Source organism: Streptomyces sp. NPDC048002, from assembly GCF_040653275.1.
GTDB lineage: Bacteria > Actinomycetota > Actinomycetes > Streptomycetales > Streptomycetaceae > Streptomyces.
The window spans coordinates 1-56,585 of sequence record NZ_JBEZNL010000025.1; the positions used below are offsets into that span (position 1 = coordinate 1).

49 protein-coding genes and 1 pseudogene (1 of these 50 running past the window's edge) are annotated in these 56,585 nt (G+C 71.6%); 22 read left to right on the forward strand and 28 right to left on the reverse strand.

Going from position 1 to position 56,585, the window contains the following annotated elements:
- The 4 genes from AB0E07_RS26405 to glgB all read left to right on the forward strand — a co-directional run.
- Positions 1-723, forward strand: a 723-nt coding sequence (locus tag AB0E07_RS26405) for an alpha-glucosidase C-terminal domain-containing protein (RefSeq protein ID WP_362257031.1), incomplete at its 5' end; no start/stop codon positions are given.
- Entirely contained in the window at positions 720-2,420 is a 1,701-nt protein-coding gene (gene treS / locus AB0E07_RS26410) for a maltose alpha-D-glucosyltransferase (protein ID WP_362257034.1), read from the forward strand. The genes AB0E07_RS26405 and treS, both read left to right, overlap by 4 nt.
- A gap of 85 nt (positions 2,421-2,505) precedes the next feature.
- A complete protein-coding gene (locus AB0E07_RS26415) occupies positions 2,506-3,942 on the forward strand; it encodes a maltokinase (protein ID WP_362257037.1) in 1,437 nt (478 codons plus the stop codon).
- Entirely contained in the window at positions 3,939-6,374 is a 2,436-nt protein-coding gene (gene glgB, locus AB0E07_RS26420) for a 1,4-alpha-glucan branching enzyme (RefSeq protein ID WP_362257040.1), read from the forward strand. The genes AB0E07_RS26415 and glgB overlap by 4 nt, the downstream gene beginning before the upstream one ends.
- A 69-nt stretch (positions 6,375-6,443) precedes the next feature.
- On the opposite strand, the gene AB0E07_RS26425 is transcribed toward glgB, so the two are convergent.
- The 4 genes from AB0E07_RS26425 to AB0E07_RS26440 all read right to left on the reverse strand — a co-directional run bounded on the left by AB0E07_RS26425 (position 6,444) and on the right by AB0E07_RS26440 (position 10,148).
- Positions 6,444-8,708, reverse strand: coding sequence for a UvrD-helicase domain-containing protein (locus tag AB0E07_RS26425; protein ID WP_362257043.1), 2,265 nt, complete (start codon positions 8,706-8,708; stop codon positions 6,444-6,446).
- 179 nt (positions 8,709-8,887) lie between these two features.
- Positions 8,888-9,220, reverse strand: coding sequence for a thioredoxin family protein (locus AB0E07_RS26430; RefSeq protein WP_362257045.1), 333 nt, complete (start codon positions 9,218-9,220; stop codon positions 8,888-8,890).
- Positions 9,217-9,609 carry a MerR family transcriptional regulator gene (locus AB0E07_RS26435; RefSeq protein ID WP_362257048.1) on the reverse strand — a complete coding sequence of 131 codons (393 nt, stop codon included), beginning with the start codon at positions 9,607-9,609 and terminating at the stop codon, positions 9,217-9,219. Before AB0E07_RS26435 ends, AB0E07_RS26430 begins: the two co-directional genes overlap by 4 nt.
- 29 nt (positions 9,610-9,638) lie before the next feature.
- Entirely contained in the window at positions 9,639-10,148 is a 510-nt protein-coding gene (locus AB0E07_RS26440) for an Lrp/AsnC family transcriptional regulator (protein WP_362257050.1), read from the reverse strand.
- A gap of 45 nt (positions 10,149-10,193) precedes the next feature.
- On the opposite strand from AB0E07_RS26440, the gene AB0E07_RS26445 reads away from it, so the two are divergent.
- Both AB0E07_RS26445 and AB0E07_RS26450 read left to right on the forward strand, forming a co-directional pair.
- Positions 10,194-11,108, forward strand: a complete 915-nt coding sequence (locus AB0E07_RS26445; RefSeq protein WP_362257053.1) for an NAD-dependent epimerase/dehydratase family protein — start codon at positions 10,194-10,196, stop codon at positions 11,106-11,108.
- 1 nt (position 11,109) lies between these two features.
- Positions 11,110-12,003: pseudogene (locus AB0E07_RS26450) on the forward strand (aldo/keto reductase); the annotation flags it as partial.
- 145 nt (positions 12,004-12,148) lie between these two features.
- On the opposite strand, the gene AB0E07_RS26455 reads toward AB0E07_RS26450, so the two are convergent.
- A complete protein-coding gene (locus AB0E07_RS26455; protein WP_362257056.1) occupies positions 12,149-12,790 on the reverse strand; it encodes a TetR/AcrR family transcriptional regulator in 642 nt (213 codons plus the stop codon).
- 214 nt (positions 12,791-13,004) lie between these two features.
- Positions 13,005-14,408 carry a cation:dicarboxylase symporter family transporter gene (locus AB0E07_RS26460; protein ID WP_362257348.1) on the reverse strand — a complete coding sequence of 468 codons (1,404 nt, stop codon included), beginning with the start codon at positions 14,406-14,408 and terminating at the stop codon, positions 13,005-13,007.
- A gap of 121 nt (positions 14,409-14,529) precedes the next feature.
- On the opposite strand from AB0E07_RS26460, the gene AB0E07_RS26465 reads away from it, so the two are divergent.
- Complete coding sequence (locus tag AB0E07_RS26465; protein ID WP_362257059.1) at positions 14,530-16,179, forward strand: sensor histidine kinase; 1,650 nt, start codon at positions 14,530-14,532, stop codon at positions 16,177-16,179.
- Entirely contained in the window at positions 16,176-16,862 is a 687-nt protein-coding gene (locus tag AB0E07_RS26470; RefSeq protein ID WP_362257062.1) for a response regulator, read from the forward strand. The genes AB0E07_RS26465 and AB0E07_RS26470 overlap by 4 nt, the downstream gene beginning before the upstream one ends.
- Before the next feature lie 28 nt (positions 16,863-16,890).
- Here AB0E07_RS26470 and AB0E07_RS26475 read toward each other — a convergent pair whose 3' ends face one another.
- A complete protein-coding gene (locus AB0E07_RS26475) occupies positions 16,891-17,433 on the reverse strand; it encodes a hypothetical protein (RefSeq protein ID WP_362257065.1) in 543 nt (180 codons plus the stop codon).
- Positions 17,434-17,853: 420 nt separating this feature from the next.
- Between AB0E07_RS26475 and AB0E07_RS26480 the strand changes: the two genes are divergently transcribed.
- The gene (locus tag AB0E07_RS26480; RefSeq protein ID WP_362257068.1) at positions 17,854-18,573 is read left to right on the forward strand and encodes a helix-turn-helix transcriptional regulator; all 720 of its coding nucleotides are present in this window, start codon (positions 17,854-17,856) and stop codon (positions 18,571-18,573) included.
- Positions 18,574-18,583: 10 nt separating this feature from the next.
- On the opposite strand, the gene AB0E07_RS26485 is transcribed toward AB0E07_RS26480, so the two are convergent.
- Complete coding sequence (locus tag AB0E07_RS26485; protein WP_362257071.1) at positions 18,584-19,969, reverse strand: DUF3500 domain-containing protein; 1,386 nt, start codon at positions 19,967-19,969, stop codon at positions 18,584-18,586.
- Between the two features lie 122 nt (positions 19,970-20,091).
- Positions 20,092-21,117 (reverse strand): ATP-dependent 6-phosphofructokinase, encoded by a 1,026-nt coding sequence (locus AB0E07_RS26490; protein ID WP_362257074.1) that lies wholly within the window; start codon positions 21,115-21,117, stop codon positions 20,092-20,094.
- Between the two features lie 240 nt (positions 21,118-21,357).
- Between AB0E07_RS26490 and pta the strand changes: the two genes are divergently transcribed.
- From pta to pyk, 3 genes are all read left to right on the forward strand, one after another.
- Complete coding sequence (gene pta / locus AB0E07_RS26495; protein ID WP_362257077.1) at positions 21,358-23,448, forward strand: phosphate acetyltransferase; 2,091 nt, start codon at positions 21,358-21,360, stop codon at positions 23,446-23,448.
- Positions 23,445-24,659 (forward strand): acetate kinase, encoded by a 1,215-nt coding sequence (locus AB0E07_RS26500; RefSeq protein WP_362257080.1) that lies wholly within the window; start codon positions 23,445-23,447, stop codon positions 24,657-24,659. Before pta ends, AB0E07_RS26500 begins: the two co-directional genes overlap by 4 nt.
- Before the next feature lie 73 nt (positions 24,660-24,732).
- Entirely contained in the window at positions 24,733-26,163 is a 1,431-nt protein-coding gene (gene pyk / locus AB0E07_RS26505; RefSeq protein WP_362257084.1) for a pyruvate kinase, read from the forward strand.
- A 99-nt stretch (positions 26,164-26,262) separates the two neighbouring features.
- On the opposite strand, the gene AB0E07_RS26510 is transcribed toward pyk, so the two are convergent.
- The 4 genes from AB0E07_RS26510 to AB0E07_RS26525 all read right to left on the reverse strand — a co-directional run bounded on the left by AB0E07_RS26510 (position 26,263) and on the right by AB0E07_RS26525 (position 30,528).
- On the reverse strand, positions 26,263-27,552 hold the full coding sequence (locus AB0E07_RS26510; protein WP_362257087.1) for a hypothetical protein: 1,290 nt from the start codon (positions 27,550-27,552) through the stop codon (positions 26,263-26,265).
- On the reverse strand, positions 27,542-28,126 hold the full coding sequence (locus AB0E07_RS26515; RefSeq protein WP_362257091.1) for a DUF6114 domain-containing protein: 585 nt from the start codon (positions 28,124-28,126) through the stop codon (positions 27,542-27,544). The genes AB0E07_RS26510 and AB0E07_RS26515 overlap by 11 nt, the downstream gene beginning before the upstream one ends.
- A gap of 129 nt (positions 28,127-28,255) precedes the next feature.
- Complete coding sequence (locus AB0E07_RS26520; RefSeq protein ID WP_362257094.1) at positions 28,256-28,894, reverse strand: DUF6230 family protein; 639 nt, start codon at positions 28,892-28,894, stop codon at positions 28,256-28,258.
- Positions 28,895-29,547: 653 nt separating this feature from the next.
- Positions 29,548-30,528 (reverse strand): tetratricopeptide repeat protein, encoded by a 981-nt coding sequence (locus AB0E07_RS26525; protein WP_362257097.1) that lies wholly within the window; start codon positions 30,526-30,528, stop codon positions 29,548-29,550.
- 217 nt (positions 30,529-30,745) lie between these two features.
- On the opposite strand from AB0E07_RS26525, the gene AB0E07_RS26530 reads away from it, so the two are divergent.
- The gene (locus AB0E07_RS26530; protein WP_362257100.1) at positions 30,746-31,369 is read left to right on the forward strand and encodes a TetR/AcrR family transcriptional regulator; all 624 of its coding nucleotides are present in this window, start codon (positions 30,746-30,748) and stop codon (positions 31,367-31,369) included.
- Positions 31,370-31,403: 34 nt separating this feature from the next.
- Here AB0E07_RS26530 and AB0E07_RS26535 read toward each other — a convergent pair whose 3' ends face one another.
- The 4 genes from AB0E07_RS26535 to AB0E07_RS26550 form a co-directional block, all read right to left on the reverse strand.
- Positions 31,404-33,104: a methylmalonyl-CoA mutase family protein gene (locus AB0E07_RS26535; RefSeq protein ID WP_362257103.1), complete on the reverse strand. Its 1,701-nt coding sequence runs from the start codon at positions 33,102-33,104 to the stop codon at positions 31,404-31,406.
- 122 nt (positions 33,105-33,226) lie between these two features.
- A complete protein-coding gene (locus AB0E07_RS26540; protein WP_362257106.1) occupies positions 33,227-33,565 on the reverse strand; it encodes a DUF3817 domain-containing protein in 339 nt (112 codons plus the stop codon).
- Positions 33,566-33,608: 43 nt separating this feature from the next.
- Positions 33,609-34,118, reverse strand: a complete 510-nt coding sequence (locus AB0E07_RS26545; protein ID WP_362257109.1) for a MarR family transcriptional regulator — start codon at positions 34,116-34,118, stop codon at positions 33,609-33,611.
- Positions 34,119-34,140: 22 nt separating this feature from the next.
- Positions 34,141-35,403, reverse strand: a complete 1,263-nt coding sequence (locus AB0E07_RS26550) for an MFS transporter (protein WP_362257112.1) — start codon at positions 35,401-35,403, stop codon at positions 34,141-34,143.
- A 79-nt stretch (positions 35,404-35,482) separates the two neighbouring features.
- On the opposite strand from AB0E07_RS26550, the gene AB0E07_RS26555 reads away from it, so the two are divergent.
- Together AB0E07_RS26555 and AB0E07_RS26560 are read left to right on the forward strand one after the other, a co-directional pair.
- Positions 35,483-36,463 (forward strand): DUF5937 family protein, encoded by a 981-nt coding sequence (locus tag AB0E07_RS26555; RefSeq protein ID WP_362257115.1) that lies wholly within the window; start codon positions 35,483-35,485, stop codon positions 36,461-36,463.
- Between the two features lie 78 nt (positions 36,464-36,541).
- Positions 36,542-37,540: a glycoside hydrolase family 6 protein gene (locus AB0E07_RS26560; RefSeq protein ID WP_362257117.1), complete on the forward strand. Its 999-nt coding sequence runs from the start codon at positions 36,542-36,544 to the stop codon at positions 37,538-37,540.
- A 4-nt stretch (positions 37,541-37,544) separates the two neighbouring features.
- Here the strand turns inward: AB0E07_RS26560 and AB0E07_RS26565 are convergent, their stop codons facing one another.
- The 7 genes from AB0E07_RS26565 to AB0E07_RS26595 all read right to left on the reverse strand — a co-directional run bounded on the left by AB0E07_RS26565 (position 37,545) and on the right by AB0E07_RS26595 (position 44,310).
- Positions 37,545-39,500, reverse strand: a complete 1,956-nt coding sequence (locus AB0E07_RS26565; RefSeq protein WP_362257120.1) for a kelch motif-containing protein — start codon at positions 39,498-39,500, stop codon at positions 37,545-37,547.
- 3 nt (positions 39,501-39,503) lie between these two features.
- A complete protein-coding gene (locus AB0E07_RS26570; protein ID WP_362257123.1) occupies positions 39,504-41,282 on the reverse strand; it encodes a cellulose synthase catalytic subunit in 1,779 nt (592 codons plus the stop codon).
- Between the two features lie 157 nt (positions 41,283-41,439).
- Positions 41,440-42,087: a TetR/AcrR family transcriptional regulator gene (locus AB0E07_RS26575; protein ID WP_362257126.1), complete on the reverse strand. Its 648-nt coding sequence runs from the start codon at positions 42,085-42,087 to the stop codon at positions 41,440-41,442.
- Positions 42,084-42,764 carry a DUF4166 domain-containing protein gene (locus tag AB0E07_RS26580; RefSeq protein WP_362257129.1) on the reverse strand — a complete coding sequence of 227 codons (681 nt, stop codon included), beginning with the start codon at positions 42,762-42,764 and terminating at the stop codon, positions 42,084-42,086. The genes AB0E07_RS26575 and AB0E07_RS26580 overlap by 4 nt, the downstream gene beginning before the upstream one ends.
- On the reverse strand, positions 42,761-43,522 hold the full coding sequence (locus AB0E07_RS26585) for a hypothetical protein (protein WP_362257131.1): 762 nt from the start codon (positions 43,520-43,522) through the stop codon (positions 42,761-42,763). Before AB0E07_RS26585 ends, AB0E07_RS26580 begins: the two co-directional genes overlap by 4 nt.
- A 147-nt stretch (positions 43,523-43,669) precedes the next feature.
- Entirely contained in the window at positions 43,670-43,969 is a 300-nt protein-coding gene (locus tag AB0E07_RS26590; RefSeq protein ID WP_362257134.1) for an MTH1187 family thiamine-binding protein, read from the reverse strand.
- The gene (locus tag AB0E07_RS26595) at positions 43,966-44,310 is read right to left on the reverse strand and encodes a DUF3817 domain-containing protein (protein ID WP_362257137.1); all 345 of its coding nucleotides are present in this window, start codon (positions 44,308-44,310) and stop codon (positions 43,966-43,968) included. The genes AB0E07_RS26590 and AB0E07_RS26595 overlap by 4 nt, the downstream gene beginning before the upstream one ends.
- Positions 44,311-44,500: 190 nt before the next feature.
- On the opposite strand from AB0E07_RS26595, the gene AB0E07_RS26600 reads away from it, so the two are divergent.
- From AB0E07_RS26600 to AB0E07_RS26615, 4 genes are all read left to right on the forward strand, one after another.
- Positions 44,501-45,133: an AIM24 family protein gene (locus AB0E07_RS26600; protein ID WP_186284987.1), complete on the forward strand. Its 633-nt coding sequence runs from the start codon at positions 44,501-44,503 to the stop codon at positions 45,131-45,133.
- Position 45,134: 1 nt separating this feature from the next.
- Positions 45,135-45,785, forward strand: coding sequence for an AIM24 family protein (locus AB0E07_RS26605; protein ID WP_362257140.1), 651 nt, complete (start codon positions 45,135-45,137; stop codon positions 45,783-45,785).
- The gene (locus tag AB0E07_RS26610) at positions 45,782-46,576 is read left to right on the forward strand and encodes an AIM24 family protein (protein WP_362257143.1); all 795 of its coding nucleotides are present in this window, start codon (positions 45,782-45,784) and stop codon (positions 46,574-46,576) included. Before AB0E07_RS26605 ends, AB0E07_RS26610 begins: the two co-directional genes overlap by 4 nt.
- A 94-nt stretch (positions 46,577-46,670) precedes the next feature.
- Positions 46,671-47,147 (forward strand): MarR family transcriptional regulator, encoded by a 477-nt coding sequence (locus AB0E07_RS26615; protein ID WP_362257146.1) that lies wholly within the window; start codon positions 46,671-46,673, stop codon positions 47,145-47,147.
- An 8-nt stretch (positions 47,148-47,155) separates the two neighbouring features.
- Here AB0E07_RS26615 and AB0E07_RS26620 read toward each other — a convergent pair whose 3' ends face one another.
- On the reverse strand, positions 47,156-48,559 hold the full coding sequence (locus AB0E07_RS26620; protein WP_362257149.1) for a HAMP domain-containing sensor histidine kinase: 1,404 nt from the start codon (positions 48,557-48,559) through the stop codon (positions 47,156-47,158).
- Positions 48,556-49,218, reverse strand: a complete 663-nt coding sequence (locus tag AB0E07_RS26625) for a response regulator transcription factor (protein WP_362257152.1) — start codon at positions 49,216-49,218, stop codon at positions 48,556-48,558. Before AB0E07_RS26625 ends, AB0E07_RS26620 begins: the two co-directional genes overlap by 4 nt.
- Before the next feature lie 114 nt (positions 49,219-49,332).
- Here AB0E07_RS26625 and AB0E07_RS26630 point away from each other — a divergent pair, with 114 nt between their 5' ends.
- Positions 49,333-49,980, forward strand: coding sequence for a PepSY domain-containing protein (locus AB0E07_RS26630; protein WP_362257155.1), 648 nt, complete (start codon positions 49,333-49,335; stop codon positions 49,978-49,980).
- 64 nt (positions 49,981-50,044) lie between these two features.
- On the opposite strand, the gene meaB is transcribed toward AB0E07_RS26630, so the two are convergent.
- Positions 50,045-51,001 carry a methylmalonyl Co-A mutase-associated GTPase MeaB gene (meaB, locus tag AB0E07_RS26635; RefSeq protein ID WP_362257158.1) on the reverse strand — a complete coding sequence of 319 codons (957 nt, stop codon included), beginning with the start codon at positions 50,999-51,001 and terminating at the stop codon, positions 50,045-50,047.
- A gap of 31 nt (positions 51,002-51,032) precedes the next feature.
- Positions 51,033-52,235 (reverse strand): acetyl-CoA C-acetyltransferase, encoded by a 1,203-nt coding sequence (locus tag AB0E07_RS26640; protein ID WP_362257161.1) that lies wholly within the window; start codon positions 52,233-52,235, stop codon positions 51,033-51,035.
- A gap of 148 nt (positions 52,236-52,383) precedes the next feature.
- Here AB0E07_RS26640 and mce point away from each other — a divergent pair, with 148 nt between their 5' ends.
- On the forward strand, positions 52,384-52,824 hold the full coding sequence (gene mce, locus AB0E07_RS26645; RefSeq protein WP_362257164.1) for a methylmalonyl-CoA epimerase: 441 nt from the start codon (positions 52,384-52,386) through the stop codon (positions 52,822-52,824).
- A 210-nt stretch (positions 52,825-53,034) separates the two neighbouring features.
- Positions 53,035-56,585, forward strand: the 5' portion of a protein-coding gene (gene scy, locus AB0E07_RS26650) for a polarized growth protein Scy (protein WP_362257167.1). Its footprint extends 298 nt past the window's final position; 3,551 of the gene's 3,849 nt are visible here — the first part of the coding sequence; the start codon lies at positions 53,035-53,037; its stop codon lies beyond the right edge, outside the window.

Genomic DNA, 56,585 nt, shown 5'->3' on the forward strand with positions numbered 1-56,585 from the left:
CACACCCTCGCGCAGATCGGCTTCCAGCAGTCGTACACGTACTTCACCTGGCGCAACGACAAGCGGGAACTGACGGAGTACCTGACCGAGCTGTCCGGGGACGCGGCCGCCTACATGCGGCCGAACTTCTTCGCCAACACCCCCGACATCCTGCACGCGTTCCTCCAGCACGGCGGGCGGCCCGCGTTCGAACTGCGCGCGGTCCTCGCGGCCACGCTCTCACCGACCTGGGGCATCTACAGCGGCTACGAACTGTGCGAGAACACCGCGCTCAAGCCGGGCAGCGAGGAATACCTCGACTCGGAGAAGTACCAGCTGCGGGCCCGCGACTGGGACACCGCCGACACCATCGCTCCACTCATCACCAAGCTGAACGCCGTACGACGCGCGAGTCCGGCCCTACGGCAGCTGCGTAGCCTGCGCTTCCACCACGCCGACAACGAGCAGGTGATCGTCTACTCGAAACGGTCGGGGTCGAACACGGTTCTGGTGGTCGTCAACCTCGACCCCCACCACACCCAGGAGACCACGGTCTCGTTGGACATGCCGCAACTCGGCCTGGAATGGCACGAGTCGGTGCCGGTGCGCGACGAGCTCTCCGGCGAGACCTATCACTGGGGCAGGACCAACTATGTGCGCCTGGAGCCGGGTCGTCGACCCGCGCACGTGCTCACGGTTCTGCGACCGTCCACCCCGCAGACCGGAGGGTCACCCACCATATGATCGTCAACGAGCCCGTCCCGGACACCTTCGAGGACACCCCGGCCAAGGACCGGGACCCCGACTGGTTCAAGCGCGCGGTCTTCTACGAGGTCCTGGTCCGTTCCTTCCAGGACAGCAACGGCGACGGCGTCGGCGACCTCAAGGGCCTGACCGCCAAGTTGGACTACCTCCAATGGCTCGGCGTGGACTGCCTGTGGCTGCCGCCGTTCTTCAAGTCACCCCTGCGGGACGGCGGTTACGACGTCTCCGACTACACGGCCGTGCTCCCGGAGTTCGGCGACCTCGCCGACTTCGTGGAGTTCGTCGACTCCGCCCACCAGCGCGGCATGCGGGTCATCATCGACTTCGTCATGAACCACACCAGCGACCAGCACCCGTGGTTCCAGGAGTCCCGCGCCAACCCCGAGGGCCCCTACGGCGACTACTACGTCTGGGCCGAGGACGACAAGCAGTTCCCGGACGCGCGGATCATCTTCGTCGACACCGAGGCCTCCAACTGGACCTTCGACCCGGTCCGCAAGCAGTACTACTGGCACCGCTTCTTCTCCCACCAGCCGGACCTCAACTACGAGAACCCGGCCGTGCAGGAGGAGATCATCTCCGCGCTGCGGTTCTGGCTCGACCTGGGCATCGACGGCTTCCGGCTCGACGCCGTGCCGTACCTGTACCAGGAGGAGGGAACGAACTGCGAAAACCTTCCGGCAACGCACGAGTTCCTGAAGCGGGTGCGCAAGGAGATCGACGCGCACTACCCGGACACCGTGCTGCTGGCGGAGGCCAACCAGTGGCCCGAGGACGTCGTCGACTACTTCGGCGACTACCGCGGCGGCGGCGACGAATGCCACATGGCCTTCCACTTCCCGGTCATGCCCCGCATCTTCATGGCCGTCCGCCGCGAGTCCCGCTACCCCGTCTCCGAGATCCTCGCCAAGACCCCCGCCATCCCCTCCGGCTGCCAATGGGGCATCTTCCTGCGCAACCACGACGAGCTGACCCTGGAGATGGTCACCGACGAGGAACGCGACTACATGTGGGCCGAGTACGCCAAGGACCCCCGCATGCGCGCCAACATCGGCATCCGGCGCCGCCTCGCCCCCCTCCTCGACAACGACCGCAACCAGATCGAACTCTTCACCGCGCTCCTGCTCTCCCTGCCCGGCTCGCCGATCCTCTACTACGGCGACGAGATCGGCATGGGCGACAACATCTGGCTCGGCGACCGCGACGCCGTCCGCACCCCCATGCAGTGGACCCCCGACCGCAACGCCGGATTCTCTTCCTGCGATCCGGGCCGGCTCTACCTGCCCACGATCATGGACCCGGTCCACGGCTACCAGGTGACCAACGTCGAGGCCTCGATGTCCTCGCCGTCGTCGCTGCTGCACTGGACGCGCCGGATGATCGAGATCCGCAAGCAGAACCCCGCCTTCGGACTGGGCTCCTACACCGAACTCCAGTCGTCCAACCCGGCGGTGATCGCGTTCCTGCGGGAGTACGAGGACGATCTCGTCCTGTGCGTGCACAACTTCTCCCGGTTCGCCCAGCCGACCGAGCTGGACCTCAGCAGGTTCGGCGGGCGGCACCCGGTGGAGCTGTTCGGCGGGGTGCGCTTCCCCGCCATCGGCGAACTGCCGTACCTGCTCACCCTCGCGGGGCACGGCTTCTACTGGTTCCGGCTGCGCAAGGAGAACGCCTAGAAGCCCGGCGGGGCGGTTTCCACCGCCCCGCCCGGGGCACGCATCACTAACACCCCGACACCCCCCGGGGAAAGGACGCGACGTCATGTCGGAATCCGTCACCCGTACCCTCGCCTCGACTCCGGGCCTCCTGGCGTCGCTGGACCCCCTCCTGCGGGAGTGGCTCCCACGGCAGCGGTGGTTCGCCGGGAAGGGGCGTCCGGTCACCGGGTTCTCACTGGTCGCCGCCACCGAACTGCTCCCGGCCGACGGCAAGCTGGGCCTGCACCACCTGCTGCTCCGGGCCCACCAGCCCCCCGCCCTCGGCTCCCAACCGCACCCGGGGGACTGCTATCAGCTCCTCATAGGCGTGCGCGAGGCGCTGCCCCCGCGGCTGGCGCCCGCGCTCATCGGACATGTGGAGCAGGGTCCGCTCGCCGGACGGACGGTGTACGAGGCCCTGTACGATCCCCGGCCCGCCGAGGTGCTCCTGGAGGCGTTGCGCACCAGGGCCCACATCGGCGGGCTGTTCTTCGAACGGGAGCCGGATCAGGAGATCCGCCCGGGACTGGTGCCCCGCGTGGTCACCGCGGAACAGTCCAACTCCTCCCTCGTCTACGGCGACACGTTCATCCTGAAGCTGCTGCGCCGGGTCCTGCCGGGCGTCAACCCCGATCTGGAGCTGCCGTTGGCGCTGGCCCGCGAGGGCTGCCCGCGGGTACCGGCGCCGACGGCGTGGATCCGCGCCGAGCAGGGCGGGGAACCGTACGTCCTCGGCGTGCTCCAGCCCTTCCTCCAGGGTGCCTCGGACGGCTGGGAGCTGGCGCTGCGCGAGCTGGCCAAGGGCGAGGACTTCGCCGCGGAGGCGAGGGCGCTGGGCCGGGCCACGGCCGAGGTGCACACCGCGCTGGCCCGCGCGCTGCCGACGGTCACCCTCGGCCAGGCCCAGCTGACGCTGATGACCGACGCCATGCTGGAGCGTCTCGACGCGGCAGCGCAGGCGGTGCCGGCGCTGCGGCCGTACGTACCCGGGCTGCGCTCGGCCTACGAGGCGCTGGCCGAGCTGGCCGCGGAGGGCCGGACCTGGACCGCCCAGCGGGTCCACGGCGATCTGCATCTGGGCCAGTGCCTGCGCTCCCCCGGCGGCCCGTGGCGGCTGATCGACTTCGAGGGCGAACCGGCGCGGCCGCTGGCCGAACGGCGGATGCCGCAGCCCCCGTTGCGGGACGTCGCCGGGATGCTGCGCTCCTTCGACTACGCGGCCCACTCGGCCGACCCGCCGGTGCCGGGCTGGGCCGAGACCTGCCGGGCCGCCTACTGCTCCGGGTACGCCGAGGTCTCCGGGGCCGATCCCCGGACCGACCCGGTGCTGCTGCGGGCCTGCGAGACGGACAAGGCGGTCTACGAGGTTGTGTACGAGGCCCGTCACCGCCCCGACTGGCTCCCGGTCCCGCTGTCCGCCGTGCGCCGGCTCGCCGCCGACGACGGCCCCGCTCCCTCGTTCCCGCTCGTCTCACCCTCGTCCAGGAGGCCCCACCCGTGACCCCCCGCCCCCCGTCCACCGGTCCGGACCCCGAGCAGACGGCCGAGGAGAAGAGCGTCGCGCGGAAACCGGCCGGGAAGAAGGCCGCGAAGAAGGCGGCAGCGAAGAAGGCCGTGAAACAGGCCGCCGCGAAGAAGACCGCGACGAAGAAGAGCGTGGCCAAGGAGGCGGCGGCGAAGAAGGCCGGGGCCAAGAAGGCGGTGTCCAAGAAGGCGGTCTCCGGCACGGCGGTCTCCGAAACGGCGGTGTCCGCGCAGGCCGCCGTCTCCCCCGCCGCCGATGCCGGTGACCGGGCCCGGCTGCTGGCCGGCACCCACCACGATCCGCACTCCGTGCTCGGCGCGCACCCCGTGCCCGGCGGTATCGCCGTCCGCGCCTTCCGGCCGTACGCCCGTGCCGTGACCGTGCTGGCCGGGGAGCTGCGGGCCGCGCTGCACGACGACGGCGAGGGCTTCTTCTCCGGGCTGCTGCCGCTGCCGGACCTGCCCGAGTACCGGTTCCTCGTGACGTACGACGAGGCGGAGCTGGAGACCGAGGACGCGTACCGCTTCCTGCCCGCGCTGGGCGAGCTGGACCTGCACCTGATCGGCGAGGGGCGGCACGAGGAGTTGTGGCGGGCGCTCGGCGCGCAGCCGATGACCCACCAGGGGGTGGCGGGAACCCGGTTCGCGGTGTGGGCGCCGAACGCGCGCGGGGTCCGGCTGGCCGGATCCTTCAACTACTGGGACGGCACCGCCTTCCCGCTGCGTTCGCTGGGCTCGACCGGGGTGTGGGAACTGTTCGTGCCGGGCCTGGGCGAGGGCGAACTGTACAAGTTCGAGATCACCCGGCCCGACGGCTCGCGCACCCAGCGCGCCGATCCGCTGGCCCGCCGCACCGAGGCCCCGCCCGCCACCTCCTCCGTGGTACATGTCTCGCACCACGAGTGGCGGGACCAGGAGTGGCTGGAGCGGCGGGGGCGAACGCCCGTCCACGAGGACGCGTTCTCCGTCTACGAGGTCCATCTGCCGTCCTGGCGCCCAGGACTGACCTACCGTCAACTGGCCGAGCAGCTGCCCGCGTACGTGAGGGACCTGGGGTTCACGCACGTGGAGCTGATGCCGGTCGCCGAGCATCCCTTCGGCGGCTCCTGGGGCTACCAGGTGACCGGCTTCTACGCGCCGACGGCCCGGCTGGGCACACCGGACGACTTCAAGTTCCTCGTCGACGCCCTGCACCGGGCCGGCATCGGGGTGCTGATGGACTGGGTCCCGGCGCACTTCCCGCGCGACGACTGGGCGTTGGCGGAGTTCGACGGGCGGCCCCTGTACGAGCACGAGGATCCGCTGCGCTCGGCGCATCCGGACTGGGGCACGCTGGAGTTCGACTTCGGCCGCCGCGAGGTGCGCAACTTCCTGGTCGCCAACGCGGTGTACTGGTGCGAGGAGTTCCACATCGACGGGCTGCGGGTGGACGCGGTCGCCTCGATGCTCTACCTCGACTACTCGCGCGAGCCCGGTCAGTGGGTGCCGAACGCGCACGGCGGCCGGGAGAACCTGGACGCGGTGGAGTTCCTCCAGGAGATGAACGCCACCCTGTACCGGCGGGTGCCCGGCGTGGTCACGATCGCGGAGGAGTCGACCGCGTGGGAGGGCGTCACCCGGGCCACCGACGGCGGCGGGCTCGGCTTCGGCCTGAAGTGGAACATGGGCTGGATGCACGACTCCCTGGACTACATGAGCCACGAACCCGTGCACCGCAAGTACCACCACGACGAGATGACTTTCTCGATGGTGTACGCCTACAGCGAGAACTACGTCCTGCCGATCTCGCACGACGAGGTCGTCCACGGCAAGCGGTCGCTGGTGTCGAAGATGCCCGGCGACTGGTGGCAGCAGCGCGCGGACCACCGCGCCTACCTCGGCTTCATGTGGGCGCATCCGGGCAAGCAACTGCTCTTCATGGGACAGGAGTTCGCCCAGGGCGCCGAGTGGTCGGAGGCGCACGGCCCGGACTGGTGGCTGCTGGATCCGGCGTACGGGGCCGAACCGGACCATCGGGGGGTCCGCGATCTGGTGCGGGAGTTGAACGGCGTGTACCGGGACACTCCGGCGCTGTGGCAGCGGGACACCGACCCGGCCGGTTTCCGGTGGGTGGTCGGGGACGCGGCCGAGGACAACGTCCTCGCCTTCCTGCGCTTCGACGCGGAGGGTGTGCCCCTGCTGTCGGTGTCGAACTTCGCCCCGGTCGTCCGGCACGAGTACCGGCTCGGGGTGCCCGAGGACGTTCCGGCCTGGGGCGAGGTCCTCAACACGGACGAGGCGCGGTTCGGGGGTGGTGGTGTCACCAACCCCGAACCGCTGAAGCCGGAGGCTCAGGGGTGGCACGGGCGGACGGCGTCCGTGCGGCTGACGCTGCCGCCGCTGGCCACGGTGTGGTTGCGGCCGGTCTAGGGTTTCGCCCCCGCCGCCCCTTCCCGTCCCGAGCCCGGGGGCTGTGCCCCCGGACCCCCCTTTCGGCCCTTAAGGGGCCTCGTCCTCAAGCGCCGGACGGGCTGGAGGGGCTGAACGCGTCAGGGCCCGCGGGAGGGGGGCCTCGTGCAGGATGCCCAGCCTTTGCGTGGCCCGGGTCAGGGCGACGTAGAGGTCGCTGGTGCCGTAGCGGCCCGGCTCGACGACCAGGACCGAGTCGAACTCCAGGCCCTTGGCCTGGCGCGGGTCCAGCAGGACCACCGACCGGGTCAGGTCCGGTTCCGCGCCCGCCGTCACGCCGTCCAGGCGGGCGGCGAGGCGGCGGTGCAGGTCGCGCGGGGCGATGACGGCCAGGCGGCCCTCGGCCGGGGTGAGTTCGGCGACCGCCTCGGCCACGGCGCCGGGCAGGTCGTCGGTGGCGCGCACCCAGGGCCGCACGCCGGTCGAGCGCACCGAACTCGGCGGCTCGAACTCCGGGTTCTCCGCCCGTACGACCGCCGCCGCCAACTCCATGATCTCGGCCGGGGTGCGGTAGTTGACGCCCAGGCGGGTGTGGACCCAGCGGTCCTCCACGTACGGCTCCAGGATCTCCACCCAGGAGCCCACGCCCGCCGCCTCCGCGGTCTGCGCGGGGTCGCCGACCAGGGTCATCGAGCGGGTCGGGCTGCGCCGCATCAGCAGCCGCCAGGCCATCGGCGACAGCTCCTGCGCCTCGTCGACGATGATGTGCCCGAAGGCCCAGGTCCGGTCGGTGGCGGCCCGCTCGGCGGCGCTGCGGTGGTCGTCCTCCTCGTGCCGCTCGGCGAACCGTTCGGCGTCGATGATGTCGTGCGCGGAGAGCACCTCGGAGCTGTCGGGGTCGCCGTCCTCCTTGTCCTCGAACTCGAAGGTGCGCGAGGCGAAGGAGACGTCCAGCACGCCCTGGGCGTAGGCGATCTGCGTCTCCCGCTCGCGTTCGGCGCGCAGCCGTGCCACCCGGTCGTCGTCGCCGAGGAGTTCGGCCGCCTCGTCCAGCAGCGGTACGTCGGCGACCGTCCAGGCGCGGGTCACCGGGCGGCGCACGGCGGCCGCGTCCTCCTCGCTGAGATGCGTTCGGGGGTCGGCGAGGAAGTCGGCGACCAACTGCTTCGGCGTCAGCACCGGCCACAACTCGTCGATCGCGGACCAGACTTCGGGGTTCTCGGCGAGTTCGTCGCGGATCTGGGTGATGTCGCTGGGGTCGAGCAGGTTCGTGCCGTCGTAGGGGTCGGTGCCGATGCGCTCGGCGACGATGTCGGTGAGGGTGTTGAGGATGTGGCCCTCGAAGTGCTCGCGGGCCGGGTTGTGCGGGAGCCCGGCGGCGCGGGTGCGTTCCCGGGCGACGCTCACCAGACCGTCGTCGAGCATCAGGATCTCGCGGTCGTGCTCGATCGTGATCACGGGGTCGGGCAGGGCCTGCCGTTCGCGTACGACGGCGGCGAGCACGTCCGCCATGGCGGCGCGGCCCTTCACCGCGGCCGCCTCCGGGGTGTCCGTCGCCCTCGCCCGCACCCCGGGGAACAGTTCGCCGACGGTCGCCAGCAGCACCCCGGTCTCGCCGAGGGCGGGCAGCACCTCGCCGATGTAGCCGAGGAAGGCGGGGTTGGGTCCGACGATCAGCACCGCGCGCTTGGCGAGCAGTTCGCGGTGCTCGTAGAGCAGATAGGCGGCCCGGTGCAGGGCGACGGCGGTCTTGCCGGTGCCGGGACCGCCCTCCACGACCAGGACGCCGCGGTGCGGGGCGCGGATGATCTCGTCCTGTTCGGCCTGGATGGTCTGCACGATGTCGCCCATCCGGCCGGTGCGGGCGGAGTTGAGGGCGGCGAGCAGCACGGCGTCGCCGCTGGGGTCCTCGTGGCCGGTGCGCTCCTGGTCGCCGAGGTCGAGGATCTCGTCGTGCAGCGCGGTGACCGTGCGGTCGTGGGTGCTGATGTGCCGGCGGCGGCGCAGGCCCATCGGGGTGTGTCCGGTGGCCAGGTAGAAGGGGCGGGCGACGTCGGCCCGCCAGTCGATGAGGACGGGGGTGCGGTCGGCGTCCTCGGTGCGCAGTCCGATCCGGCCGATGTGGTGGCTGGTGCCGGAGGTGAGATCGATCCGGCCGAAGCAGAGGGAGCCGTCGACCGCGTTGAGCGCGGCGAGCAGCCCGGAGCGTTCGGCGACCAGGATGTCCCGTTCGAGGCGGGCCTGCATGGGCGTGTTGCCCTGGGCGAGGGCGTCGGCGACGGAGTCCTCGGTGTGACCGCGCAGGGCGTCCACGCGTGCGTACAGGCCGTCGATGAATTCCTGCTCGCCGCGCATTTCATCGTCCGGAAATTCGCTGTTTGACAATTCCACTCCCGCCCGGATATACTGCGCTTACTTAACTTCTTCGCGACCCGGTGCATTCGAGTCCGCATTTGAGTCGCGAATCATTGAATATACGCAGAGAAATCCCCCGGACGCAATTCGTCCGGGGGATTTCCTGTGTTCCGCGCGGTTCACAGCACCTCGGCCAGCTCCTCCAGCAGTCTGCGCCGGGGCCGCGCCCCGACCATCGACCGCACCGGCTCACCGCCCCGGAAGACCATGAAGGTCGGCATCGACAGGACCCGGTACGCGTGGGTCGTCTCCGGGTTGGTGTCCACGTCCAGCTGGACCACCTTCAGTCTGCCGCTCGCCTCCTCGGCGAGCGCCGCGAGCACCGGCCCCATCTGCCGGCACGGCGGACACCAGTCGGCGGTGAACTCCACCAGCACGGGAAGCTCCGCGCCGATGACCTCGGCCGCGAAGTCCTCGTCGGTCACCTCGGCCACACCCGCTGCTCCGATCACGTTTCCTGCCCTCCCAGTTCGCACAACGGCGGTTCCTCCGACTCGTCCAGCGCCGCGAGCCGCACCCCGATCCGCGCCCGGACGGCCTGGAGATCGCCGATGAGCGCGTCGAGTTCGTTCAGCTTGCGCCGGTAGACGGCGAGCGAGGCCGGGCAGGTGTCGCCCTCGGGGTGCCCGGCCCGCAGGCACTCCACGAACGGCCGGGTCTCCTCCAGGTCGAACCCGAAGTCCTGGAGCGTCCTGATCTGCCGGAGCAGCGTCAGATCGCTCTCGTCGTAGGTCCGGTAGCCGTTCCCGGTGCGCCGCGCGGGCAGCAGTCCGCGCGCCTCGTAGTACCGCAGCGTCCGGGTCGTCGTCCCCGCCCGCTCGGCCAGCTCGCCGATTCGCATGTCCACGAACGTAAGCCTTGACCCCGACGTCAGGGCAAGAGCGGTTTGTGCTCCACCGGGGAGGTGAGCACGATCGACGTCGTGGTGCGGCCGAGCGCGGAGACCGCTTCGAGGATCTCCTCCAGGTGGACCGTGTCGCGCACGGCCGTCCGCAGGATCCAGCAGTCCTCGCCGACCACGTGGTGCACCTCGGTGATCTCGGGGCGCTCCATCAGCTCCAGCGTCCTCGGGTGCTTCAGGGTGTAGCCGCCGTGCGGGTCGACCCGGATGAACGCCTGGATGCCGAAGCCGAGCCGGGCCGGGACGACCCGGGCTCCGTAACCGCTGATCACGCCCGCCGACTCCAGCCGGCGCACCCGCTCGGTGACCGCCGCCGGGCTCAGGCGCACCCGCCGGCCCAGCTCGCTGAGCTTGATCCGGCCGTCCGACTGGAGCAGGTGGAGGATCTGCCGGTCCACCGCGTCGAAGCCCGCCGAGGTTTCCTCAGCCGTACCGCGCGAACGCCGTGGTTCTTTTGGCAGCGCCGCCTGAACTCCCATGGTTCCCCCTTCATGACCGCCGGACGGACAAAGAGAATTATGGCCATGGAAAAGCCACGCGAGGTACTGGTCATCGGCGGCAACCGCTATTTCGGGAAGCGGCTGATCCGCCGTCTGCTGGAGGCCGGCACCCGGGTCACGGTGCTCAACCGGGGCTCCTCCGCGCCCCCGCCCGGCGTCCCGCATCTGGTGGCCGACCGCGACGACGAGGACTCCCTGCGCCGGGCACTCGGCCCGCGCACCTTCGACGTCGTCGTCGACCAGGTCTGCTACACCCCGCGCCAGGCCGCCACCGCCCGCCGCGTGTTCACCGGCCGCACGCGCCGCTACATCATGACCTCGACGGTCGAGGTGTACGAGTACGAGGACTCCCCCGACCCGGTCGCCGAGTCGGCCGTGGACCCGCGCACCGTCGCTGTGGACCTCGAACTCCCTTGGGAGGATCCGGAGTTCCGGGACTCCCACTACGGCGAGGGCAAGCGTCAGGCGGAGGCCGTCCTGGCGGCGGCCGGCCCGGACCTGCCGTGGGTCTCGGTGCGCGTCGCCCATGTGCTCGGCGGGGGCGACGACTTCACCGGACGGCTCGCCCACTACGCCGAGCGGATCCGCCGCGGCACGCCCATCGCGGTCCCGGTGCCGAACCGGCCCGCCACCTACATCCACGTCGAGGAGATCGCCGACTTCCTCGCCTGGACGGTGGGCGCGGACTTCACCGGGCCGGTCAACGCGGCCTCCCACGGCCCGCTCACCACCGACGACCTCTGCGCGGCCGTCGCCGCCCACCTGCCCGAGGGCCGGACCGTCCTGCGCGCGGTGGAGGTGGGCGAGACCTCCCCGCTCTCCTTCACCCGCGCCTACGCCATGGACAACACCCGTGCCACCCGGCTCGGTTACTCCTTCGACCACGCGCGGCACTGGCTGCCGAAGGCGGTCGCCGAGACCCTGGGAGAGGGCGCCTGAGATGCGGTACACCACACTGGGCGGAGTGCCGGTGAGCGCGGTCGGGCTGGGCGCGATGCCGCTGTCCGTCGAGGGGCGGCCGGACGAGGCGCGGGCCATGGCCACCGTGCACGCGGCCCTGGAGGCCGGGGTGACCCTGCTGGACACGGCCGACTCCTACCACCTCCCCGGCGAGCCGCCCGGCCACAACGAACTCCTCGTCGCCCGCGCACTCGCCGCGTACGGCTCCCGCCGGGACGAGGTGCTCGTCGCCACGAAGGGCGGCCGGGGACGGCCGGCCGGCGGCGACTGGACGGTGAACGGCGACCCGGCGTGGCTGAGGGCCGCTGCGGACGCCTCCCTGAAGCGGCTCGGGGTGCCGGCCATCGGCCTCTACCAACTGCACAAGCCCGATCCCGCGATCCCCTTCGAGGACTCGGTGGGCGCGCTGCGGGAGCTGCTCGACGCGGGGAAGATCCGGCTGGCCGGGGTCTCCAACGTGGACACGGGGCAGATACGGGTGGCCCGGGAGATCCTCGGCGACCGGCTGGTCTCGGTGCAGAACCGGTACTCCCCCGCGGTGCCGGACGGCCTGGCCGAGCTGGAGCTGTCCGCGGAACTGGGGCTGGCGTTCCTGCCGTGGAGCCCGCTGGGCGGGATTTCGCGCAGCTCGCTGGACGGGCCGTCCCGGATCGAGGGCGGCGCCCCCGGCCCGCTGGAGGTGTTCCACACGGTGGCGCGGGAGCACGGGGTGAGCGCGCAACAGGTCTGTCTGGCCTGGCTGTCGGGCCTGTCCCCGACGGTGATCCCGATCCCGGGCGCCTCCCGCCCGGAGACGGCCCGGGACTCGGCGGGCGCGGCGGACCTCGCCCTGAGCCCGCGGGAGCGGGCGCGACTGACGGCGGCGGTGGGGTCCCGGGGTCCGGTCGGGGAGGAGGGCTCGGGCAGGGAGGTGGGCTCGGGGGGCTCGGTCGTGCAGGTGGGCCCGAGCGGGGCGGAGAGCCCGGTCAGGGCGGAGAGCCCGGTCAGGGCGGAGAGCCCGGTCAGGGCGGAGAGCCCGGTCAGGGGCCGGTGAGGGATCTGGTTTCGGCCGCGTACAGCTCGGCCGGGTCGAAGCCCATGCCGGTGAAGTGGCCGGCCAGCTCCAGGGAGAGCACCCCGTGCAGCCGGGCCCAGAAGCGCAGCGCGCGGTGGAGGGCGGCGGCCGGCGCGGGGTGGTCGCCGGCCCAGAGGCGGTGCTCGGCGAGGTGGGTGTCGAAGGGGTCCTCGGGCGCCTCGTCGGCCGCGCAGGCGTCGAGGAGCACGGCCATGATCTCGGAGGCGATCAGCGTGGTGTCGGACGGTGCCCGGTAGCCGGGGACGGGGGTGCCGTAGACGAGGAAGTACCGGTGCGGGTCCGCCAGGGCCCACTCGCGCAGGGTCCGGGCGAGTCCGGCCAGGTCGGCGCCGCCCTCGGCGGCCTCCTGGCAGCGGTCGGCCAGGCTGCGGTAGGCGTCCCTCACCAGCTCGGTGATCAGCTCGTCGCGGTTGGCGAAGTACCGGTAGAGGGCGGGGCCGCTCATCCCCATCTGCTTGGCGATGGCGTTCAGGGAGAGCGCGGAGGCCCCGGCCCCGGCGATCTGCTCCCAGGCCCGCGCCTTGACCTCCTCGCGCACCTGAGCGCGGTACCGCTCCCGGGGGGTCTTCGCGTCCGACGCGGGCATCTCCGGCTCCCGACCGTTTGGCTACACCGTAAAGGGTTCGCTAGACGCTATCACCGGCGACATGGAAGGGCCCGCGGGCCTCCGAGTGGGGCGGAGACCCGCGGGCTGCCGGGCCGGACGGGACAGGCGTCCGGGCTGCGGCGTTCCGTGGGGGCCCGGGCGGTCGGCCGACAGGGGGGAGCGCCTGACCGCCCGGGTTCCGAGGGGGTCGGGGCTAGGCCTTGGCCAGCTCCTTCTCGCTGCCCTGCTCGGGGACCTCGGCCGGCTCGTCGTCCGCGTCGTCGAGCAGCGTCTTCTCGTCGAAGGGGAGGTGACCGGCGAGCACCTGGTCGACCCGGGCCCGGTCGATCTCCTTGGTCCAGGTGCCGATCAGCACCGTGGCCACCGCGTTGCCCGCGAAGTTGGTCAGGGCGCGCGCCTCGCTCATGAAGCGGTCGATGCCGACGATCAGGCCGATGCCGTCCACCAGGGCGGGCTTGTGCGACTGGAGACCGCCGGCCAGCGTCGCGAGACCGGCGCCGGTGACCCCGGCCGCACCCTTCGAGGCGACCAGCAGGAACAGCAGCAGCGGGATCTGCTCACCGATCGACATCGGCGTACCCATCGCGTCGGCGATGAACAGGGACGCCATGGTCATGTAGATCATGGTGCCGTCGAGGTTGAAGGAGTAGCCGGTCGGGACCGTGATGCCGACGACCGGCTTGCTGACCCCGAGGTGTTCCATCTTCGCGATGAGCCGCGGCAGCGCGGACTCGGAGGAGGAGGTCGACAGGATCAGCAGGAACTCACGGCCCAGGTACTTGAAGAAGGTGAGGATGTTCAGGCCCGCGACGATCCGCAGCAGCGCGCCCAGCACCAGGAAGACGAAGAGCACGCAGGTGACGTAGAAGCCGAGCATCAGCACGGCCAGGCTCTTCAGCGCGTCCAGGCCCGCCGAGCCGGTGACGGCGGCGATGGCACCGAAGGCGCCGATCGGGGCGGCCCACATCACCATGGCGAGGATGCGGAAGACGAGGCGCTGGATGTGCTCGATCCCGCGCAGGATCGGCTGCCCGGCCGAACCCATGGCCTGGAGCGCGAAGCCCGCGAACAGCGCGACGAGCAGGGTCTGGAGGACCTCTCCGGAGGTGAAGGCGGAGACGATCGTGGTCGGGATGACACCGAGCAGGAACTCGGTGGTGTCCTTGGCCTCGGCGTCGACCTGGGCGTGGCCGACCTCCTTGACCGCGTCGGTCACCGCGAGGCCGGTGCCCGGCTCCAGGACGTTGCCGACGACCAGGCCGATCCCGAGCGCCACCAGCGACATGACCAGGAAGTAGACCAGGGCGATACCGCCCACGGCGCCGACCTTGGCGGCCTTGCGCACCGAGCCGATGCCCAGCACGATCGTGCAGAAGATGATCGGCGAGATCATCATCTTGATCAGGTTCACGAAGCCGGTGCCGATGGGCTTCAGCTCCACCGCGAAGCCCGGTGCGGCCAGGCCGACGGCGATGCCGAGGGCGACCGCGACGATCACCGCGATGTAGAGGTAGTGCGTGCGGTCCTTTTTGGCTGCGGGTGCCGTTTCGGGGGTACTGGCGGCCACGGCTGCCCTCCTTGACGTCTTCGTCGGCATCACCGGCGTGCGGCTCACGTCCGGGGGTTTTGAGGAATGCCGTGACTATCTCCCGCCCTGTGAGGGCGGTCACCCTTCCGTTCATTTAGTTCACGCTTAACCGGGGAGGCACACTGACGACATGCGCTTCCCCCTCCCCCGCCCCCGCAGTCTGGCCGGGCAGCTCTTCGCGATGCAGGCCGTGCTGATCGCGGTGCTGGTCCTCGGGTACGCGCTGTTCACGTACGTCAGCGACCGCAGCCAGGCCGAGGACGCGGCGGGCCGCCAGGCGCTGGCCGTGGCCCGCTCGATCGCCGACTCCCCCTCGGTGCGGGAGGCGATCCGCACCGGCCACCCCTCGCCCTCGCTCCAGCCGTACGCGCTCCACGTCCAGCGGGACACCGGGGTCGACTTCGTCACGATCATGGATCCGCGGGGCATCCGCTGGACCCACCCGGACCCCGAGGAGATAGGGCAGCGGTTCATCGGGCACATCGAGGGAGCGCTGCGCGGCGAGTCCTTCACGGAGACCTACACCGGCACCCTCGGCCCGTCCGTCCGCGCGGTCACGCCGGTCTGGGACGACGGGCGGATCGTCGGCCTGGTCAGCGCGGGCATCAAGGTCGAGGCGATCAGCAAGCGGGTCCAGGGGCAGCTGACGGCGCTGATCGGGGCGGCGGGCGGGGCGCTGGCCGTCGGCGCGGTCGGCACGTACGTCATCAACGCCCGGCTGCGCCGGCACACCCACGGCATGAACGCGGCCGAGCTGAGCCGGATGCACGACTACCACCAGGCGGCGCTGCACGCGGTGCGCGAGGGACTGCTGATGCTCGACGGGCAGTTCCGGGTGGCGTTGATCAACGACGGCGGGCGGGAGCTGCTGGGCGTCTCGGACCAGGTGGTCGGTGCCTCCGTCGCCGACCTCGGGCTGCCGCCCTCGCTCACCGGTGCGCTGCTGGCCTCGGAGCCGCGGGTGGACGAGGTGCATCTGACCGCGGACCGGGTGCTGGTGGTGAACACCTCGCCGGTCTCGGGCGGGGAGCGCCGCGGCACGGTCGTCACACTGCGCGACGTCACCGAACTCCAGTCCGTGATGGGCGAGCTGGACTCCGAGCGGGGCTTCACCCAGGCGCTGCGCTCGCAGGCGCACGAGGCGGCCAACCGATTGCATACGGTCGTGTCGCTGATCGAGCTGGGCCGCGCCGAGGAGGCCGTGGACTTCGCCACCGCCGAGCTGGAACTGGCGCAGGCGCTGACCGACCAGGTGGTGGCGGCGGTCGGCGAGCCGGTGCTGGCGGCCCTGCTGCTGGGCAAGACGGCGCAGGCGAACGAGCGGGGCGTGGAGCTGGTGGTGTCGGAGGACAGCCGGCTCGACGACGGACTGCTGCCGCCGTCGCTGCCCGCCCGTGACCTGGTGACCATCCTGGGGAACCTCATCGACAACGCGGTGGACGCGGCGCAGGGCAGCGTGCGGGCGCGGGTGACGGTGACGGCCTACACCGAGCAGTCCGACCTGGTGCTGCGGGTGTCGGACACCGGTGCCGGGGTGGATCCGGCGCATGCCGAGGCGGTGTTCGAGCGGGGCTTCTCCACCAAGCCCGCGGCCGGACCGGGCGGCCGGGGACTGGGGCTGGCCCTGGTGCGGCAGGCGACGGCCCGGCACGAGGGCGCGCTCACGGTCTCGGCCGCGGACGGGGGCGGCGCGGAGTTCGAGGTCCGGCTGCCCCTGGGGGCCGTACGGGCCGGTGAGGGCGTAGTTTCTGGGGGCGCAGTCCCTGGAGGCGAGGCATGAGCACCGAACAGCAGATCCGCGTCCTGGTCGTGGAGGACGATCCCGTCGCCGCCGACGCACACGTCATGTACGTCAACCGGGTGCCCGGCTTCACCGCCGTCGGCAAGGCGCACACCGGCGCCGAGGCACGCCGCGCACTGGACCGGACCCCGGTGGACCTGCTGCTGCTCGACCTCCACCTCCCCGATGTGCACGGGCTCCAACTGGCGCGCTCCCTCAGGGCGTTGGGTCACCACGCGGATGTGATCGCGGTGACCTCGGCCCGCGATCTCGCGGTGGTGCGGGAGGGGGTGTCGCTGGGTGTGGTGCAGTACGTGCTGAAGCCGTTCACCTTCGCGACCCTGCGCGACCGGCTCGTGCGGTACGCCGAGTTCCGCGCGGCGGCCGGTGAAGCGAGCGGCCAGGCCGAGGTGGACCGGGCCCTGGCCACCCTGCGCGCCCCGGGTCCGGCGGCCCTGCCGAAGGGGCTGAGCGCGCCGACCCTGGAACGGGTGACGGTCGCGCTGCGGGACTGCGCGGAGGGGCTCACGGCGTCGGGCGTCGCGGAGGCGGTGGGCATCTCCCGGATCACGGCCCGCCGCTATCTGGAGCACCTGGTGGACGCGGGCCGGGCGGGCCGGAGCCCGCAGTACGGGACGGTGGGCCGGCCGGAACTCCAGTACCGGTGGGTGTCCGGGTCCTGAGGGCGGCCACGGGCGACGTTCGCCGGCCCTAGGCCAACGGGCGGGCGTAGACGGTGATCTGGGCGGCGAGTCCGCCCACCGCCAGCGCCTCCAGGACCGACAGTCCGATGAGCAGCCCACCGGCGCCTCCGTCCGCCCAGAACACCACCAGCGCCGCCAGCGGTACGGCGCAGAACGCGGTCAGGTCCACCGCCAGTTGGACGGCCTTGCGGGAGCGCCGGCGGGCGTCGCCGCGGTGGCCGGTCTCCCAGGCGAACGCCTGGAAGTCCCCGCCCGGCCGGGCGAGCGCGGCCAGCCTCGGCCCCAGGTCCTCCCGGACGTAGCGGCCGATCGCCGAGATCTTGTCGTCGTTGACCAGGTAGGTCCAGCCGAGCACGACGGTGACCGGGGGCAACGCCAGCAGCATCGACGGCTGTTCGGCCTGCGCCGCGGCGGCGACGACGGCCGCGACGACGGCGAGGGTCACGTAGAGCAGGTTGTCCCGGAACCCGATGCGGGCCTTCTGCTCGTCCTTGATCGTCTGGTATTCGGTGAGCAGCAACTGCCCTACGGTGACGTCCTGTTCGGCCATGGCGACGGCCCCTTCCCCCGGTGGACTTGGCAGTACCTTAAGCGGGTTCCGGGCGGGGCTCCGCCCGCCGGGACGGAGCGAATGGTTTGCGCCGCCGGTTTCGCGCGGCGGGCCGCTCCAGCACCTCGCATTCGCGTTCGACACCCGCCCACCTGGGCGAATCATCCGGCGCACCCGCGCCGAGCGGTGCCGCGGGTTCGAGGCCCCGAGAACTTTGCGAATATGCCCGCTGAGCTTGCCGTTCCCGGGGCGGGCGGGGTGCCGGGGCGGCCGCGCGGGCCGTTGACGCACCCCCGGCCCCACGGGATCGGCGGCCTCGGGCGACCCGGCCGGGGACCGCCCGCCGTACGTTCCTACAATCCGTGATCCTGGCCGAACAGACCGTAGTCACCACCCTCGCGCGCCCCTAGCTTGAGGCCCGTGCGCCGACCCCCAGCTCAGCCGAACCAGCCCAGTCCGTCCCATCCCCCGTTCAACGCCCCCGCCGCCCGCCGGCTCCGCGCCGCCCTGAACATGGGCCCCGAGCATGTCGCCCACGGGCTGCGCGTCTCGTACGGACTGCCGTACGTCACGCAGGACCTCGTGACCGCCTGGGAACGTGGAGTGGCCTCTCCCTCCAACCCCGAACTCACCGCCCTGGCAGGCGTGTTGTGGTGTTCACCCGGTGAACTGCTCGGCCGTCCGCGGTCCCTGCGCGAGCACCGCATGGCCCGCGGCCTCGCGCCCGAGGACGTCGCCCGTGCCGTGGGGCACGAACTCCACGCCTATCTGCGGATGGAGCAGGGCGACGACTGGCGGGGCACCGACCGCCAGTCCTCCGCCCTCGCCGAACTGCTCGGGCTCTCCCTGCCCGACTTCGCCACCGTCACCGGACGCGACACCGAACTCGCCGACCTGCTGCGCGGTGCGGTGACCACGCGCTGGCAGGCGTACGTCCGCCCGATCGGCAGGCTGCTGCCCCTGGACCGGCGGCTCCTGGAGGACGCCCTCCAGGAGCTGCACCGCGACTACCAGGGGCAGATGGTCGCCACGCTGAGCTGGGGCAGCGCCGACAGCGGCGGTTCCAGCGCGTCCGGCCGGGAGTTCCTCGACCGGATCGTGGACCGGTTCTGGGCGACGGTGGACGCGGGTCCCTACTGACGCGGGCGGATCAGTGGTCGCTGGCCAGGTGGAGCTTGAGCAGGTCCACTCCGTAGTCGCCGCCGTTGGGCGTGCGGATCATGGTGTGGATGTGCTGCTGGGACGGCTCTCCGCCGCCCATGCCCATCCCGCCGCCCGGACCTCCGTCCGCACCGGAACTCGCGCTCGCGCTCGCCCCGGACGAGGAGTCCTCGCTGTAGAACAGCGGGGCCTGCGCGTCGTACTCGATCAGGACGACCGGGCTGTGCACCCGGTAGTAGAAGGCGGAGTCGTCCTCGGTCTCGCCCATCCAGAAGAAGTACGTCTCGTCCAGGTGCTTCTCGACCTCGGTCATCTTCACCTCGGCGTGCCCCTCGCTGATGTACCCGACGTACACGCCGACGAGGTCGAGGAGCTTCTGCCGCTGGGCGGTGGTGAGTTCGGAGCCGGCCAGGCCCTCGTAGGCGAGTTCCAGGTTGTCCTGGCCCGCTCCGGACTTCATGTCCTCGTTGCCGTTGGCCTGGGAGGAGACGGCCTTCCCTCGCTGGGTCTCGTCCAGCGAACGGACCATGGCCAGACCGGACTTGGTCTCGGGGCGGAAGAGCGTGATCTTCTCGCCCTGGTAGGTCGCCGTGGTCGGCTCCGAGCCCATGAAGGTGGGGGTCATGACGACCTGGTCTCCGAGGACGAAGTAGTTGATGGCGACGTGGTGGCCCTCGAACTGGAAGCCCCAGGGCTTCGTGGTCGAGGGGGTGCCCATGAAGGTGAAGTAGTAGTGGCCCTCGGTGAGGGTCTCCTGGCCGCCGCCCCGGGAGTCGCCCAGGAACGCGTTGAGCTTCATGATCCCGCGGGTCTGCTTCAGACCGTCGGCGGACAGGGCCTCGCCGAGCAGCGCGTACCCGAGCGCGCGCTGCTCGTCCGTCAGGTCGCCCATCCGGGCGCCCTCGCGCTCGTAGCCGTCGACGTTGCTCCAGGCCGTCCATTCGTCGGCGTCGATGTCGAAGACGCAGGACCGGCGTTCCTTGGTGGAGAGACCGTCGAGGAACGCCTGGGCCGCCTTGACCAGGGCGTCGGTGGAGACGCCGGTGGAGTGGATCGAGAAGAGGTCCTCGACGACCTCTCCGTCGGTGGTGACGCCCTTGAGGTCGGCGTACTTGACCTGGGTGGCGCCGGGGCCCATGCCCCCGCCGCCGCCTCCGCCGGGTCCACCCGAGGGCATCCCGCCGGGCGCCGCCGAGGAGCCGGCCTCCGAGGAACCCGTGTCCGAGGAGGAGCCGCTCGAACAGCCCGTCATCGTCGCCACCGCGGCGGCGCCGCCGACGAGCAGCGACTTGTTCATGAACCAGCGCCGGGTGCGCTCGGTCTCGGGAGTGCGGGGCCGGTGCCCGTGTCCGTGTACGTGTCCGTGTGGGTGCATGGGGACCACGGTCCCGGCCGCACCTGAAGCGTTCCTGGGCCGAACCTGTGCGACCGGGCGACCGTCCGGAGCCGGTCCGGAGCCGGTCCGGAGCCGGTCCGGAGCCGGTGGCCGACGCGGGTCTAGAAGACCGACTCCGCCTCGTCCATCCGGTCCTTGGGGACCGTCTTCAGCTCGGTCACGGCCTCGGCCAGCGGCACCATCACGACCTCGGTGCCGCGCAGCGCGGTCATCCGGCCGAACTCGCCGCGGTGGGCGGCCTCCACGGCGTGCCAGCCGAAGCGGGTGGCCAGGACCCGGTCGTACGCCGTCGGGACACCGCCGCGCTGGACATGGCCGAGGATGACCGGCTTGGACTCCTTGCCGAGCCGCCGCTCCAGTTCGAACGCCAGCGCCGTGCCGATGCCCTGGAAGCGCTCGTGGCCGAACTGGTCGATCTCGCCCTTGCCGTAGTCCATGGTGCCCTCGGCCGGGTGGGCGCCCTCGGCGACGCAGACGACGGCGAACTTCTTGCCGCGGCTGAAGCGCTCCTCCACCATCTTGACCAGGTCGGCCGGGTCGAAGGGGCGCTCGGGCAGGCAGATGCCGTGGGCGCCGGCGGCCATGCCGGACTCCAGGGCGATCCAGCCGGCGTGGCGGCCCATGACCTCGACGACCATCACGCGCTGGTGCGACTCGGCGGTGGTCTTCAGCCGGTCCATGGCCTCCGTGGCCACGCCGACGGCGGTGTCGAAGCCGAAGGTGCGGTCGGTGGAGGAGATGTCGTTGTCGATCGTCTTCGGGACGCCGACCACCGGCAGACCGGCCTCCGACAGCATGCGGGCGGCGGTCAGGGTGCCCTCGCCGCCGATCGGGATCAGCGCGTCGATGCCGAAGTCGCGGGCGATGTCGAGCGCGTTCTCGCAGGCCTCGCGCAGCCGGTCGCGCTCCAGGCGGGAGGAGCCGAGGATGGTGCCGCCGCGGGCCAGGATGCCGCTCACGGCGTCGAGGTCGAGGCTGCGGTAGTGGCCGTCGAGCAGGCCCGCGTAACCGTCCTCGAAGCCGATCACCTCGTCGTCGTACTGGGTGACGGCGCGGTGCACGACCGACCGGATCACTGCGTTCAGGCCGGGGCAGTCGCCGCCTGCGGTGAGAACTCCGATACGCATCGTGCTGTGTCTCCTGCTCGCTGTTGACACCGGTGAGCCGATCCCGATTCTTTCATGCCGCCGAGGGCGATGTCGCTTCCGTCCGTTACGTCCTCGGGCGCCCTTTCCGGCGTTCGATTCTGACGGGCGCCTTATCCAGCGGCGGAGGTATTGTCAAGAGGGTTCCGCCCACGCCGGTGGGCGATTTTTATGACGTTGACGGAGACGTTGACGGAGACGTCGACGGAGGGGAGAGCACGCGTGACCCGCAGCGTGTACGTGACGGGTATCGACCGGGGTGACGGCCGCCAGGTCGTGGAGCTGGGGGTCATGGAACTCCTGACCCGCCAGGTCGACCGGGTGGGTGTCTTCCGTCCCCTCGTCCACGACGGCCCCGACCGCCTCTTCGACCTGCTGCGGGCCCGCTACCGGCTGACGCAGGACCCGGCGACCGTGTACGGCCTGGACTACCACGAGGCGTCCGCGCTCCAGGCCGAGCGGGGCACCGACGAGCTGGTCTCGACCCTGCTGGACCGCTTCCACCTGGTCGCCCGGGACTACGACGTGGTCCTCGTCCTCGGCACCGACTACGCCGACACCCAGTTCCCCGAGGAGCTGTCCCTCAACGCCCGGCTCGCCAACGAGTTCGGCGCCTCGGTCCTTCCCGTGGTCGGCGGCCGCAAGCAGACCGCCGAGTCGGTGCTGGCCGAGACCCGCAACGCCTTCCGGGCCTTCGACGGCCTCGGCTGCGACGTCCTCGCCATGGTCACCAACCGGGTCGCCCCGGACGATCGCGACGAGATCGCCGAGCGGCTCGTCGACCGGCTGCCCGTCCCCTGTTACGTCCTGCCCGACGAGCCGGCGCTGTCCGCGCCGACGGTCTCGCAGATCGCGCACGCGCTGGGCGCGAAGGTGATCCTCGGAGACGACTCGGGGCTCGCCCGGGACGCGCTGGACTTCGTCTTCGGCGGCGCGATGCTGCCGAACTTCCTGCACGCGCTGACCCCGGGATCGCTCGTCGTGACCCCCGGCGACCGCGCCGACCTGGTGATCGGCTCGCTCGCGGCGCACAGCGCGGGCACCCCGCCGATCGCCGGTGTGCTGCTCACCCTGGGCGAGGTGCCGAGCCAGGAGGTCCTCACCCTCGCCGGGCGGCTGGCACCCGGCACCCCGGTGCTCTCGGTGGACGGCAACAGCTTCCCGACCGCCGAGCAGCTCTTCTCCCTGGAGGGGAAGCTGAACGCGGCGACCCCGCGCAAGGCGGAGACCGCGCTCGGCCTGTTCGAGCGGTACACCGACACCGGCGATCTGCTGAAGCGGGTGAGCGCGCCGAGCAGCGACCGCGTCACGCCGATGATGTTCGAGCACAAGCTGCTGGAGCAGGCCCGTTCCGATCTGCGCCGCGTGGTGCTGCCCGAGGGCACCGAGGCGAGGGTGCTGCACGCGGCGGAGGTGCTGCTGCGGCGCGGGGTGTGCGAGCTGACGCTGCTGGGCCCGGTGGACCAGATCCGCAAGAAGGCCGCCGACCTCGGCATCGACCTCGGCGGCTCGCAGCTGATCGACCCGGCGACCAGCGAGCTGCGGGACGACTTCGCCGCCAAGTACGCCGCCCTGCGCGCCCACAAGGGCGTGACCGTGGAGCTGGCCTACGACGTGGTCTCGGACGTGAACTACTTCGGCACGCTGATGGTCCAGGAGGGCCTCGCCGACGGCATGGTCTCCGGTTCGGTGCACTCCACCGCCGCCACCATCCGCCCCGCCTTCGAGATCATCAAGACCAAGCCGGACGCCGACATCGTCTCGTCGGTCTTCTTCATGTGCCTGGCCGACCGGGTCCTCGTCTACGGCGACTGCGCGGTCAACCCCGATCCGAACGCGGAGCAGCTCGCGGACATCGCGATCCAGTCCGCCGCCACCGCCGGGCGGTTCGGGGTGGAGCCGCGGATCGCGATGCTGTCGTACTCCACCGGTACGTCCGGTTCGGGCGCCGACGTCGACAAGGTGCGCGAGGCGACCGGGCTGGTGCGGCGGCGCAGGCCCGATCTGAGGATCGAGGGGCCGATCCAGTACGACGCGGCGGTCGAGCCGTCGGTGGCCGCGACCAAGCTGCCGGAGTCCGAGGTCGCGGGACAGGCCACGGTGCTGATCTTCCCGGACCTCAACACCGGCAACAACACGTACAAGGCCGTGCAGCGTTCGGCCGGCGCGATCGCCGTCGGACCGGTGCTCCAGGGTCTGCGCAAGCCCGTCAACGACCTGTCCCGCGGCGCGCTGGTGCAGGACATCGTCAACACGGTCGCCATCACGGCGATCCAGGCCCAGTCCCCGATCGAGAAGGCGTCCCAGCAGTGAGCCCGTCCCGTGTCCTCGTCCTGAACTCCGGCTCCTCGTCGGTGAAGTACCAGCTGCTCGACATGAGCGACGGCAGCCGGCTCGCGATGGGCCTCGTCGAGCGCATCGGCGAGGAGACCTCCCGCCTCAAGCACACTCCGGCGGGCGGTGGTTCGCGGGAGCGGACCGGCCCGATCGCCGACCACGAGGCCGCGCTGAAGGCCGTGTCCGAGGAGCTGTCCGAGGACGGTCTCGGGCTGGACTCCCCGGAGCTGGCCGCGATCGGGCACCGCGTGGTGCACGGCGGCAAGCACTTCACCGAGCCGACCGTGATCGACGACGCCGTGCTCGCCGAGATCGAGCGGCTGATCCCGGTGGCCCCGCTGCACAACCCGGCGAACCTCACGGGCATCCGTACGGCGCGGGCGCTGCGCCCGGACCTGCCGCAGATCGCGGTCTTCGACACGGCGTTCCACACCACGATGCCGGAGGCGGCGGCGCGGTACGCGATCGACGTCCGCACGGCCGACGAGCACCGCATCCGCCGCTACGGCTTCCACGGCACCTCGCACGCCTACGTGTCGCGGGCGACGGCCGCGCTGCTGGGCCGGTCGCCGGAGGAGGTGAACGTGATCGTGCTGCACCTGGGCAACGGCGCGTCCGCCTCCGCGGTGCGGGGCGGGCGGTGTGTGGAGACGTCCATGGGACTGACCCCCTTGGAGGGGCTGGTGATGGGTACCCGGTCCGGAGACATGGACCCGGCCGTCATCTTCCATTTGATGCGCGTTGGGGGAATGTCCGCCGACGAGATCGACACTCTTCTCAACAAGAGGAGCGGACTGATCGGTCTGTGCGGCGACAACGACATGCGGGAGATCCGCCGCCGGATCGACGAGGGCGACAAAGAGGCGCAACTCGCCTTCGACATCTACATTCACCGCCTGAAGAAGTACATCGGCGCCTATTACGCGGTGCTCGGAAGGGTGGACGCGGTCGCCTTCACAGCCGGAGTCGGGGAGAACGCGAGTCCGGTGCGAGAGGCTGCCGTGGCCGGTCTGGAGGAGCTGGGACTGGTGGTGGACGGCGAGCTGAACGCCGTACGGAGCGACGAGCCGCGGCTGATCTCGCCTCAGTACGCACGGGTGGCCGTGGCCGTGGTGCCGACCGACGAGGAACTGGAGATCGCCACGCAGACGTATGCGCTTGTAAAGGATTCACGGAACCTCACCTGAGCGGCATCCCGCCCTTTTGTATTTTCCGCCAGACGGAATATTCCGCAGCGAAACAAACCGATAGGATCGCCCCATGCGCCGTTCGAAAATCGTCTGTACTCTCGGCCCCGCGGTCGACTCCCAAGAACAGCTCGTGTCGCTGATCGAGGCCGGCATGAACGTGGCCCGCTTCAACTTCAGCCACGGCTCCCACGCCGAGCACCAGGGGCGGTACGACCGCGTCCGGGCCGCCTCCGAGGAGACCGGCCGGGCCATCGGTGTGCTCGCCGACCTCCAGGGGCCGAAGATCCGCCTGGAGACCTTCGCCGAGGGCCCGGTGGAGCTGGAGCGCGGTGACGAGTTCGTCATCACCACCGAGGACGTCCCGGGTGACAAGCACATCTGCGGAACGACCTACAAGGGCCTGCCGGGTGACGTCTCGCGCGGCGACCAGATCCTGATCAACGACGGCAACGTCGAGCTGAAGGTCCTGGACGTCGAGGGCCCGCGGGTGAAGACGATCGTCATCGAGGGCGGTGTCGTCTCCGACCACAAGGGCATCAACCTGCCCGGCGCGGCCGTCAACGTGCCGGCGCTGTCCGAGAAGGACGTCGAGGACCTGCGGTTCGCGCTGCGCATGGGCTGCGACATGGTCGCGCTGTCCTTCGTGCGGGACGCCGACGACGTGCAGGACGTGCACAAGGTCATGGACGAGGTCGGCCGCCGCGTCCCGGTCATCGCCAAGGTGGAGAAGCCGCAGGCGGTGCAGAACATGGAGGCCGTCGTCGCGGCGTTCGACGCCGTGATGGTGGCCCGTGGCGACCTGGCCGTCGAGTACCCCCTCGAAAAGGTCCCCATGGTGCAGAAGCGGCTCATCGAGCTGTGCCGCCGCAACGCCAAGCCGGTGATCGTGGCGACCCAGATGATGGAGTCGATGATCACCAACTCCCGCCCGACCCGCGCCGAGGCCTCCGACGTCGCCAACGCCATCCTGGACGGCGCCGACGCGGTCATGCTGTCGGCCGAGTCCAGCGTGGGCGCGTACCCGATCGAGACCGTCAAGACGATGTCGAAGATCGTGCAGGCGGCCGAGCAGGAGCTGCTCTCCAAGGGCCTCCAGCCGCTCGTCCCGGGCAAGAAGCCGCGTACGCAGGGCGGTTCGGTCGCCCGCGCGGCCTGCGAGATCGCCGACTTCCTCGGCGGCAAGGGCCTGATCGCCTTCACCAAGTCCGGTGACACCGCCCGCCGGCTGTGCCGCTACCGCGTCGCCCAGCCGATCCTGGCCTTCACCACCGACGAGGCCACCCGCAACCAGCTCACCCTCAGCTGGGGCGTGGAGTCGCACGTCGTCCCGTTCGTGAACAGCACCGACGAGATGGTCGACCTGGTCGACGGCGAAGTGGTCAAGCTGAACCGCTTCAACGAGGGCGACATCGTCATCATCACCGCCGGTTCGCCCCCCGGCGTCCCCGGCACCACCAACATGGTGCGCGTCCACCACATCGGTGGCGGCGGCATCAACTGACGCTCCCGAGAAGAGTGTTGAACGGCGCTGAGGGCGCCCCCTGGTCCAGGGGGCGCCCTCAGGCCTTGTGCGGCTCCCGAACGGGACTCGGCCGGCGCCTCAGTCGCTGACGAACTGGTGCAGCCCGGGGACGTGCAGCGTGCCGCCGAACTGGCCGGCCTGCACGACCTTCACCTTGGTGAAGTAGATCAGCGGGATGTTCAGCGGCGGAGGGTTCTCCGGGCTGAAGGTCACCGGTATCAGCCCCAGCAGGTTGCCGGAGATGGACTCGGTGTACATCACGGTGTCGCCGTCGCGGATGGTCGAGGTCGAGCCCTCGGCCGCCTGCACGTGGTACGTCTTGCCCGTCAGCGGGTCCTTCACCGTCTGGTGCAGGTCGCCGATGTCGGTGCCGTCGGAGATGACGTACTTCAGGACCTCCTTGGTGGTCCCGTTCGCCGTCCTGACCTTGACGATGCCCTGGTAGTCGGCGCCCTTGAGGAGCAGGGAGCTGGCGTTCAGGTACCACGGGTCGTCCGGCAGCGGGACGGTGTTGTCGAGCCCGCCCTTGTCGTCCGTGGCGACCGGGCAGTCCTCGGGGTCGGTCGTCTCGCTCGCCGACGGGCTGGGGGTGGCGGTGGCCTCCTCGGCCGCCTCCTCCACCTCCTCGGCGGTGTCCTCGGCCGCGTCCGCCGCCGCGTCGGTGGTGTCCTTGGCGGCGTCCTCGACGGTGTCGGTGACCTCGTCGACGGCGTCCTCGGCCGGCTCGGCGGCCTCCTCCTCCGCCGCGCTCGGCGACTCGGAGGCGGACGGGGTGGCCGAGGGCGAGGGTTCGGCGCTCGCCGTGTCGTCCTGGCCGCCGGTGAAGATGCCCTCGATGGCGTCGCCGATGTCCTCCAGCAGGTTGCCCTCCGACTCGGAGGGCGACGGTGAGGGGGACGCGGTGGCGGTGGCGCCGGACTGGGGCTCGGTGGTCCCGGTCCCGGACGCCTCGGGCTCCGCCTCGTCGTCGGAACCTGAATCCGACGAGGAGGAGTCGTCCGGGTCGCCGGCGGTGGCCGACGGGGTGGGGGTCGGCTCCGCCGTGTCCTCCTCGGCGGGGGCCTCGGTGGTGCTCTCGCTCGCGGACGGCGTCGGGGACGCGGACTCGCCCTCCAGGAGGGCCACGCAGTCCTTGTACTCGTCGGCCGTCAGGCTCTTGGCGGCGGGCTGGTCCTCCGCGTTGGCGAGCGTCGGTGTGAAGCCCATCCCCATGAGGACCGCGGTCGGCATCGCCGCCAGGGCTATCGCCTTGCCGGCGGGCATGTGGAATCTGGTGAACAGCGGCTTCTTGGGTGCCGCGTGTCGCGGCCCGGTTCTCGCACGGGACGTATCCACGTCAGTCCCGTGGGTCACCTCGTCAGCCGGCACTGTGCCTCCCGTTCGCCCCGTTGGCCGGGCTCGTTCCTGACAGATCGTTCGGCTCGTCCACCGTGACCGGCTCGTCCGGCAGCGTGCCCTCGGAAGGCTCGTCCGTGACCGCCTGGGGAGCGTCGTCCCGCTTGTCCATGACCAGCGGAGCCGGCTCCGGCTGCTGCGGTGCGCCCGGCGCCCAGGAGACGGCCATCGCGCCGCCGACGAGGGCGAGCAGGAAGCCGATCAGGAAGCCGCCGAGGTTGGACACGGGGATGGACACCAGCGCCAGCAGGATCGCCGCCACACCCGCGAAGGTGCGGACGTGTTTCTGGAACCAGAGGCTGACGCCGAGGACCACGAGCAGCACTCCGATGATCAGCGACCCGGCGCCCGCGGTGGTGGCCATCGCCAGCGTCAGGTGACCGATCTGGAGGTTCGCGTACGGGAAGTAGGCGATGGGGAGTCCGCCGAGCAGGATCAACAGACCGGCCCAGAACGGCCTCTCGCCCCGCCAGGCGCGGAAGTTGCGCCTGAGGACCCGGAGGTAGTGCTCGTCACGGCCGGGTACGGCAGGAGTCTCGGCGCTCATGGAAAACAGCTCCCTGCTGCGGCGTTGCTGTGGTGGTGAGTTGTGGTGCTGGGGTGCGGGCGTCTGAAGGGACGCCCTGAGTTGGTACGGGCGGGGGCGCCACCGGCTCCCCCGCCCGTCAGCGAGTGCTTAGTAGCACTCCTTGACACCCGTCGACAGCGACATCTTCAGACCGCTGAGCTTGAAGGTTCCGGCGGTGGTCGCCCACGCCGTCTGCTTCACGTCCTTCAGCACGACCGAGTCGGCCTGCTGCGCGAACCCGAAGGGGTTGGACTGCTCGCTGCCGCCCTTCATGCCCGGACCCTTGGTGGCGTCCTTGGCGGCCACACCGATGTCGATGCCCTTGAACGTGGCATCGGCCGACAGCTCGGCGACGTCGATGTAGAGGTTCTCGGCCTCGACCGGCTTGTTCGGGTCCTCACCCGCCCGCAGGATCAGGCTGACACTCCCGAGGATCGGGATGTCGGGGGTGACGACGGACTGGCACAGGCTGTTGATGGTCGCGGACTTGAAGGCCGAGACCGCGACGGGGTGAACCGTCTTCTTGCCGCTCATCGTGTAGCCCTCGTCAAGGGCGCCGTACTGAGCGAAGCCCTTGCCGTCGAGCTGCTTCGTCGTCACCTTGAACGACTGGCCCGACACACTGAACGACGCGGCCAGAGCGCCCTGCGCGAGGGCGACACCTATCGCAGCCGTGGCAGCCACGCTGGGCACCATGACGACGGCGAACCGCTTCCATCTGGTCCCGCCACGCACCTGGGACTCCATATTTCCTCCTTCTCGGACGTACATCTCCTGACCCTGACTGCCCCTGTCGAACTCGACGGCTCAGCCGGGCAGGGATTGGGAGAAGTGCTACGTCCTCGGTAAGGAGAGCGCCCGTTTCGACAGCGCGGAACCGCGCCCGAACAACCGGCGATCACCCCCGAGCGACAACCACTGGTCGCGCCTGACACGCATCACGCACAACCTTGCTGGACAGGCTTCGCCGGATGGGCGAAGACCCCCCTGTCCAAGAGCGGGCGCCACTGCCGCCCGCTCTGCTCGGTGGGGACCCTGGGTTCCCTCGACCCCGACCGGCTGTCGGGTAGTTCGGGAATGGACCGAGCGTCGCCGATCGTGGTGCATTCTCGCCGCCCGCACAAGGGGGTTCGTTACTCGCTAGTAACGGCCGGATAACCGAACCACGACCCGGTGGTCTCGGACCGGCACGCAGGGTGGCTTCGGGCGGGCTGACATATACCGATTCGCCGGACAGAAACCGACAGAACAACGGCCTGGACTTACTGGAAGTAACAGCGGCCGCGATTGCCAAGATTTGGCAAAGCGCGGCCGCTTCGGTGCCCTGTGGGCCGTTCTTTCACTCGGGCAACACACGCCCTGGCGTTTAGCGACTGGTCAGAACGGGGCTCCCGCCCCGCTCAGAACAGGGCGCGCGCCAGCGCCCGGCGCGCCGTCGCCACCCTCGGGTCGTCGGCCCCGACGACCTCGAACAGCTCGACCAGCCGCAGCCGTACGGCCTCGCGGTCGTCGCCCGCGGTGCGCTGCACCGTCTCGATGAGCCGCCCGAAGGCGTCCTCCACATGACCGCCCACCAGGTCCAGGTCGGCCGCGGCGATCTGGGCGGCCGCGTCCCCGGGCCGCTCGGCGGCGTCCTTGCGCACCTGCTGGGGGTCGGCGCCCTGCACCCGCTCCAGCAACTCGGCCTGTGCCAGACCCAGTTTGGCCTCGGTGTTGCCGGGGTCCTCGCTCAGCACGCTCCGGTACGCCTGGACCGCGCCCCCCAGGTCGCCCGCGTCCAGGGCGCGCACGGCGGCCTCCAGCAGGGCGTCGTGGGGGCCCGCCGGAACGGCGTCCTCGGCCAGGTCACCGGCCGCGCCGGGCCCGGCGTCGGGGTCGACGTCCAGTCCGGTGAGCCCGAACCGCTGCTCGGCCACGGTCACCAACTGGTCCAGGGTCTGGCGGATCTGCGCCTCCCCGGCGGCGCCCTGGAAGAGCGGGAGGGCCTGGCCGGCGACGACCGCGAAGACCGCCGGGATGCCCTGCACGCCGAACTGCTGCATCAGCATCTGGTTGGCGTCGACGTCGATCTTGGCGAGGACGAAGCGGCCGTTGTACTCGACGGCGAGCCGCTCCAGGACCGGGCTCAGCTGCTTGCAGGGCTGGCACCACTCGGCCCAGAAGTCGATGACGACGGGCACCTCGGTGGAGCGCTGGAGTACGTCGAGCTCGAACCCGGCCTCGTCTACGTCGATGACGAGGTCGGCGGGCGAGACGGCCCCTCCCCCGCCCTGCCGCGCGGCGTCGGCACGCGCCTGCTCCGCCTTTGCCTTGGCCTCCTGGGCCGCCTTCACCGCGGCGAGGTCGACGACTCCGCTCATGGACATGTTCCGTGGCTGCATGCGTCTATCCTCCCCCGTTCTCGCGCGCGAGTGAAAAGCGATGAGAAAGCCGGTCGAGCTTCTCTGTTGTTCGCGTGATGTAGGCGCCGGGTCCCCACCCCACGCCAGTGGTTTCGCTACGAGTCGTAGCGTAATGGCACCGCGTGCCTCCGGGACAGCCCGCCTCCGTGATCTCCCTCACGCGCCGGTGCCCGGGAGCGGTGGCTATGGTCGGGGGATGCAGAGCAGCACTCCCGCCCCACGTGCCACAGGGCGCCCCCGCAGCGCGGCGGCGGACGCCGCGATCCTCGCGGCGACGCGGGAGGCGCTGGTGGAGCTGGGCTGGTCGAAGCTGACCCTGTCGGACGTGGCGACCCGGGCCGGGGTCGCGAAGACGACGCTGTACCGCCGCTGGGCCGGCAAGAACGAACTCGTGGTGGACGCGGTCGCCGAGCTCTTCGACGAACTGGAGCTGCCCGACCGCGGCACGCTGGGTGCCGACATCGAGGGCGTGGTGCTCCAGTTCGCGGCCATCCTGGCCCGCCCGGAGGCGAAGAGCGGTCTGATGGCGGTGGTGGCGGAGTCGACCCGGGACGAGGCGCTGCGCGAGCGCATCCGGGCCTCCATCGTCGACCGGCAGAAGCGCCTGGTGCTGGAGGGCCGGTCGCGGGCGCAGGCCCGTGGCGAACTGCCGCCGGAGACGGACGCGTCGGAGGCGGCCCGCACGGTGGATCTCATCTTCGACGTGGTCGCGGGCGCGGTGGTGCACCGCTGTCTGGTGAGCGCGGAGCCGGCGGACGCGGAGTGGGTGCGCGGCTTCACCCGGGTGCTGGTGGCGGGGCTCGCGGCGACAGCGGGGTGAGGCCGCTGCCGCCGCGAGGTCCCGTGGCGGGGGGTCAGAACCCGGCGGGCTCCGTGTAGACGCCCCACTCGTCGCGCAGCACTCCGCAGATCTCGCCGAGGGTCGCCTCGGCGCGTACGGCGTCCAGCATCGGTCCGATCATGTTGGAGCCGTCGCGGGCGGCGGCGAGCATCGCGTCCAGCGCGGCACGGACCGCGGCGTCGTCCCGGACCGACTTGCGCCCGCCCAGCTCCCGGACCTGATCCCGCTCCACCTCGTGGCTGACCCGGAGGATCTCCAGGTCGCCGGTGACCGAGCCGGTGTGGACGTTGACGCCGACCACCCGCTTCTCGCCCTTCTCCAGGGACTGCTGGTAGCGGAAGGCGGACTCGGCGATCTCGCCGGTGAACCAGCCGTCCTCGATGCCGCGCAGGATGCCGGAGGTGATCGGGCCGATGGGGTGGCGGCCGTCGGGGTGGGCCCGCAGCCCCCGCTCCTTGATCCGGTCGAAGATCTTCTCGGCGTCCGCCTCGATGCGGTCGGTGAGCTGCTCGACGTACCAGGAACCGCCCAGCGGGTCGGCGACGTTGGCGACGCCGGTCTCCTCCATGAGCACCTGCTGGGTGCGCAGGGCGATCTCGGCGGCCTGCTCGGAGGGCAGGGCGAGGGTCTCGTCCAGCGCGTTGGTGTGCAGCGAGTTGGTGCCGCCGAGCACCGCGGCGAGCGCCTCGACGGCCGTGCGCACGACGTTGTTGTACGGCTGCTGGGCCGTGAGCGAGACGCCCGCGGTCTGGGTGTGGAAGCGCAGCCACTGCGCCTTGTCCGACCGCGCGCCGTAGACGTCCCGCATCCAGCGGGCCCAGATCCGGCGCGCGGCGCGGAACTTGGCGATCTCCTCGAAGAAGTCGACGTGGGCGTCGAAGAAGAAGGACAGTCCGGGGGCGAAGACGTCCACGTCCAGGCCGCGGGAGAGGCCCAGTTCGACGTAGCCGAAGCCGTCCGCCAGCGTGTACGCCAGCTCCTGCGCGGCCGTCGCACCGGCCTCGCGGATGTGGTAGCCGGAGACCGAGAGCGGCTTGTAGGCGGGGATGCCCGCCGCGCAGTACTCCATGAGGTCGCCGATCAGGCGCAGGTGCGGCTCGGGCTGGAAGAGCCACTCCTTCTGGGCGATGTACTCCTTGAAGATGTCCGTCTGGAGGGTGCCGTTGAGGACGGACGGGTCCACGCCCTGGCGCTCGGCCGCCACGAGGTACATGCAGAAGACGGGGACGGCGGGTCCGCTGATCGTCATCGACGTGGTGACGTCGCCCAGCGGGATGTCCTTGAAGAGGACCTCCATGTCCGCCGCCGAGTCGATGGCCACCCCGCAGTGCCCGACCTCGCCGAGCGAGCGCGGGTCGTCGGAGTCGCGGCCCATGAGGGTCGGCATGTCGAAGGCGACCGACAGGCCCCCGCCGCCGTTGGCGAGGATCATCTTGTAGCGCTCGTTGGTCTGCTCGGCGTTGCCGAACCCGGCGAACTGCCGGATCGTCCAGGTGCGCCCGCGGTAACCGGTCGGGTGGAGCCCGCGGGTGTAGGGGTACTCCCCGGGCCAGCCGATGCGCTCGAAGCCGTCATAGGTGTCCCCGGGACGGGGGCCGTACATGGGTTCGACCGGGTCCCCGGAGAGCGTGGTGAAGTCAGCGTCGCGCTTGCGTGCGGCGTCGTACCGGGCCTGCCAGCGTCGGCGGCCCTCCTCGATGGCGTCAGCGTCCATGCCTTCCAAAGTACTAGGACGTCCTAGTAAATGTCGACGGCTGACGGCGGCGGGTCGTGGCGCTCCAGGGATCCTCGAGCGAGCACCGCCGGACGCGTCGCCGCGTCCGGCGGTGGGTTCCGCTACGCCTTGGCGACGGCCGGCGCGTCCTCGGCGACCTGCCCGTCCAGTTCCTTGCTGATCTTCCGCTCCACGAAGAACGCGGCGGTCGGCACGGTCCCGGCCAGGAGCACCCACAGCTGCTTGGCCACCGGCCACTTCGCCTTGGAGCCCAGGTCGAAGGCGAAGACGAGGTAGACGACGTAGAGCCAGCCGTGCGCGATCGACACCACCCGGGTCGCGTCCGCGGCGCCGTCCAGGTCCAGCACGTACTTGCCGGTCATGCAGAAGCACAGCAGCACCAGCAGCACACCGGTGACGTAGGCCATGACGCGGTAGCGGGTCAGCACGCTCTTTTTCATGCGGTCGAGCGTAACGGCACGTTCCGGTCGATCTCTCCCCGGGTCACTGCTCGTCGAAGTCGTGCGCCGCGACCCGCAGCGGGCGCAGCATCGCGAAGATCTCCGCGCATTCCTCGGCGTCGTACACACCGAGCCCGAAGTCCATCGCCATCAGGTCTCGGGTGGCCGCCTCGACCACCTCGCGTCCCTTGACGGTGATGGAGGCGAGGGTGCCGCGCCCGTCGTTGGGGTTGGGGCGCTTGTCGACCAGACCCGACCTGACCAGCCGGTCCACCGTGTTGGTGACCGAGGTGGGGTGCACCATGAGCCGCTCGCCGATCTTGGACATCGGCAGTTCCCCGGCCTTGGAGAAGTTGAGCAGCACCAGCGCCTCGTAGCGCGCGAAGGTCAGGCCGTAGGGCTTGACCACCGAGTCGACCTCGCCGAGCAGGATCTGCTGGGCGCGCATGATCGAGGTGATCGCGGCCATGGACGGCACGTTTCCCCAGCGCTGCTTCCAGAGTTCGTCGGCGCGGGCGATGGGATCGAAGGGAAGACTGAGCGGCTTCGGCACGGCACCAGACCCTACCGGCCGGTCATATGGCGGTCATCACCGTCTCGCCCATCGGTCCCCGCGCGGTCCGCCGGACCTCCAGGGCGAGCAGGAGACAGCACACCGCGCCCACCGCGCCGAGCGTGCCGACCACGGTCGCGACCGGCCAGAACTCGGCGGCGGCCCCCGCCAGCGCCATGCCGACGCCCTGGATCGTCATGATGCCCGCGGTGTGCACGGTCATCGCCCGGCCGCGCAGCGCGTCGGGCACCGCGTCCACGAACCAGCGGTCCAGACCCAGGGTGTACGCGCTCGCCAGCCCGGTGACCAGCAGGGCGGCCAGGATCCAGCCGAGGCCCGGGGCGAGGGGGTAGACGAGCAGCGGCAGCAGGGCGCAGGTCACCAGCGGGAGCACGATCCGCGAGCGTGCCACCGGCGAGAGGGCGGACCCGGCGTACACCTCGCCGACGATGGTGCCGACCGGCATCGCGGCCATCAGCAGGCCGACCCCGCCGCTGCCGAGGCCGATCTCGTCGGCGTAGGCGGCGGCCAGCGCCTCGGGAGCGACCATGAACATCGGCGGCACCCACAGGAGCAGCAGCAGCGCGCGGATCCTGCGGTCGCGCAGCACCTCGCGGGCGCCGGCCAGGGAGTACCGCACGAGCGAGCCGGACCCGGGGCGGGCGGGCCGGCGGCGGGTGCCGAGGCGCAGCAGCAGCGCCGAGGCGAAGAAGGTGCCGACGGTGACGACGAGGGCGCCGCGCGGGGACACCACCGTGAGCAGCAGGCCGCCGAGTCCGAAGCCGACCAGCAGCGCGCTCTGCGAGACGATCCGCAGCAGGGAGCGCCCGAGCACCAGCAGGTCGCCGTCGCCGAGGATCTCGGCGAGCGTGGCCGTCCGGGTGCCGCTGAACACCGGGGCGACCACGGCGATCACACAGCGCAGGGCGAGCAGCGCGGCCACCGGGGTGCCGGGCGCCGCCATCAGGGCCGCGCAGCCCGCGCAGACCAGGTCGCACAGGACGAGCACCCGCCGGACCGGGTAGCGGTCGGCGATCCCGGACAGCAGGGTCCCGCCGATCAGGTAGGGCAGGAAGCCCATCGCGAAGGTCAGCGCGCTGAGCAGCGGGGAGCCGGTGAGCCCGTACACCAGCACGGTGAGCGCGATCTCGCCGACGACGGTGCCCAGCAGGGAGAGGGTGTGGGCGGCGAAGACGGCGCGGAACTCCCGTACGGCGAAGACGCGGCGGTAGCCGGTGGGCTCCGCGGGGGTGCCCGGTGCGGGCGGGCTCAGCTGTTCGGACATGGCGGCAGCGTGCACGGGGGTCCGCCGACCGCCGTAGAGTTTCGGCTCCAGCCGAATGTTCCGACCCGGGAGGAGGGCCGTGCCGTCCCAGCTGCGCTTCGGCGACGACGACCTGCTGCGGTGCCGGTTCGCGGTGTCGCCGCTGTGGGAGACCCAGGAGGCGGTCCGCACCCTGCGCCGGCCGGACCGGCTGGGCTACCACCCGCACTGGCTGCGCCGGATCCAGGGGGCGGCCGGCGCGCTGGACCTCGCCCCGCTCTGGCTGCTGATGCCCCGCCGCGGGCACAGCCCGGACTTCCTCGGCCCGCCCCCGATCGGCCCCGTCGCCGACTTCGAGCAGGAGATCGCCGCGGTCCGCGCGGCCGACCCGGCCGCGGCGCGCGAGGACATGGCCCGGTCGCTGCGCGACACCCCGGGCGCCCTCGACTCGCCGGAGGGCCGGGCCCTGCTCGACGACCCCGCCCGCGCGGTGCGCGAGCTGGCCGCGCTGCTCCGGGCCGCCTGGCACGCCCTGGTCGAACCGGACTGGCCCCGGCTGCGCGCCCTGCTGGAGGCGGACGTCGCCTTCCACTCCCGGCGGCTGGCCGAGGTGGGCCTGGGCGCGCTGCTGCCCGAACTGGACCGGCGGCTCACCTTCAGCGGCCGCACCCTGACCATGGCGGTCGCCGGTGACCACGAGCGCGAGCTGGGCGGGCAGGGTCTGGTCCTGATGCCGAGCGTCTTCTCCTGGCCGGACGTGATCAGCGGCTTCGAACCGCCCTGGCAGCCGACCGTGGTCTACCCGGCCCGGGGCATCGGCGGCCTGTGGACACGGCCGCGCGAGGACGCCTCACGGGCTCTCGTACGACTGCTCGGCCGCGGGCGCGCATCCGTGCTCGCCGCGCTGGACGAGCCCGCGACGACCTCCGCACTCGCCCTTCGCCTGGGCCTCGCGCCCTCGTCGGTGTCGGCGCACCTGACGACCCTGCGGGACACCGGGCTGCTCGTCTCCCGGCGCTACGGCCACCAGGTGCTGTACGAGCGGACCCCGTTGGGTATCGCGCTGGCCTCGGGGGGCTGAGCCATGTCTATTCCAGGACGGAAAGCCCGCCCATGGAACGATTGCTGACCTGTTGTCACCTTCGTCCCAGGGAGCGCCATGCCCCGGATGATCCACACCCTCACCTCGCTCACCGTCCTCGCGCTCGCGGCGGGCTGCGCGGCCGCGCCCGACGTCGACGAGGCCTCCGTCGCGGGGGCCGCCTCCCGCCGGGCGAGCCCCGCGCCCGGCTCCCCCTTCTGGGTCGATCCGGACAGTCCCGCCGTGCGCCAGGCCGAGGCGTGGCAGCGGGAGGGCCGGACCGAGGACGCCCGTGCGCTGCGCCGGATCGCCGACCGGCCGGCGGCGCTCTGGCCGGCCGGGGAGACCGACCCGGCGCCCCGGGTCCGCGAGGCGACCGCGGCGGCGGCGGCCGCCGGACGTACGGCGGTCTTCGTGGCCTACGACATCCCGCACCGGGACTGCGGCCAGCACTCGGCGGGCGGGGCCGCCGACGCGGACGCCTACCGGGCGTGGACCGACCGGTTCGCCGAGGCGCTCGGCGCGAGCAGGGCGGTCGTGGTGCTGGAGCCGGACGCGGTCGCGCACATCGTGGACGGCTGCACCCCGGCCGAGTACCACGCCGAACGGGAGCGGCTGCTGGGCGAGGCGATCCGCCGGTTCAAGCGGCAGCCGAACACCAAGGTGTACCTGGACGCGGGCAACCCGTCCTGGATCAAGGAGCCGCTCCGGCTGGTCGAGCCGCTCAGACGGGCCGGCGTCGACGACGCCGACGGCTTCGCGCTCAACGTCTCCAACTTCCAGACCGACGCGGTCACCCGGGAGTACGGACTGACGCTGTCGCGGGCGCTCGGCGGCACGCACTTCGTCGTCGACAGCAGCCGCAACGGCAACGGCCCGCTGCCCGGCGTCTGGTGCAACCCGCCGGGCCGGGCCCTGGGCACCCCGCCCACCACGGACACCGGCGAGCCCCACCTGGACGCCTACCTGTGGGTGAAGCGGCCCGGCGAGTCCGACGGCACCTGCGACGGCGGCCCGTCGGCGGGCAGCTGGTGGCCGGAGTACGCGCTGGCGCTGGCCCGGAACTCCGGCTCCTGAGCGCTTACTCGACGTGGATCCACTTGGCCGTGGACGGGGTGCCCTCGGCGTCGGTCACGAAGAGCATGTACCAGCCGGGCGGCACCAGCGAGGAGTCCTTCGGCACCGTGACGGTGACGGCGCCGGCGCTGCGGTCCAGGCCGAGTTCGACGGACCGCTGTTCGACGTCGGTGGTGTGCGTGACCGCGCTCGGGCGCATCAGGCGCGCCTTGACGATCCGTTCGGGACGGTCGGTGGTGAAGGTCGCCCGGTGGTCGGCGTCCAGCTGCCACGGGCCGTCCTTCAGCACCGGCCGGTCGGCGCCGTTCCTGTGCAGGGCGGGCGGGGTGAAGATCTCCATGCGCTGCTCGAAGTGGCCGAGCTTGGTGTTCTGCCGGTCGTCGAAGAGCGGGTCGGAGCCGAAGGTGGCGACCCGTCCGTCCGGCAGCAGCAGCGCCTCGGAGTGGTAGTTGCGGCCGACCCTGGGCGCCGCGGCCTCCCGGAAGACGTTGTCCTTCGGGACGTAGAACTGCGCCTTGAGGATGTTGCTGGCGCTGCGGCCCCGGTAGTCCCCGGAGCCGTTCGCGGTGAAGACGGTGTCGTCCGGCATGATCACGCTGTTCAGGTACCGGGTGCCCTGGGGCAGGTCGGGGCCGTCCTCGAAGGCCGGGTTGTCCTTCTTCAGGTCGACCACGGCGGTGCGCGGGGTGGACTTCTTCGACTCGCCGACGCCTCCGCCGCCGAGGATCATCACCTTCTGGTCCTGGGCCGGGGGCAGCAGCAGCGAGGCCGCGGTCTCGGTCTCGTCGGGGTCGCGCAGCCCCGGTACCTTCTCGAAGGTGTTGGTCCTCAGGTCCCACAGGCCGGGCTCGCGGCCCATGGTGTCGGGGCCGTAGCCGGCGTTGGCCGCCGGGTAGAAGAGCTTGCCGCCCGCGGTGAGGAACAGGGCCGGGTAGGTGGGGAAGTAGCGCTTGGGGCCCGGACTCCACTTCTTGGTCCTCGGGTCGTAGATCTCGTTGTCCCCGGGGTCGATCACCCCGACGTCGTCCAGGCCGGAGACGGCGAGGACCCGTCCGTCGTCCAGACCGACCAGGGTGGGGTACCAGCGGGCCTTGTCCATGGGGTCGACGGGGATGTACACCTCGGCGAGGGGGTCGAACTCGTAGGCGGCGCGGATGCCCTGGAAGTCCTGCTTGTCGAGGGTGATCTTCTCCGAGAGGCCGTAGGTGTTGTCCGCGTCCTTGCCGGTCAGGCTGACGATCTCGTACTGCGCCTGCCGGTCGGTGACGGACTTCGGGCCCTTCTTCACGGCCTCGACGAAGACCCGGGCCTCCCCGGCGGTGACCTTGGTGTCCCAGGGCTGCATGACCCCGGCGGTGTCGTAGGTGATGTCGAAGGAGCGCTTGGCCTTCGGCACGGTGACGTCGAAGCGGGTGACGTACTCGACGCCGGCCGGTGAGCGGAAGCGGGTGCCCTTCTTCAGGGTGACCGCCCGGTCGGGGTTCTCGTTCTTGACCCGCATGCCGCCGCCGGCCCGTTCCACCTCGCCGTCGAGGAGTTCGTAGCGGGCGGTGCCGCCGGCCACCAGCAGCCGCCCGTCCGGGAGTTGGGCGTGTCCGGAGCAGAAGAAGTCGTCCGGGGTGGGGATCTTCTTGAAGGTGTTGGCCTCCGGGTCCCACAGGACGGTGTCGAAGGAACCCCGGTCGAACTTCTTCTGCTCGTTGCCCGAGCCGGCCACGATCAGCACCTTGCCGGTGTGCAGCAGCGCGGCGTGGATGGCGTTGGTGCGGAACTCCTCGGGGATGTCGACGTGGCTCCAGGAGCCGTACCGGGCCTTGTAGCCGGGCTGGGCGATCTTGTACTCGTGGTACTTCTCGCCCGCGAAGTCCAGCACGGCCGGGGCGTTGAGGCTCGCCAGGAGCGCGATGCCGCCGATCCCGAGGACGGTCTTCCTGGTCTTCTGCGAGAGCTGGGGTGCCATGGCCTAGCTGCCTCCTGTCGGAGTGCCGGAGACGGGTGCGGTGGCGCCCCCGGCGGTGAGGGCCCCCTCGGTCCCGGGCCGGGCGGCGGGCAGCGGGGTCAGCCGCTCTCGGCGCCGGCGGAGCGCCGTCCAGGTCCACACCGCGACCGGCGCCAGGGAGATCACCAGGGCGAGCACGGCCCAGGTGCGCATGGCGGCGTGGGTGTGGCCGAGGAACACCGAGGCGACGAGGGAGCCGGCGAGCAGCACCGCCCAGCCCAGATGGATCCGGAAGGTGAGCAGCCGGTCGGGGCTGGCGCCGCCGCCCTTGGGGGTGACGACGAACCGGTCGGGACGGCGGATCAGGGCCGCGCCGAGGGACTTGAGGTAGATCGGCGCGGAGAGCGCGGACATCGCCATGCCCGCGAGCCCGCCGGAGCCCCGGGGTTCGTGCGGCGAGACGTTGTGCCGCCGGTTCCACAGGTAGAGGCCGATCTGGAGGGCGGCCGCGTCGCTGTACAGCATCAGCCACACCGAGGCGCTGACCTGGGTGCCGGAGGCCCCGAACCAGAGGAAGAGGAAGCAGCTGAGGATGCCCAGCAGCCAGTTGACGGCCGTCATCGGGTAGTAGACGAGCATCAGCGTGTACGAGAACAGGCGGCCGGGCGGCATGCTGAACGGCGCCTTCCAGTACTGCTTGAGCAGGGTCTCGTAGGTCCCCCGCGACCAGCGGGTCTGCTGGGTGAAGAAGTCGGTCCAGGAGGCCGGGCCCTCACCGACGGCGAGGACGTCCGGGGTGTAGACGGACCGCCAGTGCCGTCCGGTCGCGGGGTTGCGGCGGCGGTGCATCTCGAAGCCGGTGGCCATGTCCTCGGTGACGGAGTCGTAGAGGCCGCCGATCTGCTGGACGGCACGGATCCGCACGACGTTGTTGGTGCCGACGAACATGGGGGCGCGGTAGCGGTTGCCGGCGCGCTGGATGAGCGCGTGGAAGAGGAACTGCTGCGACTCGGCGGCCTTGGTGACGGGGTTGTGGTAGTTGCCGTAGACCTGCGGTCCGACGACGAAGGCGACGTCCGGGTCGCGGAAGTACCCCATCATCCGCTCCAGGAACTGCGGGTGCGGGACGTGGTCGGTGTCGACGGAGGCGAAGAACTCGTAGGCGCCGCCGTGCAGGGCGATCCAGGCGTTGTAGTTGCCGTGCTTGGTGCGGGCCTTGTGGACGCCCTTGGGCCGGTTCCACTCGGGGACGCCGTGCCGGGTGAAGTGGTGGACGCCGAGTTCCGCGCACAGGGCCTTGGCCTCGTCGTCGTCGCCCTCGTCCAGGAGCCAGACGTCGAGGGGGCCGCGGTGGGTGACCCGCGTGGCGCCCTCCAGGGTGGCCCGGACCATGGCGAGGGGTTCCTTGCCGGGGACGTAGGTGGTGAGGAAGGCGACGCGGGTGCCGGGCTCGGGGACCACCGGGACGGGGTCGCGGGCGACGAGGGTGGCGTGGGCGACGGAGACGACGTTGACCACCATGAACAGTCCGATGAGCGCGATGGCTATCAGCATCGTGGTGTCGAGGGCGACCAGCCGGCGGGCGGCGCCCTCGCGCTCCACCCAGTGGGTGGGCCAGACGAGGTAGACGAGCAGGGCGCCGGTGAGCAGGGGCGCCAGGGTCATCAGCAGGACGGCCCGTATTCGGCGGGGCTCGCGGGTCAGGAGCGAGGTGTAGCGCACCCGGTACGGAGAGCCGGACGGCTCCGTGAGCGGTCCGGCCAGCCTGCTGTGGGTCTCGTAGTCATAGCCCTCCGGCCGCACAGCACCCTCCAGTGATCGAGGATTATCCGACGGTCACACCGATACCCATACAAAAAGGGAGATGTGAGGGCGTGTCGAGCCGGGGGCGTCCAGGCGGGTGCCGGGCCGAGGGCCCCCGGGGCGGCCCGGCGGCGCGGGACGCGCGGAACGTGGGAGGTCAGCGCCGGGTGCGCCGCAGGTGGTGCCGGATCGCCCGCTGGGCCATCGGTCCGAGGTCGTCGAGTGCGGCGACCAGACGGCCGAGTTGCTCCAGCGCGTCCAGGGCGGCGGCCGCCCCGGGCGCGTCCGCGCCCTCGTACAGCTCGATGCCGACGAAGGAGGCGGCCACCGCCCGCGCGAGGCCGGCGGGGTCGACGAACTCGCCGAACGGGGTCTCGGGCAGCACCCTCCTGAGGACCTGTTCGATCTCGGCGATCCAGAGGTCGAGGCCGGCGGCGGTGGCGCGGCCCAGGCTCTCGTGGGTCTGGGCGCCCGCCAGGAGCTGGCCGAGGCGGGAGACATGACCGGCGGCCCGTTCCTCCTCGTGGATCTCCCGGCCGAGGGCGAGGAGTCCGGAGAGCGAGGTGACACCGGCGAACCGGTCCCGGTAGCGGGCGACCTGCCGCTCGGCGCCGTGCCGGCAGGCGGCGGCGAGCAGGTCGTTCAGCGATCCGAAGTGGTAGAAGACCAGTGCCTGGTTGACCCCGGCGGCGGCCGCGACGGAGCGCGCGGAGGTCTTGGCGATGCCCTGCTCGGTGAGCGTGCGCAGCGCGCCGTCGAGGAGCTTCGCCCTGGTCTCCCGGGACTTGGCGGTCTCCGGGCTCACGCGCGCGCCTCCTCGCGCACCGGCCGCAGCCCCGGGCGCACCCCGCACCCGCGGACGTCGGTGTACGTGGCCCGGAAGGAGCCCTCGTAACCGAACAGGGGACCGAACCGGCGGTTGACCACCCGGACCCGGATGCGGAAGCGGTCCGTGGCGTCGTCGTAGGACTCGCGCACCTCGGCGGTGGCGCCGATCAGTTCGGGCACCCGGACGTCCACCGGACCCTCCCGGAAGCGGTGCTCGCCGGAGCGGATCAGCAGCGAGCCGTCGGGCTCGGCCCGAAAGTGCAGGTCGGTGGCGAGGTGCTGGTGGGTGCCGAGGTAGTCGAGGACGCGGTCGCCGCCGGGGCCGAGCACCATCTGGGCGTCGAAGCGGCGGGGGCGGCCGGGCAGGTCGAAGGTGCGCACGAAGCTCACCGTCTCACGCCCGAAGGTGTCGGCGTACGGCACGTTCTCGATCACGAAGGGCACCTGGCGGCCCTGGCTGGGGACCAGGATGTTGCGGGTGGCGCCGAGGGCCAGGAACGGCTTCACGAACGCCCCGCCGTGCCAGATCCGGTCCATGACGCCCCGTCCGGTGCAGGCCTCGCCGCCGGCCAGGCCGACCGAGAAGCGGCGCTGGAGCCGGGGGTGCAGCCGGGCGAAGTCGGCGCCCATGGCGGTACGGAAGATCGAGGTCATCGCGGGTTCTCCAGGGTGCGCAGGAGCCGGGGCGCGCGCACCCGGGTCGGTGGCCGGCGCAGACAGCGGCGGGCGGCCGGGGTACAGGCCAGGGGCTCCTTGAAGAGCGCCACGCAGATGGCGACGGCGAGGAGGAGGGGGCACAGGTAAGCCGCGGACGCGGCGAACGGCCCGAGCAGCAGGAGCACGGACTCGACGCCGAGGCCCGTGCAGCAGACAACGAGCACCAGGGCGCGCACGGCCAGTTCCGCCAGCCAGTTCACCAGCGCCCGCTCCGGGCTGATCCCGCGCTCCAGCCACAGCCGCAGCCGGTCGAAGGACCAGGCCGTCGCCCAGCCCATGAGCGGGCGCAGGACCAGCCGGTCGGCGAGCGCGCCCGCCGCGCCCCAGCGAGGGCGGTAGTCGTAGCCGGTGAGGAAGCGGACTCCGTCGCCGTCCGGGATGTAGCGCCAGTAGCCGCTGCCCTCGGCGAGCGGGGAGAGGGGGTGCGGGGAGGCGAAGCGCAGGGCGGAGGTGCGGGTGCCGTCGGGGCGCTCCTTCTCGCCCGCCGAGACCCCGGTGCCGGCGAGGGTGAGGAAGGGCAGGACGCGGGTGGCGTAGCGGAAGCGCTGCGGTTCGCCCTCCGCGCGCGGGAGGTGAGCGATCTCGGTGAAGCGGAGGTCCCAGCGCTGGTGCGCGGAGGGCTCCTGACTGCGGGACCAGACGGTGTCGAGATCGGCCCGGATATGGGCCTCGATGTACAGATCGGTGCGACCCATGCGATTCCCCCAGGTCAGCCAGCATTTTGAGCGAATGCTCAAAACTCTCGGAGCTGAAGCTACACCTTTTTGAGCGACCGCTCAAACAGTGGGTACGAAAAAACCCCGGCCCGCGTGGGCCGGGGTTCGCGCGCTGTCGGCGCCGGTCTACTCGGCGGCCAGGTACCGCTCGACCGTCTCCACCTTGGAGGTGAGTCCGTCGGTGACCCCGGGCCGGATGTCGGCCTTGAGGACCAGGGAGACCCGCGGCGCGCGTGCCTCCACGGCGGCGACGGCCCGCTTGACCACGTCCATGACCTGGTCCCAGTCCTCGCCCTCGATCGAGGTGAACATCGCGTCGGTGCGGTGCGGCAGCCCGGACTCGCGGACCACGCGGACGGCGTCGGCGACGTACTCCCCCACGTCCTCGCCGACCCCGAGCGGGGTCACGGAAAAGGCGACGATCACGCCTTCACCGCCCCCTCCTGGCGGGCGCGGGACGCGATGACCGCGTCCTCGGCCTCGCGCTTGAGCCTGCGCTCGGCGAAGAAGCCGCCGGCGGGCAGGACGGAGAGGACGAAGTAGAGAGCGGCGGTGCCCAGCGGCCACTTGGCCCGGTTCCAGGCGTCCGCCCAGAAGATCACGTAGAGGACGAAGAGGATGCCGTGGATCGCGCCCATCACGGGGACCGCGTTGAAGTCCGTGGTCCGCTTCAGCACCGAGCAGACCAGCAGGAGCAGGAAGGAGACCGCCTCGGGCGAGGAGACGAGGCGGAGGCGGCGGAGGGCGGTGGCGGTCTTGATGTCCACGGGTCACCTTCGGTGGGAGAGTCGTCGGAGTTTGTGAACGCGAGCACAAACGTTCGCCCATTGTGGCAAACGGGCGGGGGTGGTCCGCTCCGGGGTCCCCCGGGGCGGGCCTCGGGGAACGTTCAGGGTCGTTCTCCACCCACGGGCCCTGTCGGCGGCGGCCCGGCGGGGCTACCTTCGCTGCGTGGCGATGTTCCGACTTCAGGGCAGCAAGGTGCTCGCCGTCGAGATGACCGGGGACGCCGTGAAGGCGAAGAACGGCTCGATGGTCGCGTACGACGGACAGATGGCGTTCAAGAAACTGAGCGGCGGCGGTGAGGGCATCCGGGGCATGGTGACCCGGCGCATCACCGGCGAACAGATGACGGTGATGGAGGTGAAGGGGCACGGGACCTGCTGGTTCGCGGACCGGGCGTCCGAGATCAACCTCGTCGGCCTCCAGGGGGACAAGCTCTACGTGGAGTCGAGCAATCTGCTCGCCACCGACGGCGGCCTGAGGACCGGCACCTCGTTCACCGGCCTGCGCGGGGCCTCCCAGGGCAACGGCCTGTTCACCACCACCGTGGAGGGGCACGGCCAGGCGGCGATCACCTCGGACGGTCCGGCGGTGGTGCTCCGGGTCAGCGCGCAGTACCCGCTGACCGTCGACCCCGGGGCGTACATCGCCCATCAGGGCGACCTGCGGCAGTCCTTCCAGTCCGGTGTGACCTTCCGCACGCTGATGGGCGAGGGCGGCGGCGAGGCCTTCCAGATCCGGTTCGAGGGCGACGGCCTGGTCTACGTGCAGCCGAGCGAGCGCAACACGATCGCGGGGGACGTCTGACATGGCCTTGCGTGAGATCAACTCCAAGATGGTCGAGGCGACCGTGCTGCCCGGGCAGCGGCTGTTCAGCCAGCGGGGGGCGATGCTCGCCTACCGCGGCGACGTGTCCTTCACCCCCAACACCAGCGGTGGCCAGGGCGGCCTGATGTCCATGATCGGGCGCCGGGTCGCGGGCGAGGCGACCCCGCTGATGACGGTGGAGGGCAGCGGCACCGTGTTCTTCGGGCACGGCGGCCACCACGTCCAGGTCATCGGCCTCACGGGCGACACCCTCTACGTCGAGGCGGACCGTCTGCTGGCCTTCGAGGGCACCCTGGAGCAGGGCACGATGTTCCTGGGCTCGCAGGGCGGCGTGATGGGCATGGTCCGCGGCCAGGTGACCGGCCAGGGCCTGTTCACCACCACCCTGCGCGGCCACGGCGCGGTCGCGGTCATGGCGCACGGCGGCGTCCTGGAGATCCCCATCAGCCCGCAGCGCCCGGTCCATGTCGACCCGCAGGCGTACGTGGCCCACCACGGGGACGTGCGCAACAAGCTGTCGACCGCGCTGGGCTGGCGGGACATGGTGGGCCGGGGCTCCGGCGAGGCCTTCCAACTGGAGCTGAGCGGCAACGGCGTGGTGTACGTCCAGGCCTCGGAGGAGAAGCTGTGAGCACCTACCCGGGTGCGGGGCCGGTCGTCCACGACCCGATGACCCTGCCGTCCGACGACAACGTCAACGCCTACACCTTCTGCGTGGAGCTGAAGGGAACCCAGTGGTTCCTGCAGAAGGGCAAGATGATCGCCTACTACGGCTCGATCGACTTCAACGGCATCGGACACGGCCGGCTCGACCGGCTCGTCCGCACGTCCTTCCATTCGCCTCTGCACGCGAGCGACTGGGTCGTGGCCGAGGGCTCGGGCAAGATGCTCCTCGCCGACCGGGCCTTCGACGTCAATTCCTTCGACCTCGACGACGGCAACCTGACCATTCGCTCAGGCAACCTGCTCGCTTTTCAGCCAACTCTCTCGCTGAAGCAGTCGATCGTGCCGGGATTTCTGACCCTGATCGGAACCGGCAAGTTCGTGGCCGCGTCCAACGGGCCGGTGGTGTTCATGGAACCGCCGATCCGGGTGGATCCGCAGGCGCTGGTCGGCTGGGCCGACTGTCCCTCTCCGTGCCACCACTACGACTACGGCTACATGACCGGCCTGATGGGCGGTCTACGTGCGATGACGGGGCTCGGAGGGGCCTCCGGGGAGGAGCACCAGTTCGAGTTCGTGGGAGCCGGCACGGTGCTCCTGCAGTCCTCCGAGGCGCTCATGGCCGAGCAGGCGACGGGCACCGTCCCGCACCAGGCGGGAGTACCCGGACACGGTGCCCCCACAGGTGGCTCACAGCAAGCCGGCGCACCGCGCCTTCCCGGACAGCTGGGGGACCTCCAGCGTCGCTTCGGGCTGTGAGCGGTAGTCTGCGGAGTGTGACGGTTCGAACGCGTGCGCACTGTCACACCGCCCTCGCTAGTTCGCATTTCAACATTTTAGGTAGACTTCATTCATGGAGACCGAGACGGCCACGCGCTGGCTGACCGATGCGGAGCAGTGCGCCTGGCGCACCCACCTGGAGGTCAACAGGCTGTTGACGTACCAGCTCGAACGGGACCTCCAGCCGTTCGGCCTGACGATGAACGACTACGAGATCCTGGTGAACCTCTCCGAGTCGGAGGACGTACGGATGCGGATGAGCGACCTCGCCTCCGCCACCCTCCAGTCCAAGAGCCGGCTCTCCCACCAGATCACCCGCATGGAGAACGCGGACCTGGTCCGGCGCGAGAACTGCGAGTCCGACCGCCGGGGGCTCTACGCCGTCCTCACCGAGCACGGCATGGAGACCATGAAGAAGGTCTCGCCGCACCACGTCGCGTCCGTGCGCCGGCACTTCATCGACCTGCTGACGCCCGAGGCGCTGGTGGAGCTGGACAAGGGACTCAAGCCGATCGCGGAGCACCTGCGCGGCCAGCGCGGGCGTCCGTGACCCGCTGATCACACCGTCGGAAGGCGGAGTTCGAAGAGGGCTCCGCCGTCCGGCGCCTCCCGCACCGTGAGCGTGCCGCCGTGCCGCTCCGCGACATCACGGGCGATGGCCAGGCCCAGTCCGGCACCGCCGTCGTCCCTGCTGCGGGCCTCGTCCAGCCGTACGAACCGCTCGAAGATCCGCTCCCGGTCCGCCTCCGGCACGCCGTCGCCGTCGTCGGCGACCTCGGCCACCACGCGGTCGCCGTCCCGCCGGACGGTCAGGGTGATCGCGGTCCGGGCGTGCCGCTCCGCGTTGTTCAGCAGGTTGGCGAGCACCCGCCCCACCTGGCTCCGGGATCCGGTCACCTGCGCCGGCCCGTCCGTCACCACCGTCACCGCGGCCCGTCCCGCGCCCTCCTCCGCGGCCAGCGCGGCCAGGTCCAGCAGGGTTCCGGTGGGGCGCTCCCCCGCGTCGAGCCGGGCGAGCAGCAGCAGATCGGCGGCGAGGTGCTGCAGCCGCACGGTGTCCGCGACGGCCCCGTCCAGGTCCAGGAACTCCGGGTGCGCGGAGGCCACTTCGAGCTGGGTGCGCAGGGAAGCGATCGGGCTGCGCAGTTCGTGCGAGGCGTCGGCGACGAACCGGCGCTGGCGTTCCACGGACGCCTGGAGGGCGCACAAGGTCTCGTTCGTGGTCCGGGCCAGCCGGGCGATCTCGTCGTGGGTCCCCGGCTCCGGGACCCGCCGGGACAGGTCCTCCGAGGCGGTGATCTCCGCCATCTCGCGCCGGATGCCCTCCACCGGGCGCAGGGCGCGCCGGGTGACCAGCCAGGTGACCGCGCCGACTACCCCGAGCAGCAGCGGGAAGCCGGTGAGCATGCCGGTGGTCGCCGTGCTCACGGCGCTCTGCTCGGCGTCCAGGGAGCCGCCCGCGTGGACGGTGAGCAGGCCCCGGTCGCCGGTGTCGACCTCGACCGCGGCGAAGCGGTAGTCCTCGGTGGTGCCGTCGACGGTCGCGGAGCCGTCGGTGAAGTCGGTGTCGGACGCGATCTCGCCGGGTTCGAGGGCGGTGTCGTCGTCATCGTCGTCGCCGGTGCCGCGGCTCTCGGCCGGCGCCCTCGGGGTGACCTCCGCCGTGCCGGTGCCGGTGATCCGTTCCAGGTCGGGACTGGCCGCGACCAGGGTGCCGTCGGCGTCCACGACCTGGACCGGGGTGTCCTCGTCGTCGAGGTCGAGCGCCTCGTAGGTCTGTCCGGCCGCGAGCTGCGCGGCGATGTTCCGGGCCGCGCGCTCGGCCTTGGTCCCGGCCTGGTCCACCAGGTTGGAGCGGAGCGAGAGCAGCACCGCGGCACCGGCCGCGACCAGGGCCACCGCGACGACGAGGGTGGCGCCGAGGGTGGCCCTGGCCCGCACCGAGCCGAAGAGGCGGCTCATCGCTCCGCCTCCAGCCGGTAGCCGGCGCCCCGGACGGTGCCGATGACTCCGGGGCGGAGCTTGCGGCGCAGGGCGCTGATGTAGACCTCGACGATGTTCGGGTCGCCGTCGTAGGCGAAGTCCCAGACGTGCTCCAGGATCCGCGCCTTGGAGACCACCTCGCCGGGGCGCGTGGCGAGCTGCTCCAGCACGGCGAACTCCTTCGCGGTGAGGGTGACCTCGGCGTCGGCGAGGTGGACGCGGCGGGCGGCGGTGTCGAGCCGCAGGTCGCCGTGGACCAGCACGGGCGAGGCGCCGGGGCCGCGGCGCCTCAGCAGCGCCTTGAGCCGGGCGAGCAGTACGACGTAGGAGAACGGCTTGGTGAGGTAGTCGTCCGCGCCGGTGTCCAGCCCCTCGGCCTCGTCGTACTCGCCGTCCTTGGCGGTGAGCATCAGGATGGGCGTGTCGTCGCCGGCGGCGCGCAGGGCGGCGCAGACCCGGTAGCCGTTGAGGCCGGGCAGCATGATGTCGAGGATCAGCAGGTCGTAGGTGCCCTCCGTGGCGCGGTGCAGGCCCTCGCGTCCGTCGTGGACGACGTCCACGGCGTATCCCTCGGCGGTGAGGCCCTTGGCGAGGGACAGGGCGAGGCGCTTTTCGTCCTCCACGATCAACAGGCGCATGGGTACAGCCTGGCAAAGCGAAGCTGAAGAGTTCTTCAGGGTCCTTCAGCTTCCCCTCAGCGTCGCTCCGGCAGCTTGGTTCCCGTCGCAGCACACGACTCGGGAGGAACCAGCATGAAGCGCAAGCTCGTCATCGCCACCGTCACCGCCGCGGTACTCGCCGGCGGCGGCACCGTCGTGGCCTACGCGTCGGGTGACGACGACGCACCGGCGCGGGACACGTCGAACACGCGGGTCACCGACGACCGGGACGACGACGGCCGGGACGACGACGCCGTGGCGGCCGGCGGTGCGCGGGTCACCGCCGCGGACGCGGTGGCCGCCGCCCTGGCCCACACCCCCGGCACCGCCGTCTCCGTGGACCTGGAGGACGACGGCGCGGACGCCTGGGAGGTGGACGTGGTGCCGTCGGACGCCGTCGAGCACACGGTCCGGGTCTCCGCGGAGACCGGCAAGGTCCTCGGCGACCGGCGCGACGACGACGATTCGGGCCGCGAGGACCTCGCCGCCCTGAAGGGCACGTCCGTCGACGCCCAGGAGGCCGCACGCGCCGCCGCGGCGAAGGGCACGGTCACCGACCTGGAACTGGACGACGACGGCCCGGCGGCCTGGAACGTGGAGACGACGCGCGGCGAATGGCGGGTCGACCTGAAGACGGGCGAGGTCACCCGCGTCCAGGACGACACGGACGACCGCGACGACGACGCCGACGCCGACGACCGCGGTGACCAGGACGACCGCGACGACCGCGACGACGACTGACACCGGCCCAGGGCACACCGGGGCACCCCGCGGAGCGGCGGTGCCCCGGGGGCCCCGGGCGGACTCAGCTCTGCGTCAGGCCCGCGACCAGTTCGTCCGCCGCCCGGTACGGGTCCAGTTCGCCCGCGACGATCCGTTCCGCGAGGGCGCTCAGGCGGCGGTCGCCGTGCAGGTCGCCGATGCGTTCGCGCAGGGCGGTGACCGCGATCGTCTCGACCTCGCGGGCCGCGCGCGAGCGGCGGCGCTCCGCCAGCACCCCCCGCTCCTCCATCCACGCGCGGTGCTTCTCCAGCGCCTCGACGACCTCGTCGATGCCCTCGGAGCGGGCCGCGACCGTCTTCACGATCGGCGGCCGCCAGTCGCCGGCGCTCCGGGACTCGCCCAGGCCGAGCATGTGGTTCAGCTCCCGGGCGGTGGCGTCCGCGCCGTCCCGGTCGGCCTTGTTCACCACGTACACGTCGCCGATCTCCAGGATCCCGGCCTTGGCCGCCTGGATGCCGTCGCCCATGCCCGGGGCGAGGAGCACCACGGAGGTGTCGGCCTGGGAGGCGATCTCGACCTCCGACTGACCGACACCGACCGTCTCGACGAGGATCACGTCGCAGCCCGCCGCGTCCAGGACCCGGATCGCCTGCGGGGCCGCCCAGGCGAGTCCGCCGAGGTGACCGCGGGTGGCCATGGACCGGATGTAGACCCCGGGGTCGGAGGCGTGCTCCGACATCCGCACCCGGTCACCGAGGAGCGCGCCGCCGGAGAACGGCGACGAGGGGTCCACCGCGAGCACGCCGACCCGCCGCCCCTGCTTGCGGTACGCCGTGACCAGGGCGGACGTGGACGTCGACTTGCCCACGCCCGGAGAGCCGGTCAGGCCCACCACGTACGCCCCGCCGGTCAGCGGGGCCAGCGTCGCCATGACCTCCCTCAGCTGCGGGGACGCCCCCTCCACCAGGGAGATCAGGCGAGCCACGGCCCGCGGCCTGCCCTCCCTGGCCTGGGCCACCAGCGTGGAGACGTCCTGCATCACAGCTCCGTTCACTCAAGGAGAAGACCGGTCAGGCCTTCGGTACCCGCACGATCAGCGCGTCGCCCTGACCGCCGCCACCGCACAGCGCGGCCGCGCCGACACCGCCGCCCCGGCGCCGCAGCTCCAGCGCCAGGTGGAGGACCACCCGCGCGCCGGACATGCCGATCGGGTGGCCGAGGGCGATGGCACCACCGTTGACGTTCACCTTTTCCGTGGACACGCCGAGGTCCTTCATTGACTGGACCGCGACGGCCGCGAACGCCTCGTTGATCTCGATCAGGTCGAGGTCGGAGACGTCCAGGCCCTCCTTCTTCAGGGCGTGCAGGATCGCGTTCGACGGCTGCGACTGGAGGCTGCTGTCCGGGCCCGCCACATTGCCGTGGGCGCCGATCTCGGCGATCCACTCCAGGCCCAGCTCCTGCGCCTTGGCCTTGCTCATCACGACGACCGCGGCGGCACCGTCGGAGATCTGCGAGGAGGTGCCCGCGGTGATCGTGCCGTCCTTGGCGAAGGCGGGACGCAGCTTGCCCAGCGACTCGGCGGTGGTCTCGGCGCGGATGCCCTCGTCCTTGCTGAAGACGACCGGCTCGCCCTTGCGCTGCGGGATCTCCACCGGGGTGATCTCGGCCTCGAAGATGCCGTTCTTCTGCGCGGCGGCGGCCCGCTGGTGGGACAGCGCGGCGATCTCGTCCTGCGGTTCGCGGGCGATGCCGAGGCGGGTGTTGTGCTTCTCCGTCGACTCACCCATCGGGATGTTCGCCCACGGGTCGGTCAGACCGTCGTACGCCATCGAGTCGAGCATCTCGATGGCGCCGTACTTGAAGCCCTCGCGGGACTTCGGCAGCAGGTGGGGCGCGTTGGTCATGGACTCCTGGCCGCCCGCGACGACCACGTCGAACTCGCCGGCGCGGATCAGCTGGTCGGCGAGCGCGATGGCGTCGAGGCCGGAGAGGCAGACCTTGTTGACGGTCAGCGCCGGGACGTTCATCGGGATGCCGGCCTTGACCGCGGCCTGACGGGCCGGGATCTGCCCGGCGCCCGCCTGGAGCACCTGGCCCATGATCACGTACTGCACCTGGTCGCCGCCGATCCCCGCACGGTCGAGGGCGGCCTTGATCGCGAAGCCGCCGAGGTCGGCTCCGGAGAAGGACTTCAGCGAGCCCAGCAGCCGTCCCATGGGCGTACGGGCGCCCGCGACGATCACCGAGGTAGTGCCGTTCGTTCCAGACATGAGGTGCGATCCCCTTCCAGCTTGCACAGCCGAGGAGTGAACGAGGGTTTACTTCGAATGTACTGAGTGGCACTCCGTGCCGTCACCGGGCCGTCGGTGTGATCGCTGGCACGTTGCGCAAGCGCCCGGGGAGCGCTGCACTGACACCATGCTGACGCGAATCGACCACATCGGAATCGCCTGCTTCGACCTCGACGCCACGGTCGAGTTCTACCGGGCCACGTACGGCTTCGAGGTGTTCCACTCCGAGGTCAACGAGGAGCAGGGCGTGCGCGAGGCCATGCTCAAGATCAACGACACCTCCGACGGCGGGGCGTCCTACCTCCAGCTGCTGGAGCCGACCCGCGAGGACTCCACCGTCGCGAAGTGGCTGGCCAAGAACGGCGAGGGGGTGCACCACATCGCCTTCGGTACGGCAGACGTGGACGCCGAGGCCGCGGACATCCGCGAAAAGGGCGTACGCGTTCTGTACGAGGAGCCTCGACGCGGCTCCATGGGGTCACGGATCACCTTCCTGCACCCCAAGGATTGCCATGGAGTACTGACAGAACTGGTCACTTCGGCTGCTGTTGAGTCACCTGAGCACTGACCCTCGTACATATGGGCCGGTAGGGTTGGGGTCGGTCGTCGCTCTCGGGCGTTCGACCGCGGACCGGGGTCCGGGTTTCGGGGGACGAGCGTCGGGGCGGCAGCCCATGCTCCACCGTTGATCTGACACCATTCCCCGGGGGCCCCGTTCGGCGGATGGACGGTGCTCGTATGGCTTGACTTGCGACCAGGGGACGGATGGGACCGCGCAGTGCGGGGCTACGAACGCCAGGAGCGAGAGCCGGCGGCTGACGTCGACCACCTCTCTCGGTTCGAGGCCGAGATGGATCGGCTGAAGACCGAGCGGGAGAAGGCGATCCAGCACGCCGAGGACCTCGGCTACCAGGTCGAGGTGCTGCGCGCCAAGCTGCACGAGGCGCGGCGCACCATCATGTCCCGGCCCGCTTACGACGGCGGTGACATCGGCTACCAGGCCGAGCAGCTGCTGCGTAACGCGCAGATGCAGGCCGACCAGCTCAGGCAGGACGCCGAGCGGGAGCTGAGCCAGGTACGGGCGCAGACCCAGCGCATCCTCCAGGAGCACGCCGAGCAAGCCGCGCGGCTCCAGGCGGAGCTGCACCAGGAGGCGGTCACCCGCCGCCAGCAGCTCGACCAGGAGCTGGCGGAGCGCCGCCAGAACGTCGAGTCGCACGTCAACGAGAACGTGGCGTGGGCCGAGCAGCTGCGCGCCCGCAGCGAGTCCCAGGCCCGCCGGCTCCTCGACGAGACCCGCGCCGAGGCCGACCAGTCCATGGCGGCCGCCCGCGCCGAGGCCGAGCGGCTCACCGCCGAGGCACGCCAGCGCCTCCAGAGCGAGGCCGAGAGCGCCCGGGCCGAGGCGGAGCAGTTGCTGCGCCGGGCCCGCACCGACGCCGAGCGGCTGCTGAACGCCGCCTCCAACCAGGCCCAGGAGGCCACCGACCACGCCGAGCAGCTGCGCAGCTCCACGGCGACCGAGTCGGACTCCGCCCGCCGCCAGTCCGCCGAGCTGAGCCGGGCCGCCGAGCAGCGCATGGCGGAGGCCGAGGAGGCGCTGCGCAAGGCGCAGTCCGAGGCCGAGAAGGTGCTGGCCGAGGCCAAGGAGGCCGCCGCCAAGACGCTCAGCGGCGCCGAGTCGGCCAACGAGCAGCGCACCCGTACCGCCAAGGAGCAGGTCGCCCGGCTGGTCAGCGAGGCCACCAAGGAGGCGGAGACCACCCGGGCGGAGGCCGAGCAGGTCGTCGCGGACGCCCGCGCGGAGGCCGAGAAGGTCCTCGCGGAGGCCGCCGAGAAGGCCCGTACGCTCACCGCCGAGGAGAGCGCGACCCAGCTGTCGAAGGCGGCCAAGACCGCCGAGGACGTCCTCAACAAGGCCCAGCAGGACGCGCAGAACACCACCAAGGCCGCCACCGAGGAGGCCGAGCGGATCCGCCGGGAGGCGGAGAGCGAGGCGGACCGGCTGCGCGCCGAGGCGCACGACATCTCCGAGCAGCTCAAGGGCGCCGCGAAGGACGACACCAAGGAGTACCGCGCCAAGACGGTCGAGCTCCAGGAGGAGGCGCGCCGGCTGCGCGGGGAGGCCGAGCAGCTGCGGGCCGACGCGGTGGCCGAGGGCGAGCGGATCCGTGCGGAGGCCCGCCGGGAGGCCGTCCAGCAGATCGAGGAGGCGGCCAAGACCGCCGAGGAACTGCTGTCGAAGGCCAGGGCCGACGCCGACGAGCTGCGGCAGAAGGCCACGGCGGACAGCGAGAAGGTCCGCACCGAGGCCATCGAGCGCGCCACCTCGCTGCGCCGACAGGCCGAGGAGACGCTGGAGCGCACCCGGCAGGAGGCCGAGCGCCGGCGCGAGGAGGCCGTCGAGCGGGCCGAGTCCATCCAGGCCGACGCCGAACGGGCCGCGCGCGAGCTGCGCGAGGAGACCGAGCAGGCGGTCGAGGCCCGGCGGGCCGAGGCCGCCGACGAACTGACCCGGCTCCAGACCGAGGCCGAGCAGCGGCTGACCTCCGCCGAGCAGGCGCTGACGGAGGCCCGCGAGGAGGCCGAGCGGATCCGTCGCGAGGCCGCCGAGGAGAACGACCGGCTGCGCGCGGAGGCGGCGGAGCGGATCCGTACCCTCCAGCAGCAGGCCGAGACGGAGGCCGGCCGGCTGCGCGACGAGGCCGCCGCGGACGCGTCGGCGTCCCGCGCCGAGGGCGAGGCCGTCGCCGTACGGCTGCGTTCGGAGGCCGCCGCCGAGGCCGAGCGGCTGAAGTCGGAGGCCCAGGACACCGCCGACCGCGTGCGCGCGGAGGCGCAGGCCGCCGCCGAGCGGCTGGCGACCGAGGCGTCGGAGACGCTGGCCGCCGCCCAGGAGGAGGCCGCCCGGCGCCGTCGGGAGGCCGAGGAGACCCTGGGCTCGGCGCGCCAGGAGGCCGACCAGGAGCGCGAGCGGGCCCGCGAGCAGAGCGAGGAGCTGCTGGCCTCGGCGCGCAAGCGCGTGGAGGAGGCGCAGACCGAGGCGGTCCGGCTGGTCGAGGAGGCGGACCGGCGGGCGACCGAGATGGTCTCGGCGGCCGAGCAGCACGCCCAGCAGGTCCGTGACTCGGTGTCCGGGCTGCACGAGCAGGCCCAGGAGGAGATCCAGGGGCTGCGCAGCGCGGCCGAGCACGCGGCGGAGCGCACCCGCCGGGAGGCCGGCGAGGAGGCGGACCGGGTCCGCGGCGACGCCTACTCCGAGCGGGAGCGGGCCGCGGAGGACGCGAGCCGTGTCCGGCGCGAGGCGGCCGAGGAGTCCGAGGCCGCCAAGGCGCTGGCCGAGCGGACCATGTCGGAGGCCATCGCCGAGGCGGAGCAGCTGCGCGCGGACGCGGCCGAGCACGCCCAGCGGGTCCGTACGGAGTCCTCGGACACCATCGCGGAGGCCGACCAGGCGGCGGCGCGTACCCGGGCCGAGGCCCGCGAGGACGCCAACCGCATCCGGTCGGACGCGGCGACCCAGGCCGACACCCTGATCACCGAGGCGCGCTCGGAGGCCGAGCGGCTCACCCTGGAGACGGCCGAGGAGACCGAGCGGATCCGGACCGAGGCGGTCTCGGCCGCCGACCGGCTGCTGTCGGACGCCACCGGCGACGCGGAGCGGCTGCGCGCCGAGGCCGCCGAGACGGTCGGTTCCGCGCAGACGCACGCCGAGCGGATCCGTACCGAGTCGGAGCGGCTGAAGGCCGAGGCGCTCGCGGAGGCCGAGCGGGTCACCACGTCGGCGCGCGAGGAGGCCGAGCGCACGCTCGACGAGGCCCGCCAGGACGCGAACAAGCGACGCTCGGAGGCGGCGGAGCAGGTCGACACCCTCATCACCGAGACCGCGGCCGAGGCCGACAAGCTGCTCAACGAGGCGCAGACGCAGGCGCACCAGACGACCGCGGACGCCGAGGGCCAGGCCGACAGCATGGTGGGCGCGGCCCGCAAGGAGGCCGACCGGCTGGTGGCGGAGGCCACCGTCGAGGGCAACTCCCTGGTGGAGAAGGCCCGTACGGACGCGGACGAGCTGCTCGTCGGCGCCCGCCGGGACGCCACCGCGATAAGGGAGCGGGCGGAGGAGCTGCGGGACCGCATCACCGGCGAGATCGAGAGCCTGCACGAGCGGGCCCGCCGCGAGGCCGCGGAGACCATGAAGTCCACCGGTGACCGGTGCGACGCGCTCATCAAGGCCGCCGAGGAGCAGCTGGAGAAGGCCACGGCGAAGGCCAAGGAGCTGGTCTCGGAGGCCAACTCCGAGGCGGGCAAGGTCCGGATCGCCGCGGTGAA

Excerpts from the sequence above, each read along its gene's own strand:
- treS (WP_362257034.1), top strand. The coding sequence starts at position 720 with ATGATCGTCAACGAGCCCGTCCCGGACACCTTCGAGGACACCCCGGCC.
- AB0E07_RS26415 (WP_362257037.1), top strand. The coding sequence starts at position 2,506 with ATGTCGGAATCCGTCACCCGTACCCTCGCCTCGACTCCGGGCCTCCTG.
- AB0E07_RS26425 (WP_362257043.1), bottom strand. The coding sequence starts at position 8,708 with ATGCGCGGCGAGCAGGAATTCATCGACGGCCTGTACGCACGCGTGGAC.
- AB0E07_RS26435 (WP_362257048.1), bottom strand. The coding sequence starts at position 9,609 with ATGCGAATCGGCGAGCTGGCCGAGCGGGCGGGGACGACGACCCGGACG.
- AB0E07_RS26440 (WP_362257050.1), bottom strand. The coding sequence starts at position 10,148 with ATGGGAGTTCAGGCGGCGCTGCCAAAAGAACCACGGCGTTCGCGCGGT.
- AB0E07_RS26445 (WP_362257053.1), top strand. The coding sequence starts at position 10,194 with ATGGAAAAGCCACGCGAGGTACTGGTCATCGGCGGCAACCGCTATTTC.
- AB0E07_RS26455 (WP_362257056.1), bottom strand. The coding sequence starts at position 12,790 with ATGCCCGCGTCGGACGCGAAGACCCCCCGGGAGCGGTACCGCGCTCAG.
- AB0E07_RS26460 (WP_362257348.1), bottom strand. The coding sequence starts at position 14,408 with ATGCCGACGAAGACGTCAAGGAGGGCAGCCGTGGCCGCCAGTACCCCC.
- AB0E07_RS26465 (WP_362257059.1), top strand. The coding sequence starts at position 14,530 with ATGCGCTTCCCCCTCCCCCGCCCCCGCAGTCTGGCCGGGCAGCTCTTC.
- AB0E07_RS26470 (WP_362257062.1), top strand. The coding sequence starts at position 16,176 with ATGAGCACCGAACAGCAGATCCGCGTCCTGGTCGTGGAGGACGATCCC.
- AB0E07_RS26475 (WP_362257065.1), bottom strand. The coding sequence starts at position 17,433 with ATGGCCGAACAGGACGTCACCGTAGGGCAGTTGCTGCTCACCGAATAC.
- AB0E07_RS26485 (WP_362257071.1), bottom strand. The coding sequence starts at position 19,969 with ATGCACCCACACGGACACGTACACGGACACGGGCACCGGCCCCGCACT.
- AB0E07_RS26490 (WP_362257074.1), bottom strand. The coding sequence starts at position 21,117 with ATGCGTATCGGAGTTCTCACCGCAGGCGGCGACTGCCCCGGCCTGAAC.
- pyk (WP_362257084.1), top strand. The coding sequence starts at position 24,733 with ATGCGCCGTTCGAAAATCGTCTGTACTCTCGGCCCCGCGGTCGACTCC.
- AB0E07_RS26515 (WP_362257091.1), bottom strand. The coding sequence starts at position 28,126 with ATGAGCGCCGAGACTCCTGCCGTACCCGGCCGTGACGAGCACTACCTC.
- AB0E07_RS26520 (WP_362257094.1), bottom strand. The coding sequence starts at position 28,894 with ATGGAGTCCCAGGTGCGTGGCGGGACCAGATGGAAGCGGTTCGCCGTC.
- AB0E07_RS26525 (WP_362257097.1), bottom strand. The coding sequence starts at position 30,528 with ATGCAGCCACGGAACATGTCCATGAGCGGAGTCGTCGACCTCGCCGCG.
- AB0E07_RS26530 (WP_362257100.1), top strand. The coding sequence starts at position 30,746 with ATGCAGAGCAGCACTCCCGCCCCACGTGCCACAGGGCGCCCCCGCAGC.
- AB0E07_RS26535 (WP_362257103.1), bottom strand. The coding sequence starts at position 33,104 with ATGGACGCTGACGCCATCGAGGAGGGCCGCCGACGCTGGCAGGCCCGG.
- AB0E07_RS26540 (WP_362257106.1), bottom strand. The coding sequence starts at position 33,565 with ATGAAAAAGAGCGTGCTGACCCGCTACCGCGTCATGGCCTACGTCACC.
- AB0E07_RS26550 (WP_362257112.1), bottom strand. The coding sequence starts at position 35,403 with ATGTCCGAACAGCTGAGCCCGCCCGCACCGGGCACCCCCGCGGAGCCC.
- AB0E07_RS26560 (WP_362257117.1), top strand. The coding sequence starts at position 36,542 with ATGCCCCGGATGATCCACACCCTCACCTCGCTCACCGTCCTCGCGCTC.
- AB0E07_RS26565 (WP_362257120.1), bottom strand. The coding sequence starts at position 39,500 with ATGGCACCCCAGCTCTCGCAGAAGACCAGGAAGACCGTCCTCGGGATC.
- AB0E07_RS26580 (WP_362257129.1), bottom strand. The coding sequence starts at position 42,764 with ATGACCTCGATCTTCCGTACCGCCATGGGCGCCGACTTCGCCCGGCTG.
- AB0E07_RS26585 (WP_362257131.1), bottom strand. The coding sequence starts at position 43,522 with ATGGGTCGCACCGATCTGTACATCGAGGCCCATATCCGGGCCGATCTC.
- AB0E07_RS26600 (WP_186284987.1), top strand. The coding sequence starts at position 44,501 with ATGTTCCGACTTCAGGGCAGCAAGGTGCTCGCCGTCGAGATGACCGGG.
- AB0E07_RS26605 (WP_362257140.1), top strand. The coding sequence starts at position 45,135 with ATGGCCTTGCGTGAGATCAACTCCAAGATGGTCGAGGCGACCGTGCTG.
- AB0E07_RS26615 (WP_362257146.1), top strand. The coding sequence starts at position 46,671 with ATGGAGACCGAGACGGCCACGCGCTGGCTGACCGATGCGGAGCAGTGC.
- AB0E07_RS26620 (WP_362257149.1), bottom strand. The coding sequence starts at position 48,559 with ATGAGCCGCCTCTTCGGCTCGGTGCGGGCCAGGGCCACCCTCGGCGCC.
- AB0E07_RS26625 (WP_362257152.1), bottom strand. The coding sequence starts at position 49,218 with ATGCGCCTGTTGATCGTGGAGGACGAAAAGCGCCTCGCCCTGTCCCTC.
- AB0E07_RS26630 (WP_362257155.1), top strand. The coding sequence starts at position 49,333 with ATGAAGCGCAAGCTCGTCATCGCCACCGTCACCGCCGCGGTACTCGCC.
- meaB (WP_362257158.1), bottom strand. The coding sequence starts at position 51,001 with ATGCAGGACGTCTCCACGCTGGTGGCCCAGGCCAGGGAGGGCAGGCCG.
- AB0E07_RS26640 (WP_362257161.1), bottom strand. The coding sequence starts at position 52,235 with ATGTCTGGAACGAACGGCACTACCTCGGTGATCGTCGCGGGCGCCCGT.
- mce (WP_362257164.1), top strand. The coding sequence starts at position 52,384 with ATGCTGACGCGAATCGACCACATCGGAATCGCCTGCTTCGACCTCGAC.